Below are 57671 nucleotides of genomic sequence, written 5' to 3' on the forward strand. Positions count from 1 at the left end.
AATTCTGACTCCTGAATTCTGAATTCTGACTCCTGAATTCTGAATTCTGACTCCTGAATTCTGAATTCTGACTCCTAAATTATTTGCTGACTTGATAGACTGGTCTAACCTGACGATAAGTATTAAGTAAGCTGAGAAATTTATGACCATCAAAATTTATCGGGTCAACTTTTTTACCAGAACGGTCTACTAAATGGTGCGTAGTGATGCGATCGTCTGGAACTTGACTTTGAGCAATTAACCAAGCAAGAGAATGATATTGAGCTTCCGTGTAGCCGCTATGGGTTTGTTGGCTGCTACTGTCATAACTATCTGGCGGTGTTTCCAAAGAGACGTGATAAGCAAAATTATTCACTGATGCAGGTAAAGTCGGATTAGTCTGTACAGTTTCCACTCCCTGCGAACCATCAAATACTGAGTTAGCTGCACCAAAAGCCCGCTTGTCTGGCGGTACTAGATAAACCACCGTTCCGTCTAACTTGATTAAGGCGTGGTAACTTGCTTGCACACCTTCATCAGTATGGGCTACTTGAAAGAAATTGATGGCGCTAGAAGCTGAATAACCAGTTTCATGAATAACGATAATTGGTTGGTTGTTGAGAGGAACGCCGTTAACATCTTGGGTATAACGTTCACCATAGTTACTTGGATCGACTGAAGCAACTTGATAATTAGGTCTGTACTGTGCAAAAGCTTGAGTGGTTATGTATCTTGCTACAGGCTGGTTAGTCTTGACTGGGGACTTGATAACATTTTGAAATTTCTTCTCTGGCTCTTTTGCTGATTGGAATTGCGCCTGGGGATATTGACTCAAAGCTGTAACCTGTGGATTGGCTGCACGGGAGGTTGTCGGATTGTTGTGTAATTTTGTTGCTCGTCCAATTAGCAGCACTACAATTAAAGTGGCGAACATCAGCCAGATTAGTAGCACTCTAGTCACCCAGTCTGTAAACTTCATTTTTCTTATACCCGTAAAACCGTAGATATTAATTTATAGCTAAACTGGCGTGTCAGTTGTAGAGGCGCACTTCCGTAAACCCCTACCGTTTATAGTATCCAAATAATAATCGCTATAATACCTTAATTCTAGTCAAATATACCTTGATAATCCCTGCAATGATGCTGTTAAAAGCTATTTAATTTAAATGCCGTGGGTAATGGATTCGTGGGTGTGAAAATCTTCATCGTGTAGCGCTCTTGACGATCGCGTAGGCGTAGTCCCAGTACGGTTCGGTTAAAGTTTTCATATTTTGAAGATCCCCCCAACCCCCTTTAAAAAGTTACCGTGTATACACAAGTCCATAAGTCGCAAGTTTCCAGCCGAAAAAGAGAGATTCAAATTGCCTGAAACCGCGAACAAGGGTAGGCATTCCCGGAGGTCTTTGAGAGAGATATCCAGACCATCCACCTAACCGAGCGACGATCCAAGTAATATCATGTCCGCTTGATTGCTTATTAAACCCGAAGAACCCCACCCCGCCAAAGCTGTGCTTTGTCTCCCTGCCCCTAATCCCCAAAGGGGGCCCCGAGTTCCCCGCCTGCGGGGAGGGGTTGGGGGTGGGGTTCTTTTATTATGGGTAATTTGGCAGACATGATATAACCCAAGGTAAACAACCTTGTGGATAAGGATTTTGCAGTTTTTGGGTATTTCCTTCCACAGAAGATTGAATCTGGGATAAGCATTGTTGTTGCTGTTGACAAAAGGTAAGCGCGGCAGATATCTGGGTATTTTCGCGTACTTCAACTATTTCTAAGGTTTGCACGGCTACATATTTTTAGGGCTAACCCAAGCCTATTGGCTCATAAACTGATGTAAGTAAAAAGGAGTGATGAGATTTTATTGCATTGACACCTCACTCATCACCCCTTGTAACTTGTGCGTTGATTAGCTGTTACGCATTGTTAAATTACACCAGCTTACTACTTCATTTATCCTCTAACTAAAGAGACGGATACTTATTAAGTTCATACGTGATTAGCTATACAAAGCTTTTTAACTTATTAATATTTTTCTTTGCAATTCTAGATATAGTAGTTCGACCATTGCTTGTTCTCAATAGTTTTACTCTTATCCGTGTCAGATAGTTTTATAATGAATTTGAAGATGGAAAGATTTGGATTCCCAACTTCTTAAAGAAATTGGGAAAGTCTGCGCTAAAGAAGAAGTACCTAGTGTAGATATGAAATATGACCCCTACAAAGGAGTGAGGTTTAGATTTCTAAGCTTTTGGCGTTAGTAATAAAACTTTTCAAACATCCTCATAAAGAAATTGGGAATCTTATTATGAATTTTATTAATAGGCAAAGTATTCAGAATCACCAACAAAATTAACTTAGATTCTATATCTTTGGTAGTAGTTGCTTAATTCTTGTGATGGAAGTTGGGGAAAATCTTATAAGTTATTCTCAGAGGATGTTTGAAAATTGTTGTATAGTATATTAAACTTTGACATTATTCCCCCAACTTCCCTTATAAAGAGGGGCTTTAAGAGACTATTTCCCCTCCTTTTCCAAGGGTGAGTTATGGGAGGTATTAAATACTTTGGGTAACAAAATATAGCTTTCCAAACATCCTCTTAGTAAAAATGGAAACAATTATAATTAACACTAAATTATTTATTGGGGGAATGATAAAGTGAATTCAAGAATAATAGTCAGAAATTAAGGTTGAAATGTAGGGTTTTACGAGTATAGTATCTGCTCTTTGCTAGTCATTATTTTGACTTACTTATCAGTTTAGTCAAAAATTAGTATAATCTTAGATGGCAGATTTGGTACTCGTATTTAGCTGAGGTTAAAGAATTTACCACCAAGGGTAGAAGTAATACTTAGGAAAAGTCCGTAAAATTATTGTTAAATAAATATCTCAGTGGATGTTTTGTAATTTCTAGATTCAATTTACTTTGAGATTTAGGTTGAATGCTATATGTGTCATTTAAAAACTGGCTTATCTATAGCGACTATAGGATATAAATTGTCAAAAACCCAAAATAAATCTAACTTTATTACTTCAATTACATGAAAATTGCAATTTATAACCTGTTAAATTTATAACTCAAAAAAGTTAAGTATATTGCAATTTTTTCAAGATTTATTTAGTAGTTTTTTTACTTAACTTCTGCAAGCAAAGGCGGGAATTTAAGGTGAACATAGAAAAATTTGTCCAACGTACAGAAATATTGCACAAGCGTTTAGCAGATTTACACCAAACTGCTAGTTTATTACCTTGGATTTCCCCTGATTTGTTGCCGGAAGCTTTTAAGGAACTCCATAACACTTCAAAGGTAGTACAGTTAGCGGCAGAGGAACTTTATCAGCAAAACGAGGAACTAGTAAAAGCACGGAATTGGTTAGAAGCAGAGCGCCATTACTACCAAGATTTATTCGAGTTAGCGCCAGACGGCTATTTAGTGACTAATACAGAAGGAATCATCCAAGAAGCTAACCTCACCGCAGCTAAGTTGTTGAATGTTTCCAAGCATTTTTTACTGGGCAAACCAATAGTTAACTTTGTCCTTCTAGAAGAACGTCAGCAAGTTCGCAACGAGCTGATACAGCTATCGCAATCAGACAAAGTTAAAGAGTTATTGATACGTTTGCAACAACGTTATGGCGAGTTATTTTATGCAGCTTTGACAGTAACGGCTGTCCGCAATCAGCAGGGTAAGGCAATTTCTCTGCGCTGGATGGTGCGTAATATAACCCAGCGTCAGCAATTAGAATCAGCAAAAGTTAAAGACAAAAGTGACATTTTCAACAATCGCCCCCTACATAAATATGATAAAGGAGAAACTATTCCCCTCAATCCATTAGTAATTTGGTATGTTTCTCAGGGATTGGTGAAACTCAGTACCTACTGTGAAACGGGTGAAGAAGTGCTGATCGGATTGGCAACAGCAGGAATGGTTTTTGGTTCTAGTTTGACATCTTTAAATATTTACCAAGCAACAGCGCTTACTGATATTGACGTAGTGTCAATTTATGCAACAGAAGTATCACCTTCCACAACACTGAGCCATACACTTCTACCAAAAATTAAGCAGCGGTTACAGCAAACAGAATCTTTTTTAGCAATTTCTGGTAGACGGCGAGTACAAGATCGCCTACAGCATCTATTACAATTTTTGAAACGAGAAATGGGTGAAACTGTACCAGAGGGAACTCGTCTAAATGTTCGTTTTACTCACGAAGATATTGCTAGCGCCTGCTGTACCACTAGAGTAACAGTTACACGATTGATGGGAAAACTGCAAGAAGAAGGTATAATCAGTTTCGACTTAAAAAAACATATTATCTTGAGAAATATTGATTGATTACATTTTTCTTAAGTAAAGATCAGTTGCCAGCCAATCAGGAAAATTGCTATATCTGCAAAAATATGGCTGATGTATCCAGGCCAAATCGAGCAATAATTTAAGTAGCACCATGACCAAACTGCTCCTGCGAGAAACACTCCCAATGAGCATAATGTTGTCGCACGCCAGTCAAAGTAAGCTGCTAAACCAACAACATGATGAATCGTAAAAAATAGTGCAGACAGCACTACAGCTAAAGGACTTGATACTAAAATTTCACATTTACGATAAACAAACCAACGCCAGACAAATTCCTCAAGTAAAGAGTTAACAAATATCCAATACACTGCACCTACTAAGTAAATTACAAAACTGTTCAATCCAACTTGTGTTGCGCGATCGCGAACATATTCAACATCTATCCATTTTGCGCCCAGCAGCCAATAAACAATCAAAATGATGCCTAGCATTAATAGTCCTAATCCGACTCCGGCAAATAAATCGCGTCTTTTAGGATATTCAAATTTGAAATTGTCTTTATCAACAAATAACAACCAAATAATGGGTACTAGCAATAACCAGATTTTAGCTAATAAAGCTACTAAATGTCCTTGGAAGCCAGGGAGTATATATAGCTGAGTTGCAATACCAATGCTCGGAACTGGCACAAGTAACAACAGAGCTAGTAGTGCATTTTGATTTTGGTTAGCTTTTAACATGGGATGGTTTTAACTTTTAGACCACATCTATTTTGAAATCCATAGTTTTTATATCAAGTTAGGATGATTACTTGTAATAAAATCTATATTAATCAGGTTGACTATTAATAGTGTTGGTTAAGGCAAGAGACGCGATAAATCGCCGTCTCTACAATTGGATAAACGGCGATTTGTGTTTTTATGATGATTTTTCACATCTTTGTGAACCGGATTGAGTTACTATGATTAATTTTTATATGCAAACTATAAAACATGAGTATCATCATTAAATTTGAATAAAGTGACACTTTGTATATTGCCACATAAATTTAACCCTAAAACTTCAATAAATTTGTATGTAATATTCCTTTGAAAGCAGCATTTTGATAATTATTTACTGTGCCAATATACTTACTTACACATAATTCCAATGCACAGTGTCTTGCAATGTTGTCAAGGTCTGGGATTTGAGGCGGACATCATTACTCATTGTACTAAGTACAACTTTGCGTAAACTTGTAGCGTTTTTAAGCTTACAGAAACGTAAGATAAATTCAAAATTCAAAACTTGTACTGAGCGTAGCCGAAGTATTCAAAATTCAAAATTAAGAAAGCCAAAATTGGTGTAACGCTATTCAAACAGGAAATTCAAAATGTACCCAAAATAATGTATATGTGATTGAAGGCGTATTGCTAAAATCGTGATGTCTAGGTTGGGCTACGCCTACGCAACATTAAAAGCGGCTATGCACACACTTGGCAAAAAAACTCTATCATCGGGCTACATCTTAGCACTGGATTTAGGTACAACAGGCAACCGCGCCTTTGTATTTAACGCAGACGGCAAGATTGTTGGGCAGGCATATAAAGAATTAACTCAGTATTATCCTCAGCCAGGATGGTTAGAACATGACCCTCAACAAATCTGGCAAGATACTTGTTGGGTAATGCAAACCGCAATTACAAATGCCCAGATTGTACCATCAGCGATCGCAGCTTTGGGACTAACTGTACAGCGCGAAACTTGTTTGATTTGGGACAAAACTACTGGTAAACCACTCCATAAAGCGATCGTCTGGCAAGATCGCCGCACTGCTCCCCTTTGCCACCAGTTACAAGAGCAAGGCTACGCTGATGAAATTTACGATCGCACCGGATTAATCATTGATGCCTACTTTTCTGCTACCAAGCTCAGATGGCTATTAGATAATTGTACTGATATCGATATAAACAATGTCTTAGCAGGCACTATTGATAGCTGGGTGTTGTGGAACCTCACAGGTAGGAAAGTCCATGCTACTGACCACAGCAACGCCAGTCGTACAATGTTGATGAATCTCAAAACCTGTACGTGGGATGAGATTTTACTGGATCTGTTTCAAATTCCGGCTCATCTTTTGCCCCAGATTCAGCCGAGTTTGGGAGTATTTGGAGTCACTGATGCGACTTTGTTGGGTGCGGAAATTCCGATCGCAGCCATTTTGGGAGATCAGCAAGCGGCTCTATTTGGTCATGGCTGCGATCGCCCCGGTTTGGTAAAATGCACTTATGGCACTGGTAGCTTTTTAGTAGCTCACACAGACGATCGAATTGTGCGTTCGCACCATCAACTCATTTCGACAGTGGCGTGGACACAAGCAAATACAAGCGATACTTTAAATGTTGGCTATGCCTTAGAAGGCAGTATGTTTACTAGTGGTGCTTGTATTCAATGGTTGCGCGATCGCCTGAAGCTGATTAAAACTGCTGCTGAAACTGAAGCGATGGCCAATCAGGTAAAAGATAATGGCGGAGTCTACTTTGTGCCAGCATTTAGTGGACTAGGCGCACCTTATTGGGATATGAGCGCCAGGGGAGCTTTTTTCGGCATTACCGCCAGTGTACAACCAGAGCATCTAGTTCGCGCCGTCTTGGAAGCGATCGCTTATCAAGTTTTGGAGGTAGTGCAGGCGATAAATGCATCTAGCAGTATTCCAGTTGGGCGATTAACCGTAGATGGTGGTGCTTGCGAGAACAATTTTCTGATGCAGTTCCAGGCTGACGTGTTGGGTATTCCAGTTGAACGCCCGATAATGCGCGATACCACTGTTCAGGGTGCAGCATTTGCGGCAGGTTTAGCTGTAGGATTTTGGCAGAGCTATGAAACACTCGTGGAACAACGGCAAATTGAGCGTGTGTTTGAGCCAAAGAGTGATTTCTCTTTGTCCAAATTTGATACTTGGCAAAAAGCAGTGAAACGTACTCTAGCTTGGGAGGAGTAACCGAGCTAAAAACGAGTTAAAGGGGGAAGGCGAAGGAAAAAATAAATAACAATCTCTTACAATCAAACAAATGGATGGAGTATTGATTTATCATGCCCTACAGTCAATTTAACATTGACCGAGTAAAACAAGATTTTCATCTAAATACAGTGGAAGGAGTTCGCTTTTTCCCAGACTCAATTGAACCCATTACTCCAAGCTTCAGACTCCAAGGTATTTTAGAAGATTTACCGTGGGCGATCGCTGTGGATACAGAAAAAGCTCGTTCAGAGGCGATAATTAATCCTATATTACTGGAAGTGCGACGCATCTTCAATTCCACAATTAGCGTATTTTCAGGAGAAGAGTTTAACGTCGATCCGAGTATTGGACTCAACGGTGTATGTGACTTCCTACTTTGCCGTTCGCCCGAACAATTAACGGTAGAAGTGCCCGCAATTGTCATTGTTGAAGCAAAAAAATCAGATTTAAAATCTGGATTAGGACAATGCATTGCAGAAATGGTAGCTGCACAGCGATTCAACCAAGCAAGAGAACAACCCTTAACAGCAGTTTACGGTACTGTAAGCAGTGGAACCCAATGGCGATTTCTGAAACTAGAAGGGCAAACAGTCACAATTGATTTAATGGATTATTCTCTTCCTCCTATCGAACTAATTCTGAGCTTTTTGGTATGGATGGTGAAAGCAGGTTAATTTCATTCCAAAATCGATCGTTAAAATAACTCTTACTTTGTCAAAATATCACTCTCATATAATCAAAAGCGCATGACTACTAAACCGAAGATTTTCATTGATGGGGAATCGGGAACCACAGGCTTACAAATTTACTCACGCCTGAACCAACGGGATGATATTGAGTTAGTTAGCATTGAGGCATCTAAACGTAAAGATGCAAATGAGCGAACCAAACTAATCAATGCTGTTGATGTTATCATTCTCTGCCTGCCTGATGATGCGGCTCGTGAAGCTGTTAGCTTAGTCAGTAATAATAGAGTTAAGATTCTTGATGCTAGTACTGCCCATCGCACTGCTAAAGATTGGGTATATGGCTTCCCTGAACTAAATCCCGGACAACGAGAGAAAATTGCCAGCGCCCAGTTTGTCAGTAATCCCGGCTGTTATCCCACAGGATTTTTAGCTTGTATCCGTCCGTTGATTGCCAAAGGACTCCTGAACAGTAACTTTCCCATCACCGTTAATGCAGTGTCAGGTTACTCTGGTGGCGGAAAGAATCTGATTAAACAGTATCATAACTTTCACGAACAGCAAGCCGGGGCAGAGTCGCTCTACCCTTATGGCATCTACGGTTTGCAGTTTGGGCACAAGCACGTTAAGGAAATGCAACATTACTCAGGGTTAGCATCGCCGCCACTATTCGTACCGGCAGTGGGCGATTTTGAGCAGGGGATGCTAGTACAGATACCTTTGCCACTGGGAACTTTAGAGAATCCACCATCAGGTAAAGTTATCTATGAAGCGATCGCTGACTACTACCAAAGTGAAAAGTTCGTGCAAGTTGCTGCATTCCAAGATTCTACACTGCTCAGAGACGGAACATTTCTGGATGCGATTGCACTGAATAATACCAATATTGTTCAGGTTTTTGTATTCGCCAATGACATCACTAAAGAAGTCTTGCTAGTTGCTCGTCTTGACAATCTGGGTAAAGGCGCATCAGGAGCCGCAGTTCAAAACCTAAACATCATGCTCGGTTTTCCAGAAGAGTTGGGATTGTCATGAAAAAGGGTTAAGGGTGGGGAGCAGGGGAGAAATCAATTCAAAATTCAAAATTCAAAATTCAAAATTCAAAATTCAAACATTGTAGAACTTCTGCCTCCTGCCTCGTCTTTCCCAATGCCCAATGCCCCATACCCAATGCCCCATACCCAATGCCCCATACCCAATGCCCATTATCTTGATTTTTCTTTTAGTTCTTCAAGCAATTGAATTACATTATGCTCAAATGCTTTGTTTCGCTCTTGAACTGATTCAATTAACGGTTTATCAAAAAGATTAACGACATATTTAGCTAGCTGAATACCTAAAGGTCTTAAATGTCCACCTGCTACAGTGTTGCGAAAATTTTGCGGTGGCTTTTGCAGAATATTAGTAAACCATTCACAGGTCGATTTAGCAATATTGTCTGATTTAAAACAGACTAAACCCATAATATTAAATAGCCCACTATCCTTGATTAAATACTGAGTTTCTTCAACAGTTGGTTTCACACCCCAACCAAGATTGTCGATAATATCCGCTAAAAATTGAGGACGAATTGCGCTCCCTGTGTCAGCAATGGCAGGTGCTAAGAGGATAGAAACCTGTCCTTTAATGAAAACACTATTAATTTTGATTTTCCGACCTACATAAGTGTAAATTAATTTTTTAACTTCAGCCGTTTTTCGCGTTAGTTCATCAAAGAGAAGATTAATGTCTGCAATCACACTTTCTATCTCTGACTCATCGGAAGTATTAGATAGCAGGTTCCGAAGAAACTGTTCTCTATCTTGAGGCTTTGGAGGTAGAGCAGTAAATCCTTCTAATAGCGAGATATATTTACAGCCAAGGCTATGTCCAATCCAAGAAAAGTTTTTATCATCTAGATAAGCTTCATAATCATATCCTGCAACACTTGCCATTTTCACAAGCTCTGGCAAAATTTCATACTGTTCTCTCATGAGAAAACCAGCTTCTAGATAATGGTTAAAAGTAAAATTAAATGGCAAAAGAATAATTGTATATCCCTGCTCAAATAGAGATTGAAGCAGATAACGATAAAAAAGCATAGGGCCAAATGTACCAAAGAAAGCCCCAGCAATAAATTGAATTACCCCTTTAGGCTTTGGATGTAGAGCAACCCAACTGTGAGAAACTGGTTTAAATCTCAGTTTTAGATTCATATTTCTTATGACTTATTTGTAGGTATATGCTGAATCTCCAAACTGAAGTTACTGCTTTTCGGATTATTCAAAAGATATTTTTACAAAACTGCGATCGCCTCTTACCGTACAGCCAAAACTCTCCTAATGTCCTTAATTACACTAGTTATCGGTGGTTAAAACTATTTCACCTTGGCACGGAAGCGGACAAAACCATAAGAATTAGCTGGTGTGCCAGATCCAGTGGCTGCGGGTAGATTGGGTAAACTTGGGACTGTAGTAATATTGACCACTACTGCTCCATTGGTGTTAGTACCGCAGTATGATGGTGTGGCTGATTCGTTAGCTGTATAAAAACGTCCGCGATCGCTATCTGCTACATTACTCAAATAAACCGTTGGTGTAGTAGAACCAACAGCTAAGGCAATACCTCGATCTGCTGTTGACAAGCCACCATCATTAGGAGTCATGCCATTAAAAGCAGTAGGAATCAAACTAACATTAGTCGGAACTAAGTCACAGAATTTTACATTAGTTGCATTACCAATACCATTGGAAAGAAAATAGATAGTGTATTCTAATTCATCTCCCGGTTTGACAGTGCCAGCATTAATCAATCCTCGCAAGTAACCAACGGGCCATTTAGGATCGCTATCATCAGTCGCATAAGGTTCTGGTACATAGTTACTGGCATTAGTAGCAACGTCACTGCGACCATCAACAATATCAGTTAAATCTTGGTTGTTGAGACGAGTAATGCGTTTAATTAACAGCAATTTAGGATTAGAACTAACAGTATTTACTACTGTAAATAAAGTGGGGTCATCATCTGCCGTACTAGCAGGATTATTACCGATATTTACACCATTATCAGTAATTTGTAAGAACGAATTACCAAGAGTTGGTGGATTATTAGTAGCGCCAGCAGAGTCTGCATCTGTGAACACTGTACCAACAGTTCCTGTAGGATTATCAGGTGTGTTAAAAGTAGCATTTGCTTGGTTACTAATTGGATTACCGCCATTGACATTGTTAATTGTGGCAGTGATTTTAATGGTAATCGTATCACCTATACGGAGAATCCCAGAATTTGTCACAGCAACAACACTAGTACCGTTGTAACTGGGATTGAGTGCAATATTATTCCCTGAAGTTGCAGCAGTAATTGCTGCACTCACAAAGGTTAATTGTGAGGGTAATAAGTCGTTAATGACAAAGTTAATTGCATTGCTATTACCTGGATTTAGGTTGGAATAAGTAATGGTATATTCGATGCGATCGCCTACAGTCACAGTTCCACTACTATCATTGTCTGCCAGGAAGCGAACAGATTTAGTTCCGATGATATTTGCTTGAGTGCTAGTAGTAATTACTAAGGGAGTAAGGATTGCTTGACTGGGGAAATATGTCCAAGTATCGATTCCCTTAAAGTCACCATAATTACTACTAAATTCATGCTCTCCCGTCGCACTATTGATCCCTCTAGCAGCATTACGCGGGCTAGTAGCTCCCGTACCATTTAAGTTAATCGCCGTGCCGTTAGCGGTAGTATAATTGTTATCATTGTAATAAATGGTAGTCGCTCCAATCTGCTGGCCATTTTGATCTACAAGGTTAGGAAAAGCAGCGGGAGGGTTTTCCATCGTGATTTTAAACCCCAGCGGATTATTTTCAGCATCCAACATGGGAAAGTGATATTCACCCGATCGTGTTGTGATTATGGCATTGTATGCTGCATTTCCTGGTAGAGGTTGGAGATTTACCCCACTTGCATTCTTCCCATCCCAAAATACCACATTTGAGCCGACAGACAGCACATTTTGTATTACTCTATCGCTACTAGGATCAAAAATGCCATCATTGTTGGTATCAATAATTATTTGATAGCTACCAGTTGAGGCAGCATTGAAACTAAAATTGCCTCCCACACCCACAGAAGTTTGGTTCCCACTACCTCCATTACCCCCAGTGAATTTGAATGAAGTCGGTACTGTCGGGATCGTTGCTGCAATAGGAATACTCAAAGAATTGAGAGTGGCCGTGTCGGGTCGATTGAAGAAAACTAGGTGGGTAATGTCTGTTGTAGTATCAGAAACATTTGGATTTTGAACTTGCACATTGCCGGGAAAGATCAAACTATTATTACTAGCACCGCCAGCAGAATGGTAAAGAGTGCTGCTATTTGTTGTGTCAATATATCCCCGGTTATTAGCAAAAAAGATGAAGCCAAAAGGATCGACTCCATTCATGTCAGTTTCGTAACGATACCCATCTTTGGTTTGAATATAAAGCTTGGAGCTGAGTGCTACGGGAGTACCACCACTGGCATTTGCCCCCATATTCATAGCGATATAGTTGGTAAATACTCGCCCTTTTTTGGCAACGCTGTTACTATCTCGAACTGTGATATCCCAAGCAGCTACCCCTGAAAGTTGAGTGTTACCTGTAGGAAATGCCGCCGTTGCAGCTGTTGGCGGCGGATTGCTTGCACCAGCTGTATTCGGAGAATGAAACTCAACTTCGTAAATACCTGTTTCTGTAGCGACGAAAGTACAAGGGGTATAGCCACCAGCATTAGGTAAAGGGCCGGCTGTTTCTTTGGCAACGGTGTCAATAAAACCAAAACCACTCGCTAGAACATCACAAGAGCCATTTTGAGTACCAAAGGGACTGCGGTAAACAATATCTTGTGGATTCGAGAAACTATTAGTCACACTAGAGCCAAGATTAACTGTTTCTCCTTGCTGAACATAAACTTTGAGTATGGTTTTCCGAACAATACCTGCCAGTAGTAAATCTGACCATTCTAGGTAAGGTCTGTATCCACCATCAGAAACTAACTCTTTGCTGCCTTCAGCCCAGCTAGGTTGAATACTATTCCCTAAAATATATAAAAAAAAGCCCAGGCTACTGAGCCATAGTTTTTGACGGCTAATTGTTAATCGCTTTTCCATATTTTTTTTTACTGGATTGTCCACAGTCAGAGAAAATTTATCATTTTCATCAATATTTACTGTGGCGATCGCTCTTAATTTCTTAAATAAAGATTTCATTATTTAGTTCCAATAAAAATACATAATATGTAAGCAATCATATTGAGTTTATAAATATACAAATACCAGCATGAAAATCGAAACGTTTTTGCACTAGATTCAAAGCGAATAAAAAATCGTTACGACAATAGTATTCCCACGGGGAAAGGTTAAATTCGTATATAGAGGTTGCAATAAACATCTCTACATCAAATAACCCTTTTATATTTCACGTCTTTGCATCCCCCTGATTGCAGCCTTGAGTTTACCGACCAAAGTTTTCATCGCCGATTCCTGTGGCTGACGCGCTACAGGTTTTTGTTGTCCAAAGCCGTCAAACAATTCGTTGAGCTTAACCGTAAAGCCTAAATACGTGCCTCCCGCAGAACGTGTGCCAGAAAAATCTCGGTCATCAACTTTACCAAAGACGTAACCAGCCGAAACGCGGAGGTTAGGCGTGAGGTAGTAACCTGTTTCAAGAACAAAGCCTGTCTCACTGTAGCTAGACTGACTAATTACACGAGCCTCACCCACCAAATCCCAGCTATATCCCAAACGATAGGTAGCGCGTACTTGGGCTAGATTTACTGTGCTAGTACCGGCTAAATCGTTAGCTATGTAAGAGGTACTGTTACGTAACGCATACTTCCCGTAGAATTCCCATTGCCAGTTAGGAGCGTAAATCGCTTCTAAAGCAAAGGTATGGTCTTGAGAACCCGTACCACTTCCTAACAAGATAGTGTCAGGGATGGTTGATGGATTTTGACGATATTCATAACGCAATAAAGCATTAAATTTATCGCTATTGGGGTCGCGGTAGGCTAAACCCAACTTGAGGTTAGCAGTATCTCCCAATCCTGAAAGCTTTTGATTGGAAGAACCAGCTTGTTGATAACGTACCAAAGCTGTGAGAGCCGGAGAAATTTTACCCGCAGCACCTACGGTAATTACTGTATTACTACCTCCAGAAGAAGAACGATGTTCGTAACGAGCGCTGGCTTGAAACTGCGGATTATCACTGTATTCCAGCCCCACACTGTAGCTGTCGCCACCATCAAACCCGATCGCAGATGCAGCTTGACCAAAAGCGTAGGGTTGGGCATATTGTTGACCTGCTAAAGTGCGTCCGAAGAAGTTGCCAAATACGTGTTCGTAAGCAACGTTTAGCCGCAATCCCGAAGCAATAGTCCAGCGGTTGTTTATACCAATTGCTCCTTGAGTAGTCATTTCGTTAGCACCACCCAAAATTGAGTAACGACCAGTCAAAGTAGTATCCGAACCGAGTTTGTGTTCGCCGTTGACACTCAAGCTAGTAATAGAATTACCCGAATATTGACCGCTACTGTAATACTGTTGGGCTAAACTGACGTTGACACCAGGAATTACTGCCCAATTCAACCCCAAAATGGTACGGTCTGGGTAAATAGCATTTTTTTGGGAAGATAAGCTGAGTTCATTTTGGGCTTGGAAAGTCAGGTTTTTAGCAAGGGGAACTGAAAAACGCGATCGCAGTTGATCGGAATTACTACTGAGGGTACTGTCGGGGATGCGGTCTTCCAAACGACGATGAATCCAATCCAGATCGATAGTGGCGCTACCCAAGCGTTGTTGAATCCCAGCAGAAATCGTCGTCAGTGAATTATCAACCTTACTACCAGGTATCGCCTCATAACGCGGTGCAAACAGTTCTTCAAAAGTGTCTAGGGGTTGGGGAGCAATCCCAAAATTGTCTTCGTGGTCGTATTGCGCTCTGACGTTGGTAGTTGAGGTGAGTTTAGCTGTAACCTGCGCTCCATAACGGGTTTGTCCTGGGACAAAGCTGATAGTGGCATTATTGGCAAAACCCGTATCAGCAAAGCGATAATAGGCACGACCTTGAATCCCATTAGCAATTTTTCCTTCAGCTTCTAAACGGTAAGCATCACCTCTGACCTTTCCCACAACATCAGAATCATTAGTGGAATGAGCATATTCTGCGATTAACTTACCGTTGTCACCCAAAGCAATCAGTGCATCTGCACCGTAGAGTTGAAAGTCGCGCACCCCGTGATTTTCTTGAATGTAAGTTGCTCCTATCCAACTTTCGGAGTTAAGTTTGCGAGAAAGATTATATTGCAAACGACCAGCATAGATGTTCCCGTCAGAGTCTTCGCTGTCATATTGATAGCTAACAACAATCCGACGTACCAACACTTGTCCGGTTCGATCGATATCGGTACGAAGAATCGGTTCGCGGAATAATAAAGTACCGCGATCGTAGTCGATTTCGTAGTCTGGGCCTCGGTTCAGCTGTTTCCGTTCTAATACAGTCCCAGGACGATTGAGTTCTTCTAACTCGATAAAGACATTTTCACTACCGGCTTGTAGTAGTCTGCGAGAGAGGAAGTAATAACCACTAGTACCATCGGGAGCAATCGTATCCCGTTGGAATCCTTCTAAGTGGTCGCCATAGAAACCTGTAATTTGGAGGTTTCCTAAGTTGTAATTAGCTTTAAAACCGTGAAGTTGACGGGTGATAGAAGTAAATTGCTGCGATCGCCGCGCAAATTCTTCTGTGTTATAGTCACCCCACATCGCATAATCAGGATCGGAGCCAGGGGTACGGGCTGAACGCTCAAAACGCAAAAATACACTGTCAATGGAAGGAGCAACTACATCAAGTTTCGAGCTATCGCCGTAGACAGGATAGTTTTGCTCGCTGAATTGATAAGTTCTAAACAGACGATTATCGCAGTTGCAATCTTCATTGAGGTTACGAGAACTGTTGTATGCGCCTGTAAATAACCATTCTCCGATCGCACCAGTGGCAAATATCGCTGAATGGAAATCTAATTGGGTTCCGTTGTTTTTGTCAGGAGGGAGGAAATCACGGAAACTGCCGTAATAATTTGTACCTCTAGCACCCAAACGTAAATCTATGACTCCAGTAACTAAACTCGGACGCAGTGACGTTTCAAATTGTAGTTGGGTGAAGGCTTCTAAATCATTAGCGATCGCGCGAATTGTCACAGTTTCCGCTTTCAATTGCGATCGCAAAATCGCTGTAAATTGCCCCGCTTTCGCCTCCACTTGAAATCCCGGTTCATCAGGCTTGAAGTCTTTCCCGACCAACTCCCCAGCAGTGGGTATGAGGGTAACAACAGCATCACGATTCGAGCGATTACCACTTGCATCGAGGAGTTGACCCCGAATTGTAGCCGTAGAACGCCCATCCGCTGGGATACGAGACTCAACTGTTTCTAAGGTTAGTTGCTGTGGCGTTCCTCGCACTGCAACTTGTACTGTTACAGGGGGTTCTGTTCCTCCAACAACCTGTGCAGAAATGGTGTTTGCACCTTCTTTTAACGAGACACCATACCATGTCTGCGTTACCAAATTGGTGGTAGCATCGGTTTCCGTCCGTCCTACTAAAGAAGGATCTACCAACGCGCCATTGACCCGCAATTCCACTTGACTACCAGCAGGAAACTGCACAATTACCGTGCTAGCTTGTACATCCATAACACTGTCAGCCGTCGGAGTCAGGATTTTGATTGCTGTAGAGATAGGGACAGTAGGAGATACAGGAAGATTTTCATTTACCCCTTGTCCCCTTGTCCCCGCGTCCTCTACTCCTGCAATTTTGCGTAATCCTCTAGGCAAACCTACAGAAGTTGCTGGTTGAAATGGTTGTATTTCTGTTGGAGAAGCATGAAATAGTGTTTCAGTATTTTTGCGTTCGTCGTTTTTGATTCCTACTATTTTGCGTGAGCTATTGGGCACATCAATAGAAGTTTCTGATTGAAATGGGTCTATTTCTGCTTCACTTGCCTGGATATCTGGAATTTCAGGAGCCGATGCTTTATAAGTTGAGGCAAATTCAAGAGGTGGAGAATCTTGCTCGGAACTTCCTAAGAGATCGAGAGAATTTGAATCTATACTTTTTTCAGCAACTTTATTCCGATCCGCTCGATCTTCAACACCTTTATCGGCTTGCAAATGGGAATCAGGGAAAAGGGGTTTTTCACTAGTGATTTCTGCTTTGACTAGTGCAGGGTATAAAACAAGACTGAGAGCTACTACTGGCATCGCCCCCATCAATCTCAGGTTAAATGTAGTTAAACAGTGCAGTCTGGATTTCATTTCTTGACTGGCTCCTGAAATGTTGGGGTTACAGCGAAGTTCATGCGTACTAAGCCACCAGGCTCTAAATGCACCAAGCGAGATTGGCTATTTCGTTCGCGGAATTTTTCGTTATGAGCTAGGGTGTAACCGGCTACACTGCTAAGGTCTAGTACACCTGTGTGGTATCCAGGTAAGACATTAGCTAAAGAGAACAAACCATTAGGATCTGTAGTGATGCGGTTTCCGTCCTCCAGAAAAATCACCGCATTGGCTACTCCAGGTTCACCACGCTGTTGTTCTCCGTCAAAGTTTTTATCAACAAACACCCGACCGATAATCGTGCCACAGTCAGAAACGATTCCTGGACGAATTTTCAATTGGTGGGTTGCTGGGCCATCCTTAGTACTAAAACGGTTATCAGCTCGTTGACCATTAACGATCGCAGTGTTACGACCAGTACCACGCAGCGCATCAGTTGTTAGTTGAGCAGCGTAGGCAATATTCAAGACTTTCTCTGGGGGAATTGTTACGTCTGTGCGGAATGTCACTGTGTTACCATTGCGTTCTGAGGCGATCGCGACTGGTTGACCATCTAGCTCTCCCCGCACAGATTTCGGTAAAAACTGAAATCCTAAAGGTAGGTCGTCGGTGACAAATATATTATTCAAACCAGCATCAGCGAGATTTTTTACTGACAGGCGGTAGATTACTGTATCTCCAGGTTCAGCAGTAGCGCGATCGCCTGTTTTGATAATCTGTAACTGATTGGCTTGACACAAATTTGTAGTGAATTCAAAGGCTAATAAATCCAGTCCCACCGTTTCTGCGTTGGGAACTAAAACAACTGTTTGCTCTACTCTGGTTTCACCTGTAAGACTGATTGGTTGACCATCTAGAGAACTGGCGACATATCGCACGACATTATTACCTTGTGTACCAGTACTATCAAGGATTTCAATCTTGACCCGTCGCTGTTTATAGATAGAATTTGGTGGTGGATTAACTACAAAAATGTAGGTTCTACCTGGAGCGGTTTGACCCTTATTCGGATCGAGTAGAAAATTGTAGACACCCGCAGGGTTATTCGTAACGAAGTAGGGATTACTATTCTCAGTATTCGGCGATTTCCCACCAGGAACGTTGTTATTAGGAATATCTGGCAACTCTGTTCGTGTCAGAGAAACCAAACTACCCAATTCTGTCCCTGTTGGGTCGCTAGAGTTAGGTTCGTATACCCCAACTGAAAAACCTGTATAGTCAGGTAAAATTGTCCCAGCGCAACCTAAAATTCGTCCTAAAGGATCGAGTAAGGGGATAGGACTAACATTAATTTGCTCAGAAGTTCCTTGATATTGAGAATTGCTGGCAGAATCTGTATAAGTATAAGTAGCTTGATTTATTAATGGCAAAGACGCAACCAGATTGTTAGTCTGTTGCGCGATCGCTGGCATAGATATAGTAGTATGCAAAAAACTTCCCAGAAGAACAGTAGCTGTTAACCGTCGCCACCAGCTACCGCTAGAACTAATTTGCTTTTGGTTTTGAGGACGGTTCACTTAACACATCTCCTATGAAATGTCAAGTTTGTTGTTAATAAAAGCACTTATTTATTTGGGGAAATCCAGTTAAGCTAAAACTCTTTTAAAATCTCTTTTCCAGTGGAATCTGAAAATATTCTTGATTGCAGATCTTTTCCGAGTTAGGAAAGCGGCGTGTTAATCAGCGGACTTGGGTTTGATAAGTCGCCTTGACTGTTGTCTTTGCAGCAAGTGACGGAATCTGCAAACGGATATGAGTGTAAGCAATGGCTGGCGCTGGTTTGGTTTCCACTTTGCCGCCAGGAAGAGTAACTTTAACAGTGGGATTTTCGACAAAGCTACGCCCACCATCAATGCTGTAAGTAACTTTGGCATTTTTGGCGACATTGGTAGAATTCAGCACGTAGACCATTCCTTTAGGAATAGGTTGATTAAAAATCAAATTTTTCACTGGGCGATCGCTCTTATTTTCGCCAATCAAGGTATATCGCAATACATCTCCTGGTCGCACCACAACTTGACCTTTTAAAGGTTCCCATTTCTGGCTTTGCTTACCTTGTTGATCCTGAGCCACCACTTGCTTTTCTGCCTCTAAGCGCAATTGAATTTGCCCTTGAGTTCTGATATTCTGAGCAACAGCACTTCCTGAATGCCATACTCCCGGAATTTGACCGACAAATGGAACTGTGGCAATGAGAGCGAATGCTCCTAAACCTGCAAAAGAAACACGCTTCATATAAATAACCTCAAAAAACTTCCAGAATGTGAATTGTTGACTTATCTTTCCCAGCTTTTGCTAAGAAAAAGTCACTCTCCTATTTGCTTGCTGTTTGGGGTTGGGGATAAGGTCAAATACTTCGCAGACTCTTCTGTAACAGAGTCTGCAAACTTCAAAGTCCCCAATCCCAACGAATTAGTTCACCTTGCGTTGGAAGGTAAATGTTCTTTGAATACCCGGTGCGATCGTGCCAGTGACAGTATCTATGTACTTAGCAACATCAGTGTTTGCCGTAGTTCCAGTTTGGTCGATACCAGAGTTAGTAGCTGGATTACCACTAAAGAATTGGATGGTTGCACTCCCGGAATCCTTAGCTGAACCAACAATGTTGCTAGTATCAATTTGACCGCTAGCATCGTTGTCTAATGCCCAGTTATTGGGGCTTTTCGTGCCATCTTCAGTAATCACAACTTTGTTAGCATTCAAAATCACATTCCCAGTTCCAGATTGAGGATCGGAAATATTTGTGTATTGAATTTGGTACTCAATAATGTTTCCTGGTGCAGGCTTCTTCGGATCGATACTGAATGTGCCATCATTCCCCTGGACTACAGGCCCAGTACCTTGTAAAACTCGCGACACTTTCAACAGTTTCAGGAAGCCAGTGTAGACGCGATCTATGGTGATATTGGATGAATCAAAGGTATTATCGTTGCCAGTATCCTTAATTCCATCACCATTAGTATCTGTCGTATAATTATCAATCGAAGCAATGATCGGTACTGGGAAGCCTTTACTAATATCAGTAGATAACTGCGTACCTGGAGGTAAATCAACTTCCACACCATAGTTGATACTTGCACCAGGAGCAACATTGGGGATTGTAATTGCTGTACCAGCAGTTAATGCAAACGCTCCATTATTATAGGTATAGACAGCAGACTGACTATTATAGGTAATAGTCACCTTCGTATTATTCGGTAAATCTCCTGGAATTACTGGTGGCGTAGGCTCTATCTTCAAAACACCTGAGTCAGTACCACTGTTCTTAACTGTATTGGTGAAGCCAACTGATTGTGGGTCAAGTGTACTACCAGGTGCTGTCCCGGCAGGAACGAGAGAAGATTTGTTAGTGAAATCATCGTTGGTTCCACCTGATGGCCCAGTAGCATCCGGGGCATTTTGCGGTCCGTTGAGCAACGCTGAAGTAACAGGTGCTTGCACCGTGAAGACGTTCGCCTCACCACCTGTGCCAGTACCGCTGTTGTTATTACCTGTGTCAGTTCCAGTTTCTGGAGATGCTGGAGTGTTAATATAGCCATCATCAACGTTGCCGGGTGGTAGAGTATCGGGAATACCATCACCATTGGTATCTGTACCTGGAGGAGGCGTCATACTACCTGGAGAACCGTTGTAGTTGCTGGGATTTTGGTCGCCAGATTCGTCGTATACTGGGAAAGTGCTACTGGGTGTTTGACCAAACAATTGAGCGATATTAGCGACGGTTAAGGGTGAAGTTGCAGTTGATTCAACAGCTAGCTGAATCGAGAAGCCATTTACCGTTGTACCAGGAGCAATGGAAGTAATAGTCGCTGGATTATTGATAAAACCAACGCGAGTGACTGAGGCCAAGGGTGGTGCTGTCGTAGTCCAACTAGCAGCATTAGCATTAGTTGTAACTGCGGTAGTTGTATAAACTGTTTGCCAACCAGGAGGTGCAGTCGGTGCTACCGCCAAATCTGTACCCGCAGGAATCGCATCAGAAACCAAGATATAAGTGCCAGCAACACCATTAACATTGATGCTTGTACCCGTCAAAGCTGCTGGTGTAATTCCCTGTCCTGTGGGATCGTTGGACTCAACTCGCAAACTCAAATCGTAGGTCAATTTATCATCTGTAATCGCAGTTGTGCCAGCATTGTTATAGTCACTGCGAGTCTTGAGAATGGTGCCTAAAGCATAGGTTTTTACTGTTAAACCAACCTTAATTTGCTCGGTGGCGCTAGCTTCCCGTGTACCATTAACTGGCGCACCAGATACCTCACCAGCACTACCATCGGGGTTATCTACAGTGAATACGTCACCACCATCAGGACTCCGCAGTTGGTTTTGAGCATCACCAGGAGTATTACCAAGAGTAACGGTAATGACATCATTGGTTTGAGCGCCAGCTTGTACAGTTACTGGCACACGTACTAACACAGTACCGTTAACTGGAACAGAAGGTGTGTCTACGCCACCTTGAGGGACGTTTATCCAAGTTTGACCACCATCAGTGCTATATTGCAGGCTATTAGCTGTACCACCATTTGGTAATGTGCCAGAAACTGTACCCGGCCCAGTTGTTGTCGCTTGGTTGGGAATGTGGAATTTGGTGGGATCGTTACCTACGTTGGTCAAGGTGTAGGTGTAAATTAGTAAGTCGCCAACTGCAACATTACCGCCATTGTTATCTGTGACTCCAGACCCTGTAACGGTGATTCCAGCAACTTCTGCTACAGTGACAACGACAGTGTTAGAAGTGGCATTTATAGTTGTCCCTGGACTGTTGGGATCTTCGTAGGTTGCTGTTGCAGTGTTACTAATAGATGTACCCGCAGTCGTTCCGTCAGCTAATACGGGTGCGAGAAATTGGAAAAGGCTACCAGTTAATAATGCTGTTGCTACTAGAAATTGGTAAAATTTACGCTGCTTATTTACGGATTGATTTCGATTTACCATATAAGTAGTTTGTTTGCTGAACTTGTATCTCGGATTTTGAAACAGGATAAAGTTCGGCAATTCCCTTTAAGGAATTACCGATTATGGCTGCCCAAAACGTTGAAGTTTTGGGAATGCATATTTAAAGAGTTAAATTATTGACACTCCTGGGAAATTATATTGAGACAATAACCAGAAATAACTTGTCTAGTGGTTTTACGCTTACCCTTGAGAATCAAAGCTGGCAATCGCAAATATGTGTAATTTATTACTGTATTTTGCTTAGTTAGAGATGTAAATAGCAATGTAGCTTTTAAAGCAAAAAAAATCTTCCGTATAAATAAGTAACTTCTTGAGCTATGAATGAGTGCATCAAAGCTGAAAAATTAACTTTATTTTGGCAACACACATAGCAATTTTAGTGGCTTGATTCAGATGCTAAAAACACTAAAACTTATATACAAAAGTGTTTTTAAGTCTTTGTTATCAGAAATATATACTGCCCTGGAGAGTCATTTAGATAAAAAAAATTGAAAATTAACTAAGCGTTCTAGATCGCTTAAATAGGATAGCAATTTCAATAAATGCAATTTTATCACAAAAACATGCAATTTTATCATAGTATTTTTCAGTGTTAATGCTGGATAATGGAAACTATTTTATTTTTTCATAACATGAAAAACATACGTGTAATTACTCTAAATAGAGATTACTAGTATTAAAGTTTTACAAGAATCCTTCCTAGCAATACCAAACATATCCGATATTTTTAGTCGGGTATGTTTGACTGGTATTTTTGCTCGTGCTAGTATCAGGCGACAAGTGACAGACAAACAGGGAAAGCTAGTTTATGACTCAGGCAATCAAAACCCAAACCCAAACCAGCACTGCTTACTTTCAAGCCTTGAAGTGTAAGGAATGTGGTGCAGAATATGAACTCAAAGCCAGTAATGTTTGTGAGTTATGTTTTGGCCCTTTAGAAGTTAAATATGACTACAACGCCCTACGTCTGACTGTCACTCGTGAAACAATTCAAGCTGGGCCTAATTCAATTTGGCGCTACCGCCCCTTTTTACCTGTCGCAACTGACAATGTTATAGATGTGGGAACTGGTATGACTCCCCTAGTTCGTTCCCATCGTCTTGCCCGTCGCCTGGGTCTAAATAAGCTTTATATAAAAAATGATGCCGTGAATATGCCCACTCTGAGCTTTAAGGATCGGGTGGTGTCAGTTGCTCTATCCAGAGCGCGGGAGTTAGGTTTCACTACTGTTTCTTGCGCTAGCACTGGTAATTTGGCAAATTCTACAGCTGCGATCGCAGCTCATGCTGGTTTAGACTGCTGTGTGTTCATCCCCGCAGATTTAGAAGCTGGTAAAATTCTTGGTAGCTTAATCTACAGTCCCACCCTCATGGCCGTCAAAGGCAACTACGATCAAGTCAATCGTCTCTGTTCGGAAGTTGCTAATACACATGGCTGGGGTTTTGTCAATATTAATCTGCGTCCTTATTACTCTGAAGGTTCTAAGACGCTAGGTTTTGAAGTTGCGGAACAACTAGGCTGGGAATTACCAGATCATGTAGTTGCTCCTTTGGCATCTGGTTCGCTCTTTACAAAAATTTATAAAGGGTTCCAAGAATTTGTCGAAGTTGGTTTAGTAGAAAACAAGAGCGTCCGTTTCAGCGGTGCTCAAGCTGAAGGTTGTTCGCCCATCGCCCAAGCCTTTAAAGAAGGACGTGACTTTATTAAGCCAGTAAAACCGAATACAATTGCGAAATCGTTAGCAATCGGCAATCCAGCAGACGGTATTTATGCTGTGGAGCTAGCTCAGAAGACTGGTGGTAATATTGAGTCAGTCAATGATGCCGAAATTATTGATGGCATCAAATTGCTGGCAGAAACCGAAGGCATCTTCACAGAAACGGCTGGTGGTACAACCGTGGCCGTGCTGAAAAAACTGGTAGAAGCTGGCAAAATCGATCCAGATGAAACTACCGTGGTTTACATCACAGGCAATGGTTTGAAAACCCAAGAAGCAGTCCAAGGCTACGTTGGTGAACCCTTGACTATTGATGCGAAACTCGATAGTTTTGAACGTGCGTTAGAGCGATCGCGTACTTTGGATCGCTTGGAATGGCAACAAGTCCTCGTTTAGTTAGGAGTTATGAGTTATGAGTTTTTTATTCATAACTCCTAACTTTTAAATTATACTCCTCACTTTTAACTATTCACTTTGTACTTCTATGGCTGTAACAGTTTTAGTTCCTACAACTCTTCAGAATTTGACTAATAATCAAGCTAGTCTAGAATCCAACGGTAGCACCATTGCTGAATTGTTGGACTCCTTAGAACAAAGCTTTCCTGGTATTAAATCTCGGTTGTGCGATGAAGAAGGCAAACTACGTCGGTTTGTAAATTTTTACGTTGATAGCGAAGATATTCGCCATTTAGATGGTATTAATACAACTCTTAAAGATGGCGATGAAGTAAGTATTGTCCCAGCTGTCGCGGGTGGTTAATAGACAAAACACCAAATAAGGTAGAAGCTTAATTAGATAAAGCTTTGCAAGATTGACTTGTTCCCAGTTCTCGACTGGGAATGCTCGTTAAAAGGGCTACAGCCTCTCTTACTTGCAGTACAGACAATACAGCCAGCATTTCCAGGCGATTGTTAGGTGAAAACGAGAATTTCACCCATATTTTGGTTGATGTTGACACTAATAAGCAATAGCGCACAACTTATCTTGTGGGACTGATTTTACTTGACTAACTATACAGCAATGATCTGAACAAGTCTTTGTTGCCAAGACTCATTGTTATCAATAGTTAAGATAATCCGCTTGTAGGATTCATCTTGCAATTCAATGGTTAAATAATTTGTCTCTCGATTCACATACCAAAACTCTTTACCTCGGTTAGTGTAATAAGTTCCAGCTTTAATTACTCCAGGAATAAAACTACCAGGGGCACGCAATTCTCGCCAATTACTTTGGGGTTCGGCTGTTGTGACTTGTTCAATATGGGCTAGTGATATTTGCCAAAGCTTATTCAAACGAACGGCTAGCAGTTGCTCTTTAAACGTAAATTCTATCTGCAATTTATCATCAACTATACTTAGGTTCATGATGAACTTTTTCGTCAGTAATTTTTGTCTAGTATTACCCACAAAAGTCTATTTATAAACAGTATTTGCTAGTCATTAGCAAGTCAAAAATTATTCATTATAGTTGTAAAAATACTGATAAATAATTATAGCTTATGGCAGATTAATTTTCTATTTTAGATATTTGGCGATCTCGAAGCAAAATAATATCGAGTTTCAGCATATTTGCAAACATCCTATAGGAAGATGCTCTATGAATATAATCATGAGTCTATTAATTTGGGATGTTGTTATACACTGGATTGATATCGAGATTTGGCGGTGAATCAAACGGTTTTTGTATCTATTGAAAATCAGGTATATAGCATTAAAAAAGATATATTTAAGAGTTGATTAAGACCAATTTAATTTAAGTGCTATCAAGATTTAAGTTATATAATATTTATCTGCAAGCAGGATTAAAAACTAAAAGTACTCCGCAGAATGCCGATAGTAACTGAGTCACTATCTGGTGTGTTACCAGGCTGGATAAGATGAATTATTCCTGGTGTAATGCTAATATTATCTGTTAATTTAAAACGATAAAATGCCTCAATTTGAGTGGTCGTGCCTGGTTGTCCACCTGCTCGTCCTAAACCTGTATTGATAAAATCAGGGACATTATTTCCTACAGGTAAGTCACTACTAGTGATTTTAGGAGGTTGACCGACATAAATTCCTCCTAAATTTCCTTTCTTCAATAAATCAGGGAAATTCAGAAACACCATATAATTTGTTGTTTCTACACTTCCCGATTGCCCAGGAATATAAGATTTAGTATAACCACCCCACGCACCTGCGCTAATGCGGGGAGAAATTTGCCAAGTAAGAGTTGCACCTACGGCGTTAGTTTGTAGCGGTGCTGATTTTCCGGTAGTGGTATTAACTGTAGTTAAGCATTCATCACCAACAAAGGTTAGCAAACAACCATCGGAAGCGTAATTGTTAACGTAATATAAACTTAAATCTAGAGTATCGGTTGGTGTCAGCAGTAATTGCACACCTGTTGTAGTGGTTCCATCAAATAAACCGCTACCTTTACCGGGATTCCCTGGTTGATAACTAGTATAAATTGCCTGCAAACTAGCGCGTTTAGCAAATTGCCAATCAATAGCTATACCGCCGTGACCATATCCCATATTTAAAATTGGGTTTCTTTGGGCAAAATAAGATAATGGCCCTGTTGCAGCGCTTTCTACCCGATTGGGGCCTCGGAAAGCAGCTGGCATACTTACACCTTCTGTTCCTATCATTACTGCTAATTTATTTGTCACCAGCCAATGAAAATTTAAGTCACTTACTATCAAGCTATCTGTAGGAAATTCGTAACCAAGTAAAACATCATTCCGGGAAACACTATTAGTAAATCTAGGTGCAGTTGTTCCGTTACCATCTAAAAGACCTGTAAACAAATAACTACTGGGAGTGATTTGACTAGTTAAATACAGCTGTGCCAGGGAAATAACATTAATATTTGTCCCGGCATCATCTGTATCCTTTTGTCCATCTCTAGGATTAACATCACCACGATTGTTAGTTCGTCCTTGAATGCCAACTATCAGTAGTCCACTGAGTTTAGTTGTTGTTGAGAATTGGTTGGTTTCAATTTGGGCAGTTTTGGCTTCTAAATTATCGACACGACCCCGCAAAGTTGCTAATTCAGGAGCAAATTCTGACTGTAATTTTTGTAATATTGCTAAATCTTCGCGAGTGACTAAATCGCTGGTGGCTGTAGTGATTAATTCGTTGACTCTATCTAAACAAGCGTTTACACCCGCAGCAAATTCATACCGAGTTAAGGCGCGATTACCGCGATAGCTGCTATCTGGATAGCCGGCTATACAACCATAACGTTCTACCAAAGACTGCAAGGCTTGGAATGCCCAATCGTTGGGTTGTACATCCTTGAGTTGAGATACCGATGTAACTTGAGCCATCGGTTCTTCTGGGAGGAGGGGAGATGAGGGAATAATACTATTGTCCTTAACTCCTATCTCCTGAGTAGTTTCTGGATTGATGTACTCTTGTGCTAATGCTGTTTGTGCAACTCCATTTACTCCCGCAATTAGTAACGATGCGAGCATCCAGGTTTTGCGATGATTGCGGCTAATAAGTCTACCTTTCAATTTTTTACACTCTGCTCACATACTTAAGTGAAGAGTGTATTCGCGATCGTCTAGGGTTCACATGGGGACATTTACGGATTTTGTCCCAAATTAGACTTAATGCTTCTGGGCAACTTTTGCAAGGGCGAGTATAACAGGGTATTGGGTATTGGGGACTGGTTACTGGGGACTGGGTACTGGGGATTAGGAAAGAGTTTTCTTAATACCCAATCCCTAATCCCCAATCCCCAATCCCTAATCCCTAATCCCCAATCTATGGCAAATCGTTCACGCAAGCTGAAGCCAAAAGACTCTAAACCAAATCAACCTCGTGCTGGTGCGATGAAACGCGTCGCTAAAAAATCCCAGAAAAAGCTAAAACGAGGAAGTTGGTTGTCATCAATATTAGCAATGCCTACGGCGGTAAGCTACGCAATTATCTTAAGTAGTGCTAGTCTAATTATGGCTTTTGCCTGGATTAGTGTTCTCTTCATCTTCAATCCAGACGAAGTAAGCTGGCTAAATAAAATTTTACCTGCATGGGCACAAATTCCCCTTGGTAAACACGAACGCCCCCAAACTCTCAAACAAATTCAACTCGATTTGAGTAAAAAAAACCAAATATTTGGGGAAACTCTGCCTTTATATCAGGATGTGAAAGCCTCATTTTTACTACCAATTTTTCAACAACGTGCTAATTGTCAATCTGATTGTAAAGAACTGGTGGAACTCAGGGTTTACGAGCGATCAGTTGAGTTAGAGTTTAAATCTCAGTCAGAAAATTACTACTATTTAGCGACTCAATTATCTGTAACTGGCCCAGATGAATCCTTTGTGATTTCTTCTTTGCTTGATGGAACTTCAGAACCCCAGGATATCAGTATTCCCCTACCTTTAACTGAAGTGCAACGCTTTGAAGGTAAGACACCATCATCAGGGGTTTGGTTTGATTTGCGGGGTAAACGCCAACAACCAACTGGTACGATCCGCTACGGTTACGTCGTATACTACAATCCAGAACGCACAAACTTACTACAAATGTTGTCTTGGACTAGTCCTAACGGACAATTGCCGAAATGGCAGCAGGTAACTGGTGATGGTACAAAAGAGTTAGTTATCGATCAAACAGTAGGTTTAGAACCGCATTTACAAGTTTACCAAGTTAAACCTCTGAAGTTATTCCTCAAACCAATTCAATTGGAGGCGATTAGCCTCCAATCATCGACCTTCAAGAATTCTGGATACCAAAGTGCCTTGTCAATTGCGCGTAGTGGATTGTGGACACCAGCTTTTGAATGGTTGAAATTCATCAAGAAACAGCGCAAAGGAGTTTTACCAGAAGCGGCGCAAGCACAAATGGATTTGATTCGCTTGCATTCTCAACTTACTAAAATTCAAGCCCAGAAAATTTGGGCAAGTCCTAGTCAAGAAGTACTGGCAGATTTGATTGATGGCCGCTGGGAGAAAGCTTTACAGGTGTTTGAAGCGTCGCCACATAATGCCCAAGAAATTGCTACTCTACTCAAAGCTGATGAAAAACGGTTGTGGAATCGCACAGCAGCAGCGTTGCAGGTGAACCCAAATAGACGAGAGGTGCAAGCTTGGTTCGCGTTGATTTTAGCAGTTCAGCGAGGAGAAGGACACGCTAATTCTTGGTTAAAGGCGCAACCAAAAATTACAAAAGAGAATCTTGCCTATATTCAAGGTCTATTATCAAGACTCAATGGTAAGGGGACATCGCAAATATCCTCGACTCACCTTAGTCAGATTGTTGGTACAGTGCAGCCAATTACTCAAGTTACCAATACCGAATGGCTGCAACCAAATTCCCCAGCAGATTTGAAACTTACGGATAATCAAGTTTGGTATCAGGTGGAGGTGAGTGCATTTAATGACGGGAAACGCTGGCTAAATTTTCCCTTTGAGAATTTTAACCCCCCGAAAACTGACGCTGCTAAATTTTTCTGGAAAACTTTGGGAATCAGTTCTGACCCGGAAATCCAGATTGTAGTCTGGTTGGCAAATGGAGAACAAAAAATCACTATAGCCACTATCAAAGCGGTGCAACTACGGGGTAAAGTTTTGCGCCTATTAGCTGCTGGTCCCAAAATTCCAGATAATCCAAACGATGTTCTCCAACCCAAACCTTTAGCTTTGACAAATGCAGCATTGGAATGGGTGCAACCATCTCCTATTACTCTACGAGAACTGCATCAACAAAATCCCCAAGGGGTGAAGATAATGCTATCGAGTCTGTGGCAATCTTTACAAAAATCCGGTGAATTTCCGGTTGGTGCTATTCCTAGCTTTGAACAGATGCAGGAAAAATTAGGTGATTGGCCCGTTCAAGTGATTGATTTAACAAATAACGCTCAACCAGAAATAATCCTGACTATCTCACCAGAAGCAATAGCATCCTTGAATCAGGGGACACCTGAACAGAGAAAAAACACAGAGCAGCGCCGCGACCGGACTATAATTTTGTCTGATGTAAATAAAGTTATTTACACTGATTTTACAGGAAATTACTTACAAAGACTCTCTGCGATCGCCAAGCTTTCAGGGGTGCAATCCTTAGCTTTACTGGTAGAAAATGCTCATAACTACAGTTTGAGGCGCTGGTCAGAGAAAAATCAGCGCTTTGAATAACGCACCCCTGGCTCAAATTTCCCCTTTACTCAAATTTAAATTAAAGAGGGGAAAAGCGACGCCGAATAGCCCGTCGTAGTCATCGCTATCTCGAAGACTGACTTATTCTTCTTTTTGGTTGGTTTCGGCTAAACGTTGGTGCTTCAGATTTTCCAATTGCTGCAACAGAGAGTCTACCTCTGCTTGTAAATGCATCAATTTAGCTTGCTGATCGTCTTGATAATAAGACTTGGTTAACTTATTGACCCAGGCAGTCTGGGACTCGCGATCGGAAACACTAGATAAATAAGTAGGCATTGCTAATTAAATCCACTATTTAACTCACACCATTAGAAATATTATAATAATGCTCTTTTAAGCTTTATTAAATAATTGTATATTTTCAATCAATTACTCTAATGGATTTTGGGTTCAATCATAAAAGACGGTGATTATAATGGCTGTGTTCCAAAAAAACACTGACCCAAGTGTGTAAAGCATCCTTCCACGGGAAGATACTTAAGAATAGTTAATTTATACTCTGTCAATTATGGTTGTACAAACAATTATCGCCGTTTTTGAGGAATTTACGCAAGAAATTATATGTAGACTATATCAAGAATTATCCTAAATCATGAAAAAACGTAGGGCGAAGCACTGGCACTTGGTGCAGTCTCTTGTAGAAAGGGAGGTGGAAGGCTAACATCAAAAAGAGACAGCCTCTTAAGTATTTTCCTATCTTAAGTAAAACACATCGACCAGGAAAATACATAGATATCATTGAATAAAATAATTCAATAAGCGCGACTTAAACCACGGATAAATAAAATTTTTAGAGAGTTATGACGTAAGTCTAATATAGGAATCAGTTTAATTCGGAGAATTTACTTCTATAGACAGGGAACACAAAATAAGGAATAGGATAAATACGTACTCAGTCTTGTTCAAAAATCAAATAAGAGTCCTATAGATTTACAGATGATTTTTCACCTTGTCAGTCTCCTCGAAGGTAATTTGTTGAACCGAAGGTCGCCGTGGCGGTTTATGATAAATTAACGTTCTAAATAAAAATAGTAAGTGAAACGCCTGCACCACAAATAATATTCTTAACAAGATTCTTTGAGATTAGGGAACTCTGAACAGGCAACTGGTAACGAAAAATCTACTTTTTTCCTCTTTCCCATTTTGCGCTTCCCGATCCCACCCTTTCTAAAATATCCAATCCTTACATTAAGAAATTTTAAATCCCGTGACTTTGAGCCTGTCTGTTGCTACATCTCATCGCCAACCCTGGCCCGGACTGATAGAAGCCTATCGCGAATACTTGCCTGTCAGCGAAAAAACACCGATTGTGACTCTGTTGGAGGGCAACACACCTCTAATACCAGCGCCAGCGATCGCAGAACGCATTGGCAGACAAGTACGGGTTTTTGTAAAATATGACGGTCTCAATCCCACCGGCAGCTTCAAAGACCGGGGGATGACTATGGCAATTTCCAAGGCCAAGGAAGCAGGGGCAAAAGCAGTCATTTGTGCCAGCACGGGCAACACCTCAGCCGCCGCTGCTGCTTATGCCAGACGCGGAGGTATGAATGCCTTTGTACTGATTCCCGACGGTTATGTAGCACTGGGCAAGTTAGCTCAAGCATTACTGTACGGCGCAGAAGTATTGGCAATTAAAGGTAATTTTGACCAAGCGCTAGAAATTGTCCGCGACATGGCCGAAAGCTATCCGATCACTTTGGTGAATTCGGTCAATCCCTACCGCCTAGAAGGACAAAAAACAGGAGCCTTTGAAATTGTCGATGCATTGGGTAATGCACCAGATTGGTTGTGTATTCCCGTGGGAAATGCCGGAAATATCACAGCATATTGGATGGGCTTTTGTCAATATCATCAAGCCAGAAAGTGCGATCGCCTACCCCGGATGATGGGATTCCAAGCCGCAGGAGCAGCCCCCTTAGTCCACGGTCAGCCAGTGGCGCATCCCGAAACCCTAGCAACAGCAATTCGCATAGGCAACCCTGCAAGTTGGGAATTAGCGATCGCCGCCCAAACCGCCAGTCAGGGAAATTTCCACGCCGTTACCGATGCCGAAATTCTCGATGCCTATCGACTTTTGGCAGCATCAGAAGGTATCTTCTGCGAACCTGCTAGCGCCGCTTCTGTCGCTGGGTTGTTGCAGGTGAAAGACCAAGTTCCCACAGGGGCGACAGTAGTTTGTGTCCTCACAGGCAATGGACTAAAAGACCCAGATACAGCCATTAAACACAATCACAGCCAATTTCAACAAGGTATCGCGGCAGAACTGGGTGCAGTAGCCAAGGCAATGGGATTTTAGGGCATTGGGCATGGGGCATGGGGCATGGGGCATTGGGAAAGAGGAGGCAGAAGGCAGGAGGCAGAAGTTCTTTAATTTTGAATTTTGAATTTTGAATTGATTTCTCATCTCCCTGCTCCCCTGCTCCCTGCTCCTGCTCGTTCGCGCGTCAGGCTATCAATAGCATCACCCAATGCAGTAGTGAGGCTATTGCGGGTTTGGGCGTGATTATCCTGCTCAGTTTTCAAAGCTTGCAAGAGGCGATCGCGTTCTTTAATTGCGGCGATTAGTTTAGCTTGCAAGTCTTCCACAGATTTTAGCTGTTCTATTTCTTGTTGGATAGCTGCTGGTGTCCCAGCAGCTAGTGTGTCTATTTCAAGACCTTGGAGTTTATGCAGTTCTGCTTTGAGAGAGGCGATCGTCTGTTGGGAAAGTTGAGTATCTGTACGGCGTTGTTCTGCTTCTGTATTGTAAAGCTGACGCCATTTTTGGGCACTTTCCCAAGCTGTATCGCGCTCGTGTTGAAGTTCCGCCATCTGCTCTTTGATTACCTGGATTTCTGTCAACCACTGTTGTGTTAAATCTTGATTCATACATTAATAGTCATTAGTCATTGCTCAATGGTCATTAATTAGAAACTCTCGACTCAGTATTCTTGCGGTAGAAAGTATAGATGCGATCGCTACGCAAAATTTAGCACAGTAGTTAATAAACCCAACCAGTTTTAACTCTAAATTATGCCAAAGCTTCGTTTTTTTCGCTTCTTTCGCCACCTCAATTGGCGCACGATTAAAAAAACTTTTTCCCGAACAATCGAAAGGCGACTTTTTGGACTCGCCTCGGAAATCGCCTTTAATGCTATGCTATCGCTGTTTCCAGCAATTCTTGCGATCATCACAGCCATTGGCTTATTGGCAGAATCTTTACAAAACACCTTTAAACAACTGGCGGCACAACTAAGTCAAATCTTACCCGAACAAGCCCTGGAGCTAATTCGTGATTTTGCTACCACAGAAATTACTAACTCCAAAAACAGTGGTTTATTTTCTCTAAGCTTTGTATTAGCAATTTGGACTGCTTCTGGGGCGGTGAGTACCGCAATGACAGCCCTCGATCAAATCCATCAAATTCCTTCAGAAAACATCCGTCCTTTTTGGAAAGCCAAGCTTGTCTCTCTGGGATTAACAGTCGGCACAATGTTGCTTTTAATACTAGCTTCTCTCTCGGTATTTGCTAGCGACTGGCTATTGGGAATAGTAGCGCGCGAAAATAGTTCTTTGATCTTTTTGTTGCATCTTTGGCTACTGTTACGCTGGCCTTTAGCTTTAAGTATTGTTGCTGTCGCCTTTGGTTTTGTTTATCGCTATGGCCCTAGTCAGTGGAACTCAGGCACGCCAATGATGCCTGGAGCAATTTTAGCAGCTGTTTTTTGGGCAATGTTGTCTGCCCTATTTCGGCTGTATGTGGCGAATTTTGGCAATTATAATAAAGTATATGGTGCTGTAGGAGCAGTGATAGTTTTAATGCTCTGGCTGTCAATGAGCGCTGCTGTTCTGTTAATCGGCGATCAGTTAAACGTGACTGTCGGCGAAGATATGCGCTTAAAAGCCCAGCCGCAATCGAAAGTAAAATATTAATTCGTAAATCCTTGAGAAAATGATTGCAAAAGCTCAGTAGGGGAGTAAAATATCTAACGATTCAATACAAAGTAAGCGATTGCCTCCATGACTGATTCTCCTCCTCGATTTCCGATGATTGAACCTGATGCCAAAGCACCCACCTTGAAGCGCCTGCGTCAGCTAAGTCGGTTGTTGGATAATGTTATTACCATTCCTGGCACAAAGATTGGTTTTGGTTTAGATCCAATTTTAGGACTCATACCGATTGGTGGTGATTTTTTGGGAATAATGTTTTCTAGCTACATTATTCTAGAAGCAGCACGGCTAGGCGTATCTAGAGCGACTCTAGGTAAAATGGTTTTGAACGTAATCATTGATGGCTTGGTAGGCGCTGTCCCAGTTTTGGGAGACTTTTTTGATGTTGCCTGGAGAGCTAACACTAATAATATCAAGCTCTTGGAAGAATACTTAAAGTTTCCTAGCGAGCAAAAGAGTGCAGACAGATGGTTTATCTTTGCCGTTTTGGCTGGATTATTGCTCATCTCCATTGTCTTAGTAGCATTGCCTGTGATCCTAATTAGAATCTTGTGGAACGCCTTTACAGGCGGTTAAATTGTTTATTGATAAAAGAATGAAAGATTGGTGGCAAGCTACTTTTCCCAAAGGGCGGCAAAGTTTAGTTATTAGTGACGCTAAAGGGTATCCTGTACAAATTGCTTATGGCGAAAGAGGAAGAGGGAAACCGCTAATTTTATTACATGGTATGGGGAGTTGGAGCTACAATTGGCGGCACAGCGTAGCAGCATTATCTAAATATTACCGAGTAATTTGTTTTGATGCCAAAGGTTTTGGTTTTTCCGAAAAACCATTGTCTCGTAAAGAACACAACGGTCATCAAGTTATTGAATTTAAAAGAATTATTCAGGCATTATGTGATGAACCCGCAATCATTGTGGCAGAATCTCTAGGGGGATTAGTTGCCCTTGCTCTTGCTCAAGAAAACCCGCAGTTAATCGGACGGCTTATAGTCGTAAACGTACCTGTTTTTGCCGAACAGCTACCTCATTGGTCTATGTGGTTGCTTGCCCAAATGCCCTTAGAAATAATGCAAACAATTGATTCCTTACGTCTGACATATTTGTTTGCACCTCTATTTAAAGAAGTTATGGCAATAGAAAGACGTAGGGTATTATTCGATCCCTCAATCTTGACACAGGAAGATATCTATTGGATAACTTACCCGTTTACTGAATTGCCTGGTACGATCGCAAAAGTTGCCGAAGAGTTACAAATAGCCGCGCAAGAAATTGAGAATTGGCAAGCAAATAAGCCCAATATGCTCACCAAAATTCAAAATAACCTGAGTGCAATTAAGTGTCCTACATTAGTTTTGTGGGGTGAGCAAGATAGTTGGTTTCCTGCTAGTCATGGTAGAAAATTACATCAACATATCCCTAATTCTAAATTACAGATTTTATCTAACTGCTGTCATGATGCCTCAACTGGGGCTTCTGCGGTGGTGAATAAAGCGATTCTTAAGTTTTTACAAGATACTAACTTTTAAAGAAGGATTCAGAAGCCAGAATTCAGAATTCAGTATACCAGTTACACAAATTTCATTCTGACCGGAGGCGGAGCGTCTCTGGCTCCGCTCCTGAATTCTGTTTCGATAAAAAGAGAGTGGGAGGAAGCATATCAGTCAGCTTTCAAACTCCCACTCTATCATTTGCTGCTGAAGTGAACAGGAATGTATACAGACGTTACCCCTATTAGGGGCTAATGCGTAGTTCAAGAACGCCTGCACGCATTTAATATTCCTGTTGCAGCAAATGCCAAACCTGATTATTGAATTTATTTAGCAAATAATTGTTAGAGATAGCTTTTTGTTTTTGTAAATCACTTGGTAAACAGTGTTTTACAAAAGAAATTCACTTAAGTGGTAGTCCCTGATAATCAAACCCTTGAAGTCGTTTATCTTCATACAATTTAACTTGAATAATCAAAAGCTAGTTGCCATTTTGGCAAGTTTTTAAATTTCCTAATTGCTCATATCTAACTTTTGAAAAGCAGTTAAACCGCTATATAGCGAATCAATTATTCGTACATAACAAGATTCCCGACTTCTTAGAGAAAGTCGGGAATCTAAGCCTAGCTAATTGGCAAAAAGTGTTAATTTAACGGGGTTTACTTTACCGTAGTATTAATACTGGCGTAAAATAGCAGACAATGAACTATTTTTACGAAGATCCATCAATTCTGCTAAGGGTTCTGTGCGCGTATCCAGGTGGTGCTTGTGTTCTGCTGGGAGAACAGTTACCAGATGCTTTGTTTTAGGCTGCATCTGCATCAGGGGCATTAGTTGTGGCTGTGGCACAAAAATTGGTTGACTCTTAGGAAGATTTGGTTCCAATTTTTGGTAATGCTTCTGTGCCAAGCGTACCTGCTGCCGATTAACCTGTTTTTGAACTTTTTGCGGTTGCTTGGTGCGGTTAAGCATTCGGAAAATCAGCAAAGAACCACCACCACAGCTGAGAACGATCGCAGCAATCACCCATAAAGGTGTAGGATTGCTATTCTCAGAGGGCGGACTGATTGGTTCTTCAACGATAACTGGGATTTTTTCTGGTTCTTCTTGTGGCACGGGGCCAGCATTACCTAAGCTATATAAGGCAAAGGTGCCACCTCCCAGAAACATGGCTAAACACCCAGTTAACAATAGCCAAGGATGATGTGCAACCAGATATATCAGAACATTCGAGCTGTTTCTTAGTCTCGATTTCCTGTTTGTCAGCTCTGGAGTAGCCCTTTTTAAATGGGTTCGCTCGCGCTGTACACTCTGACTTTTTTCCATGATTACTTTCAGATTTGTACCCCTCTAGTCAATAAATTGTACTGGAGGAGTCAAGCATCAGGTATCCGTAACAAAATTTAGATTTAAGTAGCTTTTTTGTAAGACATAAGCTACCAAATCTGGCTAAATTTTGCCAAAGTTCTGTATTTATTGTGGCTTTTTACCGTAATAATCAGAAATCAGTTTGCTGATTTCTTCTCTCAGCTAGGAGAATGCCTTTCAAGAGCAAGTTGAATTAACCGATCGACTAATTCTGGAAAAGAGACTCCACTATGTGCCCAGAGTTGAGGATACATACTCGTTGCAGTAAAGCCTGGCAACGTATTGATTTCGTTAATAAATACTTCTTGTGTTGCTTCCACATAGAAAAAATCTACCCTTGCTAATCCAGCAGCGTCAACAGCGGCAAAAGCTTGTAAAGCCATGTCCTGAATTTGACGGGCGATCGCCTCTGGAAGCTGGGCGGGGATCAGTAAATCTGCCCGACCCTCAGTATATTTAGTTTCATAATCATAAAAATCGCTGTCATAAGTAATCTCTCCAATGACAGAGGCTTGGGGTTGGTCGTTACCTAAAACGGCACACTCAACTTCTCTAGCGACTACTCCAGCTTCTACAACTAGTCGGCGATCGTAACTGGCAGCACTATCTAAAGCGGCTTCTAATTCTGGGCGCGATCGCACTTTGGCAATACCCACTGATGAACCCAAATTAGCAGGCTTGACAAAAGCAGGATAACCTAATGTTGCCTCAATTTCATCACACAGTTTCGGAAATACGCAAGGATTAGACCAAACCTGCGATCTAGTTACCGCCTTGTATTTTACCTGGGGTAATCCCGCTTGCTCAAAGGCCATTTTCATGGCAATTTTATCCATTCCCATAGCCGAACCTAACACCCCAGAACCGACAAAGGGGACTTGCATCAAAGTCAGTAACCCTTGAATCGTTCCATCTTCACCGTTGGGGCCGTGGAGGATGGGAAACCAAACATCCACTTGGGCAACTTGAGAGGGAGATTGCCAATTGCTCAGAGTTTGGGCTTGAGGGTTGGATGTCAGGTTTCCAACAGATGTTGATTCTGCCGATTCCAGTAGCGGACTGCCGGTTGCTAAAACCTTTTGGGGTGCTTCTCCTGCTAGCCAGCGGCCATCTTTTTGGATGTAAAAAGGCAATATTTCGTACTTACTAGCATTTTCCCCAGCACTCAAGGCGTTAGCGATCGCCCCTGCTGATTTGATCGAAACTTCATGTTCTCCCGAACGACCGCCAAACAGTAACCCCACCCGCAGCTTAGTCATTTTCGGCTCCTCCACACTTCTCAAGCAGATAGCGTATCACAACCTACAAAAATTGCCATATTTTTCTAGATTATTTTATTGCCCGTTCAAAGCCTGACTAGAGAAAACTCTACTATTTGAGGTGTCAAACTAACCATTGAGGAGTTAGTCAGCGATCGCCCATCTGACATAAGGGCGGGAAGCTACTACACTTTTGTAAGTGATTAGGCTAAGGGATGCATCAATTTTTCGTAAATCCACACGGAAATAAGCTTTTTTATGCTTAAATTCTGCATTGTAGAAGCTATATTCTTGCCCACGAGTTCTACCTACACAAGAAGCATAATTACTGCGTAAAGGTGAAACAAATTCTACAAACTGCTTATTATTAGATGAAACTAAATTAGTTTCATCTGCAAACTCTCTGGTATTTGCTACTACCGTGTGTTCAGCACCGCCTTCATAAGGGAGAATAAACCACCACAATCCAATTGTTTGAGGGCATGTACCACTGCTACGCTGTACATTCAGTATTACATGAGGGGCAGAAATAGGCTCTGACCTTGGCTGTGGCTGTGCTTTCGCTGTAGCAGCTATGGTTTCTGCCACAACTAAGGGGAATAAAATAGTACCAAAGGCTGCCAATTGTATCAAACTTTTCATAACTTAAATCTCTTCAATTTTCAGGTATCCAAATAACATCGACTTTCATCAATTTGTAAAAGTGCCATCTTATTAAGAACAACAGGAGGCAGGAGGAGAGAAGTAAAAGAAACAAATTAATAACAGAAAGCAAAACTAAAACATTTAATCCTCTTTCTGCCTTCTGACTTGTCTATGACATGCTCTACGATCTGCCCCCTGCCCAATTAAAACAATCGTGTTGTCAGCTACAGTAATATTCCAGGAAAATGGGCAACAATCAATATTGATAACTAACTAGAAATGCAGCCCTACCTGTAAAAGATGCTGCCGTTTCATGAAACCCAGAATTATTGTTTGTGGCTTAGGACGTACCGGATATAAAACCTTTCGTCTGCTGAGACATCAGGGAGCCTTCGTTGTTGGCATTCATCACCAATCTATCCCTGGCGAAACCGCAGGAGATGTGATTGTTGGAGATTTACAAGCAGCTTCTACCCTGACAGCAGCAGGCATTCAACAAGCACATACTTTAGTCATCGCTGGATCTAAAGATGCTCTGAATTTGTCTATTATGATGCAAGCGCGGGTGCTAAATCCTCAGATTCGGATTATTAACCGTTTTTATAATACAAATTTGGGTGAGCGCCTAGATCAAAGTTTGCCAGACCATTTGAGTATGAGTGTTGTCGGATTAGCAGCACCCGTATTCACCTTTGCAGCGCTGGGAAACCGAGCGATCGGACAAATTAAATTATTTCAGCAAACTTGGCCAATTCACGAAGAATACATCGATCAAAACCACTTCTGGAAAGGTCGAAAGCTGAGTGAATTGTGGTCAGACCGATCGCGGATGCTAATTTATTACTTACCAGTCAAAGGTGAGATGGATTTGGTATCAGCCGTCATAGCTGGCCAAGAGATTCAAGTAGGCGATCGCATAATTATTGGTACACAACCCCGCATCCGTTCTCCCCGGAGATCGTTGATTAGAAAACTGCTAAAAGTTATGACTAATCTGAGGCAGTTTCAGGAACACGGGCGATCGGTAGTGGTGGGCGCTATTGCCCTATTGACGGTTATTGCGATCGCTACGTTTACCTATATGTCGGCTGAGTTGAGTTTGTCTCCTGTGGATGCTCTATATTTTTCTGTAGGCATGATTACCGGAGCCGGTGGCAATGACAAAGTAGTAGAAAATGCTCCTAACAGTATTAAGTTCTTTACTGTTATTATGATGCTGGTTGGAGCAGTGGTGATTGGTATTTGGTATGCCATGCTCACCGATTTTGTCTTAGGAAGCCGCTTTAAGCAATTTTGGGATGCAGCCCGAATTCCCCAGCGATCGCACTACATTGTCTGTGGCTTAAGTGGTATTGGGGTGAGAATTGTTCAGCAACTCCACGCCAGCGGACATGAAGTTGTCGTCGTTGAACCCGACTCCAACAATAAATATATCAACACCGCCCGCGAACTCGGTATCCCTGTGATTCAGGGCGATGCCAGCTTCCGTACAATACTCAAAGCTAGCAATATAAACTCTGCCGCCGCAGTGATAACTGTTACTAGCAATGATGCTACCAATTTGGAAATTGCCCTCAAAGCCAAAGGTTTGGCACCCAGTATTCCGGTGATTGTTCATTATGGCGATCCTGATTTTGCTGGCATAGCGCAACAACTATTTGGCTTTGAGTCTGTATTTAGTCCGGCTGAACTAGCAGCGCCAGCTTTTGCTGCTGCTGCACTAGGGGGACGTATCCTGGGCAATGGCATCACAGCCGATAGTCTTTGGGTAGCTTTTGCCACTGTAATTACAGCTTCACACATCTTTTGCGGTCAATGGGTGAAAGATGTAGCAATTTCTGCTGACTGTGTACCTTTATATGTAGAAACAAACCACCAAACTCTTCACGGCTGGGATTTGTTAGAAACTAATCTCAGTGATGGTGACGTTTTATATATGACAATGCCAGCGACACGGCTATATCAATTGTGGCGGGGCGAGCAAGTTTGTGAAGCACACGCTTAAATAATTCGTTATTGGGCATTGGGAATGAAGAAGAGACAAGGTAGACAAGGAAGAGAGGGGAGACAAGGGAGAGATTTATTCAACAATTCCCCCTTGTCCCCCTTGTCCCCCTTGTCCCTACCTCCTGCTCCCATTTATTTGTTAACTACTCGTTGTTGGTATTCCTGCTCAGTAATCATATCAAGAGTGTTCTCTAGACGATCTACAAATACAATACCGTCGAGATGATCGTACTCGTGTTGAAAAATCCGAGCGATAAAATCGGTTAATTCTTGTTTTTGTAAATTGCCTTGAGAGTCAGTGTATTCGACTTCAATAGATTTATACCGAGGAACTAACCCCCGAATTCCAGGAACACTTAAACAACCTTCCCAATCTTTGACAACTTCAGTTGAATGAGCAATGATTTTGGGATTAATCATGGCAGTAGGTTCCATTTCTGGTGCATTGGGATACCTAGCATTAGGACGGGAAGCCACAATAAATAAACGATAGGATTGTGCTACTTGAGGCGCAGCAATTCCCACGCCGTTAGCCTTGGCAACAGTGGCAATTAAATCTTCAATTAATTTTTGAATCTGCTCATCTTGAATATTTTCAACCCAAGCAGCTTTTTGGCGCAATGTTGGATTGCCTAATTGAATTATTGGCGCTAATTCAGTCATGATAAAACTCCTTTAGGTAATGGGGCATTGGGCAAACAGGGCATGGAGGCAGTGAAGTATGTCGGTTATTTTTCAAATGACAAATGACAAATGACTAATGACTAACTTCATCCTTCACGTCTGACTGGCAAAGGAGCAGGTTGAACTCCTACTTGGACAATTTGCCCATTGCGTTCCACTTCTATGGGTAATTTAGTACCGATTTTGCTCTTTTCTACTAGCTTTTGTACTTCTTCAATTTTAGTAACAGGCTGGCTGTTAATGCTTTTAATCACATCACCTACTCGTAAACCAGCCACAGATGCAGGCGATCGCGGCACAATCTCAACCAGCAAAACGCCTTCATCTGCTGTAAGATTTAAGCGATCGCCTGCGACATTTTTGATTCTTTCTTTATTTTCTGGTGTCAATGTCACCATCTGCACACCCAAATAAGGATGATCCACCCTGCCTTTAGCGATTAATTCTTGGGCAATCCTTTGCACGGTATTAATGGGTATAGCAAATCCCAAGCCTTGAGCGCCTCGAATAATCGCTGTATTCATTGCAATCACTTGACCGCGAGCATTGAGCAATGGCCCACCGGAATTACCAGGGTTAATTGCAGCATCCGTTTGGATGTAATCAACCCGCTTGTCACTTGCACCGATATCGCTACTAGAACGCCCAGTAGCACTAATAATTCCAGATGTGACGGTATTATTCAACCCTAATGGATTACCAATGGCAATTACAGCTTCTCCTGGTTGTAAGGCATCGGAGTTACCCACAGCTAGAGTTGGCAGATTATTCGCATTAATTTTGATTGTTGCCACATCCGTTACTGGGTCTTCACCCAAAACTTTCCCATCAAAAGTCCGGCCATCTTTGAGTACAACAGTCACTCTATCAGCACCATCTACCACATGGGCATTGGTAACAATTTGACCGGAAGAATTAATAATAAATCCAGAGCCACTACCGCGTTCTACGCGTTGTCTAGGCTGTGGCGCTCCTTCTCCAAAAAACCGCCGGAAAAATGGATCGTTGTTAAATTCGTCTGGTACGCGAGAAGTGATTGTTCGGGAAGAATCAATCCGAACTACCGCAGGCCCCACCTGTTGCACTACTTTCACGACAAAATTAGGATCTCCAGACGAAGAGAAAATCGGTGGGGGGACAATTGCCGGATTAGATACTGTTGTGTTTTGGGCTTGAGTATCGCTTTGCTGATTATCAACAGTCTTAGCAGGTAAAAGAGAGCAGCTCCCCAGGAACACCACTGCTACCCCGTATGAGAGCATCCACAACCTCTGAGGTAAACCCCTGGTTTCAATCTTTTTGGGTGCTGAGTGATGGTTTGTTATCTTCATGTGTCGTTGCTTCTCCGTGTCAATGAGAGTGCTGAGTTAAAAGTGCAAAGTGCTGAGTTAAAATCGCTCATTAGGGACGATGCATATACTGGGTAAAAAAGCTGTGAGAAATTTTATTTTACTCACCACTTAGCACTCAGCACTCGATTTGGTCAGTGGGTGTTAGGATCTTGCCTACTGGGTATGTCCCAAAATGGTTACAACTTAAAAGCTTATTTTAGGTCTAGCGTGTCTCAATGCTAAATTAGTGCTTTCTCTTCTATTGTGACGATTAGCAGCAAAGGTGGTGGATAATGGAAATTCCCATAGAAAGTCTGTGGAGTCAGGTACTAGAGCGCCTAAAGCTTGAACTATCCCGACCTACCTTTGAAACTTGGATCAAAACTGCTAGTGCAGAGCGATTAGAAAATAATTGTTTGGTTATCCGCACTCCTAACCCATTTGCTCGTAATTGGTTACAGAAGTATTACATCAATACCATTGCTCATGTAGTCCAAGATATTCTCGGTCATCCCGTGGGAATTTATATTACCGTTGCTCAAGGTGATGAAGTTTCTCATTTTAGTGAACGAGAGGTTGCCTGGGAATCACCAAATTCCAGCAGTATTTCTGAAGCTGTTCCTAATCATAATCATCAAACTACTGACTTAAACTCTAAATATGTCTTTTCGCGGTTTGTAGTTGGTGCTAACAATCGTATGGCTCATGCTGCTTCTTTAGCAGTTGCAGAATCTCCAGGTAAAGAGTTTAATCCTTTGTTTTTATGCGGTGGTGTCGGTTTGGGTAAAACTCATCTGATGCAAGCTATTGGTCATTATCGCTATGCAATTTTTCCTAATTGTAAAATATTTTATGTTTCTACTGAGCAGTTTACTAATGATTTAATTACAGCTATCCGTAAGGATAGTATGCAAAGTTTTCGAGAGCATTACCGAGCGGCTGATGTTTTATTAGTTGATGATATTCAGTTTCTTGAGGGGAAGGAATATACCCAAGAGGAATTCTTTTATACTTTTAATACTCTACATGAAGCTGGTAAACAAGTTGTCATTGCTTCCGACCGTCCGCCCAACCAAATTCCTAGCTTGCAAGAACGTCTTTGTTCTCGGTTTTCTATGGGATTAATTGCAGATATCCAAAAGCCCGATTTAGAAACGAGAATGGCAATTTTACAGAAAAAAGCTGAGGATGAAAATATCAGTCTTCCCCGCGATGTGATTGAGTATATTGCTTCTAACTATACTTCTAATATTCGAGAATTAGAAGGAGCTTTAATTCGGGCGGTAGCTTATATTTCTATTTGGGGTTTACCGATGACAGTAGAAAATATTACACCAGTTTTAGAACCGCCTAACGAAAAAATGGCAGCTACCCCAGAAGCAATTTTAAAGATTGTAGCTGATAATTTTGATGTTTCAATAGATGACCTCAAAGGTAACTCGCGACGAAGAGAGATTAGCTGGGCGCGTCAATTAGGAATGTATCTCATGCGCCAACACACAGCTTTGAGTTTACCGAGAATAGGCGAGGAGTTTGGTGGTAAAGACCATACAACGGTAATCTATAGTTGCGATAAAATTACCCAACTTCAAGAGAGCGATCGCACCTTAGTACAAACTCTACGTGAATTGAGCGATCGCATCAATATGACTAGCCGTTCTCAAAAACCATCCTGAAGATGTATTGTAAGTTTTCCACAAGCAGCAGTCTGAATTATGAGCTTTGACGGCTGAAGAATTAGTCAAGAATATTAAGTAACGTCTAAAAATTGATTAAATTTAACTTTAATTGTGGAAAAAACTGGGGAAAACTTGATATTCTACAGTCAAAACTTAATTAAGTATAATTACCTTGTGGAAAAACTCAAGTACTTTTCCACAAGTTTTCCACAAGGTAAACTTGCCTAATATCATAATCGGAAACAAATAGCGATCGCCTATAAACATAAGGATGTTAGGATATCTTTCACAAGCTGTATCTGACTTATGAAATTAGTTTGCTCCCAAAGCGATCTCAGTACAAACCTCTCACTTGTTAGTCGTGCAGTACCTTCACGACCAACTCATCCAGTACTTGCCAATGTGCTGTTACAAGCGGATGCTGAAACTAACCAAGTAAGCTTAACAGCCTTCGATCTCAGCTTGGGAATCCGCACCAGCTTTAACGCAGAGGTATGGGAAAGTGGGGCGATCGCACTTCCTGCTAAGTTACTTGTAGACATCACCTCTCGTCTTCCAGAAGGCGAAATCACTTTAGACGATGAATCAGCCTTGACAGGTGCAACATCTGGTGGAGAAGGTTTAATTGTCACACTCACACCCAAGAGTGGACATTACCAAGTCCGAGCAATGGGGCCGGAAGAATTTCCCGAACTCCCTGTAATTGAAAATACAGAAGTAATCCATCTCACCACCACCGCATTAATTGAAGGATTACGCGGTTCATTGTTTGCTACCAGTGCTGATGAAACCAAGCAAGTACTCACTGGTGTGCATTTAACAGTTAAACAAGACACCCTAGAATTTGCAGCTACAGACGGACATCGCCTCGCAGTCGTAGAAACTAGCAACGAGCGTCCGCTAGAGGGAACTACTCAACTAGAAGTGACAGTACCAGCTAGAGCATTACGCGAACTCCAAAGAATGTTAGCTCATAGCGCCTCATCAGATGAACCTGTAGCTTTATATTTCGATCGAGGTCAAGTTGTATTTGCATGGCAAAATCAACGCTTGACTAGTCGCACATTAGAAGGGCAATATCCTGCTTATCGACAATTAATTCCTCGCCAATTTGAGCGACAGGTAACAATCGAACGGCGACAATTTGTCAGCACTTTGGAGCGGATTGCTGTGTTAGCCGATCAGAAAAATAATATTGTTAAACTCAGTATTGATAGCGAAGCTCAAGAAATTACTTTATCTTGTGAAGCTCAAGATGTAGGCAGTGGTAGAGAGCCGATGCCTGCCCAAATTTCTGGTGAAAATATCGAGATTGCCTTTAATATTAAATATTTGATGGAAGGCTTGAAAGAGTTACCATCTTCAGAAATTCAAATGCATTTAAATCAAAGCCTAACTCCAGTGATTTTTACACCATTGGGAGGTTTGAAAATGACCTATTTAGCTATGCCGGTGCAACTTAGAAGTTAGAAGTTATCAAGGAAGGCAGGAGGCAGTATTTCGACTACGCGGTAGTTGAATCTCGACTTCGCTCGATTACCGCGCAGTCGAAACTCTGTACAAATGACCAATACTTCAACTACGCTCAGTACAAGTGACCAATGACAAATGACAAATGACAAATGACTAATGACTAATGACTAATGACTAATGACTAATGACTAATGACGAATTTGTTTAATCGGAATTTCAATCCAAAATTCTGTACCTAACCCCGGCTGAGAATCACATTTAAAAACACCACCGTGTTTATCTACAACAATCTGATAACTAATTGATAATCCTAAACCAGTGCCTTTTCCCACTGGCTTAGTTGTAAAAAAGGGATCGCAGATTCTTGCTCTGAGAGCTTCGGGTATTCCTGGCCCATTGTCTGCAATCCGAACTACTACACTCTTGATATTGCCTTCAAGTTCTCCAAAAGCAGTACGGATAGTAATTTGGCTGCTATGAGGTTTTGATTGAGATTCTGTGTAATCTTCTAAAGCATCGATCGCATTGCTTAAAACATTCATGAATACTTGATTTAGCGGCCCGGCATAGCACTCTACTAAAGGAAGGTTGCTGTATTCTTTGACTAATTTAATCGCCGGACTTTCTGGTTTTGCTTTCAAGCGATGCTGCAAAATTAGCAAGGTACTATCAATACCCTCATGAATATCAACTGGTTTTTTTTCTGCTTCGTCAAGGCGAGAGAAATTCCGTAAACCCAAGACAATCTGCCGGATGCGATCGACCCCAATTTTCATCGAAGATAGAGTTTTGGGCAAATCCTCGATGATAAATTCTAAGTCGATCTCGAAGGCGCGATCGCGAATTTCAGGACTAGGGTTGGGAGTATTTTGCAAATAAAGGTCTAGGATACTGAGTAAATCTTGGGTGTAATCGTTGACATGATTAATGTTGCCATAAATGAAGTTCACGGGGTTATTAATTTCGTGAGCCACACCCGCTACCAATTGACCTAGTGAGGACATTTTTTCAGTTTGGATCAGTTGGGTTTGAGTTTGCTGTAAATCATGCAAAGCTTGAGCTAGCTTTTGCGTCTGCTCTTTGGTTTGATGATGTAATTGCGCTTGTTGGAGTGCAACCCCAAGCTGATTGGCAATTTGAGTAATAAATTTAATTTCTGAAGCTTCCCAATGGCGGGGTGCAGAATTCTGGTAAGCTGCTAATAAGCCCCATAGCTGTTGCCCAATAAATATAGGTGCGATCGCATAAGCTCTTGCCTGAATTTGCTCTAAAGCCGTAACATGGCATTGAGAGTGGCCAACTTCATAGATGTCATCGACTACAAAGGTTTCATTGTGACGATATCGCCCACCTTGGGTTTCTTGTAAATAGCTATCTTGCCAAACTGTATTTGTATCAGAATTTACTAACTTTAACCAGTTATCGCCCACAAACTCGGCAATATATTCACCACTCCAATCAGCCTGGAAACGGTAGACTGCAACTCGATCCGCTTGTAATGATTTACAAATTTCTTGAGTAGTTGCCTGAAAAATTGCATCTAGATCGAGAGATTCTCTAACTTTCGCCACAACTTCAAACAATACCCGTTGTTGTTCTGCTGCTTGTTGCAAATCTAATGTCTGTTGTCGTGTCTGAGATAGTAAATCAGCTTGCTGGAGTGCTACGCCCATTTGGGCGGCAATCTGACTGAGAAAGTTAACTTCAGAAGTTTTCCATTGCCGAGGGCCAGTGTGTTGATAAGTTGCCAGCAAACCCCAAAGTTTTTGTCCAACAAAAATCGGCGCAAGCACAAAAGCGTAAATTTGAAACTGCTCTAGATTGTCGAGATGACACTGAGTAAACCCCATTTTGTAGATGTCATCGACTGCAAATGTTTCATTATTGCGGTAGCGTCCTCCTTGTGTGTCTTGTAAGTAGGTGTCATTCCAAATTGTGTTAATACCTAGTTCAGATTCATTCGACCAGTATGGACTCGCAGCTTCAAAATCTCCGACAAATTCACCACCCCAATTAGCATCAAAACGATAAACAGAAACGCGATCGGCTTTGATTAATTGACAAACTTCTTTAGTTGTGGTTTGAAAAATCGTATTTGTGTCCAAAGATTCTCGAATTTCGGCAATAACTTTAAACACAGCTTGTTGTTGTTCAGTTGTCCGTTGTAACTCAGCTGTGCGCCTTCTAACTTGTTTTTCTAAATTTTCATTAAAAACTTGGACTTGTTGGTATAACTCATACTGCTGAATTGCAGAAGCAAAGTGTTTACTGAGGTTTCTAGCCAGTTCAATCTCTTCAATTGTCCATTTTTGAGCTTGTGCTGTTTTAGATTCGCGCCAAACCTCAAAGGATCGCCGTGGATACTGTTGCCTCTGATCGCCCTCATGCTGTCCCGCCCATAAAGTTTCTGTATCTATCTCGTTGCGAAAAATACTTAAGTAGCCGAGCAACTGCTGACGATACTGGAGTGGAATCATCAATATGCTGCGAATTTTAGTTGGTTGAAAAGCAACTTGCAAACTTCGCAAGCCAGGAGTGTTATATATATCTGAAATTGCCCAAACATCGTAGTTAGTAGACTTGTAGTGTTCCTGCCAGATACTATACTGTTCGATTAGTGGATATATAGTTTGTTCTGGCATTACAGGTTGTTCTCCACAGATATAAAGCTTTATACAAGTATTTCCTGGTATTAAGCATTCTGTTAAGCTGGTGACGTTGCCATTTTGGAAATCAAGAGCTTCATTTCTAATACAAAGCCTGCCACCAACACCATTAAAGGCAGCAACAGCAGCTTCTAGGGCTGGCTGTAAGACAATCGTCGGCAGTGAATGTAATAAGGTAGCAATGCGGTTAACGATCGCTTCTCGTTTGGCTGTTTTGCGAACTTGAGTGTGAAGAGTACTTTGAGCGATCGCTATTGACAGCTGCTCGACTACCATTTGTATTGCTTCTAGCTCATATTCTGAAATCAAACGCGCTTGGGAATTATGAGACACCAGCAGCCCCCAAAGTCGATCTTGATAGAGAATAGGCGCTACTACAGAGGATTTTACCCCCATTGCCGTTAAATATTCAATATGGCAGGGGTCTACAGGGCGGTAACGGATCTCCTCTAAGATATCTCCATTATCCAAGTCACGCAGATGAATTTGACCAATCTCTTTAGTCTCAACATTCACAACAGAACGCACCCGTGATTTGATAAATAGTTCGCGGGCATAAGATGGAATGTCATCGTAGGGAAAATTTAGTCCTAGTAGCGACGGCAAACAATTTTTATTAATCGATTCAGCAATCACTTGACCACTACCATCAGGATGAAATTTGTAAATCATCACTCGATCGGTTTTTAATAGCGATCGCACTTCTGTCGTTGTTACTGTTATAATTTCTTCTAACTCTAAGCTTCGTCGGATACGGTTTGTAATGCGGCGCAGAAAACTTTCTTCATCGCGACATAAGGGTAAATCTTGTTCGGGATTGGAGATCATTGTTATAGCAAAATAAATTAATAATTTGAAAAGTGGCATAATTAAATCTAAAGACATTGTGAAAGTTATTCGATCAATTTGTCTTCAGTAAAACTACGGTCAAATCATTAATAAAAATATTTTTTTCGCTTTGATTAAAATTCACCAAAAAATCATAAAAACAGACGCTAAAAAGATTGCGTCTGTACTAGCTACAAGAGAAAATTCTTGCTTTTTAGTTTTAACTTTTTGTTGACAAAGTGAAGTTCAACAAAATTAAACTTTTGTGTTGTCAACAAAGCGGATTTTTAGATAGTCATTTTCCATCTTTGCTCCGCCTGGTTGTAGTGCTGCTAAGGCTTGTGGCAAAACTAAGTTACGACGATGATTGCCAATAGTAATGTTTAATTCGTCTCCAGTTTTACTTAGTTGGACTTGGTCTTTAGGAATACCAGGTAAGTAAAGTTCTAAACTGTATTGGTTTTCCTCTTGCACTACTCGAAGAGTTGTTTCCTTGTAATAAACCTGAGTTGGATCTTCATCTTTATAAAGAGTTTCTTTCAGGCGTTCTAATGCAGCCAATCCACACATTTCCTCAGAAAATAGGGGAACTTCTTTCACAGGCAGAGGGTGAAAATCATCATGAATTTCTCGGCGATATTGCTCCTGACTTTCTTTCCAACGTTGAAAAAATGGGTCTTGGACTTCATTTGGAATAATCCGATTCGCCACGACTAAATCTGTTGCAACGTTATATAAACTCAGATAAGCATGGGCCCGGAGAGACTCTTTAATCACCATTTTTTCGGGATTAGTGACAAGACGAACTGAGGTTTGAGTATTATCTGTTAATACTTTTTCCAAAGCTTCAATTTGTTCATAAAACTCATAAGGTGCATCCATCACTTCTTTATCAGGTAGCGAAAAACCGGCAATTGGTCTAAACAAAGGTTCAACGAGGGGTCGAAGTGTTACCGAGATGTTTTGAAATGGTTTGTAAAAACGACGCATATACCAGCCACCGACTTCAGGTAAACTCAGCAAACGCAATGCTGTGCCAGTGGGGGCTGAGTCGATAATTAAGACATCAAACTCACCTTCATCGTAATGGCGTTTCATTCTTACCAAGCCAAAAATCTCATCCATGCCTGGTAAAATTGCCAATTCTTCCGCCTGTACGCCATCTAAACCCCTTGCTTGTAAAACTTGGGTAATATAACGTTTCACAGCACCCCAGTTTCCCTCCAGTTCTTGCAGTGCATCAAGTTCAGCACCCCAGAGATTTGGGCGAATTTTTCGGGGCGTATGTCCCAGTTCCATATCAAAACTGTCTGCGAGGGAGTGGGCGGGATCTGTACTTAAAACCAACGTCTGATAGCCCAGTTCCGCACTACGGAGTCCAGTTGCAGCAGCGACGGAAGTTTTGCCCACGCCGCCTTTACCAGTCATCAAAATTACACGCATAAATGCTTTTGTCCTGACTGAGAATTTTTTACATTTATTTACATTATCGACTGTTTAAGGAAAATAAATGTTGTTTCAACACGTCTAGGGATTATTATGAGTATTTAACCTAACTCGTCTGTTGGGTTTTGCTGCAATAGCCGATCGAGCTTAGTTTCCAGTGCTGAGAGTTTTTTGAGAATTGTGGGGCGATCGCCATCAATAGAAATTAGTAAATTGGTTATTCTCTCTTGTATATTCGTTAATTGTGCGACTGCATTCTGAATTTGGAGCATTCCTTCTCGAAGTTCTTGGCGTTCTTGTCGTGCTTCCGCCATTTCATCTAACATAGCTTGGACTGTTTTAGCATTACTCTCAATTAGATGTTTGAGTTCTTTATCAGTCATTGCGATCGCGCTTTGCAGTTGAGTTTATTTTTAACTCTAAAGTATTGAGGGATTTTGTTTCAATCCCCAATAGGGCAGTTGTGTTACTATGCACTATGGTTGAATTATCTAAAAACTGCGATCGGGGCTGTTTACTAGTATACAAAAAGTGAAGTGTTCTTGTTGCACTTCAGATAACCGGCTGCTGCGGTTATCAAGCCCTCATCCCACTCCACAAAATTGGATAATTTATTTGTTGGAAATTCCTAATTCACAGTCCCAAGCACATTTTGCTGTAGAGGAACGCCACTAAAAGCAATTTCCTCAACATTCAAGACATTCAAGGTGAATTGATCCCGCTTAATGGTGTAATTGTTGGGGCTGCCTGTACCTGTAATAATGTAATCACTTTTAAAATCAGACAGAATTAGCTTATCCGATCCCGATCCACCATCGATCGTGGCATTACCGTAACCAACATCAAATATGTCATTTCCACTTCCACCCTTAATCAAGACATCGGCAATAGCGCCCCCTTGGTCGGAAACAGGATTACCGTTAGCATCAATTCGACGGGCTTTGAATTTATCGTTACCGTTTCCGCCATCAATCGTGCCGCCTTGAATGCCAATGCTGGTGCCATAGCCAGTAAGGATATCATCTCCTGCCCCTTGAAAAATAATGCCATCAGTATTAACAATACCTGTGCCTTGACTAATACCAGTGCCAATGAGGGTATCGTTGCCATCGCCTAAATTGATTGTGCCACTGTTAACAATGCCTATACCTACACCAGATGCAAGCTCCTCTGGGCCGTTCCCAAAAGGGTTATCAGCGTAGAACCCTGCACCGCCTGTGCCTGTACCAGAAAGATAGTCGTTTCCCTGCCCAACAGCGATCGTGCTACCCTTGCTGTTGGAGATGCCTACACCCCTACCCGCATCGTACGATCTAAAAGGTTCTTCCATTGCATCACTGCCCTTGCCGATACCAACAATAGAATCGTTTCCTTTCTCTCCATTAATGTTGCTACCACCACTGTTGAAGATACCTGTACCTTCTCCTCCAGTACTACTAATTCCACCAGTTCCAGTTCCCTTGATAGAATCGTTCCCTTCTCCTCCATTAATGTTGCTGCCCTCAGTGTTAGAGATTCCTATAGCATCCGTTCCCGATCCAGTTCCCTCGATAGAGTCGTTCCCAAATCCTCCATCAATGCGGCTATTCTGAGTGTTTTGGATGCCTATAGTGATGGCTCCGATATTTCCGTCACCTCCGGTTCCGGTTCCCTCGATCAAATCTTTTCCGTCTCCTCCATTAATGTAACCACTCTGAGTGTTAGCGATACCTATACCAGGTTCATTGCTTCTATACCCGGAACCACCACTGCCTGTGCCAGAGATCGTATCGTCTCCACTCCCCGCATTGATAATGCCACTGTTAGCAATACCAGTGCCTGTGCTTGCATCAAAGCCGTTACCGCCACCAGTGCCTGTGCCAGAGATCGTATCGTTACCTGCTTGAGTATCAATGACTCCGTTTTTTAGAACTTCAATTCCAATTGCTGGAATTGTTGGCAATAATGCATTATCCTCTTGTCCCACCACTAGATCGGAACCAGAAGTGCCTATGAATGGGGGTAAAGAAACAATTAGTCTAGGCATAATATCAATTTCCGCAATTGTGTGTGTTGAAGTTTTAACCTGTGAAAGTCTTGCTCTTTGAAGAAGAATTTTCTAAATTTATAAGCAGTAGTTTTTAAACAAGGGTTAGGCAATAACAGATCGAGTAAATGACAATTCATCTTCATCAAGCTAGTACCTGTTTACTCTACTTTGGACGCACAAGTTTTATGCAGAGTCAGCCAATTTTTTATAAAAGTTCATAGTCTGCCAAATTTACAAGAGTTACGGGTAGCGTAAAAATCAAAGACCCAAATCAAATTAGTCAGCCAACCGTAGTTGTTCGCTCTCCCCCATTAAAAAACGGTTAAGAGGCAACGGGGATGGAGGAGTGAGTTCATCAACTAAAGCAACTTTGGATAATTTAGGCAATATAATTGCAAAATAACTTACAGAGTTTTACGTTAGGTATAATTTGCAATCTCTTGGGAAAAAATTTCATCCACTCATCAATAGCCAGAACTATTTCCAAAAAAATCCTGTCCAAGAATAAGTTATACTGCAAAGATTTCAGGGAAGATGAGCAATATCAAGATAGTATATGTATGTTTATTCCTCTTTCTAATAATTGTCTTGTTTAATATGCTAGCAAGGCCGATTCAGAGAAATTCTTTCCCCGTAGCTGAACAGCAGGCAATCAGAGTTTTATTTATTGGCAACAGCTATACATATTTCAACGATCTTCCTTGGTTGACACAACAGTTAGCTGCCTCAGCAAAAGAAGCTAAAACCTTAGAAACTGAAATGGTTGTGATTGGTGGAGCGACACTTCAAAACCACTGGAAACGTGGTAAAGCACTCAGACTTTTGAAAGCGAAACGCTGGGATTATGTAGTACTGCAAGAGCAAAGTACTTTACCAATTACTAATCCCCAGGAAATGCACAAGTACGCTACTCTGTTTGATGCCGAAATTAAACGAGTTAATTCCCAAACACTATTTTACTTAACTTGGGCAAAGCAAAATCAACCAGAAACGCAACAGATATTGACTGATGCTTATATGAACATTGCTCAAGAACTGAAAGCTAAAGTTGCACCTGTGGGAATAGCTTGGCAAAAAATTCAGGAAGCGAATCTGAAATTAAACCTTTACAGTTCGGATCGAAGCCACCCTAGTCCGATTGGATCGTATGTAGCAGCGTGTGTATTCTATACAACACTTTATGGTAATAGTCCTGTAGGCTTGAGTCGTCGTATATATAGTAGCGACTCTAGTACGCCACAAGAAAACAACAGAATTGAGTTAGAAAGTTTAAGTGAAACAGATGCCGAAATGATTCAACAATTAGTTGAGTACATCTTCAAAAATAATTCAGAAGTCAGTATTCAGCAGTCAGAATCAATCAACGAAAATTAAAAAGTAAAAACAGTGTTACACAGAAATAAATTTATAATGGTAGGTTTGGTTGAGTGACAAAAAATCCCCAAAAAGCCTTGATAGTTTGGGTTCTGATAAACTTGATGCTATGTTTTATTAAGTTCTGTAGCCGCACCTTCACGATTGTTTTTTCAGCTTAAATCTAGCAGACTTTTACCACCATTCTGAGAAGAAGTACGCAGCCACTGTAAAAACTCAGCAGTTAAGGTGGGAGTTGATCGCAAGCGCTGCAAATCTTCGCTTTGTTTTGCCATTTCTCGTACTGTAAACGGATGGTTGGCAATTATTTCTACTAGTTCTTCGTGGGAAATGTTTTCCGAATATTCGTCTTCAGACTCGCATAAATAATCTATATACTCAGAAAGAGTTTCATGTATTTGTTTTGCTACTGAAATGGTCTGTTGTGTAGTTGGATATAAACAAAGTTCTAAAGTATTGAGAATTGCATCCGCGGCTCTCTGTGCTTCTGGAGTTTCTACGTTTCATGGTCGGGGTAGCTTTGGTCGCAATCAGAATACAGTTGACGAGATCTTGCCACATCAACCTTTTTTCCTGCCAAAAATTGCCAGATTTCATCGAGTGCTACTCTAAATAAATCTTCTCCATCCCAATCATCTTCTCTAGCTGCTCGCAAGTAAATATCATAGTGTGGATACAATCTCTCGCAACAAGCTGCCGCAAAGGCAACTCGATGCATAGGTGGAAGAGCTTCTAGTTCTCGCTCCAATATATCGAATTCACCGTACTTTAGATTCATTTTTGTAGTTTAGTTGTATTGTCAGCAGTTTTGGGCTGATTCTTGATTAGCGATCGCATCTTGAATCTCAATATTAATAATCCGATCCTACTTGCTTATGAAAGAACTTTTTCTACCACTGCGGGTTTACATCACTTTCTGAAGCTAGTACGATTTAAGGTAATTACCACGTTAGTTTTTTGGAATAGCTGGGTAGTATAAATTACCTAAAAACTAATTTGGTATATAGCGATGTTCAAGACTCAATTATCAAAATCCCATACTTGGGGGGAACTTAAGACCTCAAAGTTCATGGATCGCCATGTTGGGGCGATCGCAGCTTTAATTTTAATTAGCTTACTGAGTTCATTGAGTGGAACACCAGTTGACCATAACATCTCTAACGGCTGGGAAGCCTTTGTCTGGGGATTGGCAGATCCAGTAATTAGTTTAAATTGTTTAGTTGGTATTGTTGCGATTGGCTTGCTCTCATCTGTGTTTGTTCGTGGCGCTGTGATCGCTGGATGTTTTGTCTTGGCAACAGTTTTAGGGATTGTAATTCATATATTTCAGCTAGATTTACCAGGCACAGAAATAGCCATCGCCATTTCTACCATCGTTTTTGGTACTATGCTGATGATGCCAAATCAACTAAACTTTCTGGTGCTTGCTCTGGTGGGCATCAGTGCTGGTTTATTTCAGGGTTACGCTAATGCTGAATCTATTGTTAGTGCAGGAACAATATCAGTAGTTGCCTATATACTAGGTATTGCCTTAACTCTGTTTGCCGTTGCCATGAGTGCTAGAGAAATTGGTGTTGGGATGGGTATGGGAGAAATAAACCGAATTTTACCCTGGAAAATCAGCCTTGCTGGTTTCGCTTTGTGTGCGATCGGTATCGTGTTTTTGAGCAATTCGCTTATTTAAAATTTAAATCAGATATTTCAATTCAGTGGAATACATTCATTCGTGGGGGCGTACACCTAGCTGTGCGCCCCCACTGCGTTTTCAGACTGGATCGAGCTTTTTAGTGAATATGTTGATGCACCTCTGCGCTAATCTAGAGGCTATATATAAATAAAAAGTTATGACACCTGAAGAAATTGCGGCTACGCTTACAGAATTATTTGATCCATCGGCTGTTACTACGACTGCTCCTGGATCGTGGCAAGTAGACACTCCTACTTTTCGGTTGTTGGTGCTGCTTTCCGAAGATAATACTTGGCTGCGAGTTTTACTGCCTATTCTGCCCATCCAAGAAGCCCAACCATTTTTAGAACAGTTCCTAGAAGCCAACTTTGATGACACTCAAGAAGTACGTTACGCTTTGTATGAAAGAGTAATTTGGGGGGTATTTCAACATCACAGCAAAACTTTAGTGAGTGCAGATTTATCCAATGCAATCAACCGACTTTTATCTCTCCATCAGGCTAGATTAGATAACGTCTTTAATCAACTAGTTGAAAGCCGCATCCGGCAAATTATTCAGGCAGCAAAACAGCAAGGACAATCTCTGCAAGCTACTATGCAAAGCTTAGAACGCTTTTACGCTGAAGGAATGATGGGCGAAATAAATCAAACTTCACAAGGACAAGAAGAAGTCTTAACTGCTTGGCGGCGTCAGCTAGAACGATTATGGAATGAGGGTTAATTTCAGTTTTTCAGTTTTCATATTCAACCAATTTACAGATATATTTATCTATCATGAATCTCGTTGAAATCCTCAAAGAAGACTATCAAAGATTCCCAGTCAATCAAACTTACAGCATTTATGCCCCGGAGGTTTATTTTCAAGACCCGATGAATAAATTCCGTGGTGTTAAACGTTACAAAGCAATGATTAATTTTATCGAAACTTGGTTTTTAAATCCCAAGATGGATTTACATAATATTCAGCGTTTAGGAGACACAATCAAAACTGAGTGGACACTTAGTTGGAATACTCCTCTCCCCTGGAAACCACGGATCTCTATTCCTGGTTGGAGTGAATTAGGGCTTAACTCTGATGGTTTGATTATTTCCCATATCGATTATTGGAACTGTTCCCGCTTAGATGTGGTGAAGCAGCATTTTTCCTCTTGAAAAAGTGGAAGATTCAAATAATATAATTACCATCAAAATCTTCATGGTTTGTAGTGAGGACTTTAGTCCTCTCTGACGAGATGCTACGCGAACAAAATCAGGACTGAAGTCTTGCTATTACACTCGATGTAATAACGAAAGTCATTAATTATGATGACGGCTGCCAAAAATCCAGAAATATCTGCTGAATTAACTATACATATTAAACCAGAAGAATTTGGTGTGCAAACATAATTGGTTAAGATATTTTCCCTATTTAGAAAGGGTTAATCATTACCCAATTTCTTGATAAAATCCTCATGTTCAGCAGACTGCAAACCTGCTTGTAAAACCTTCAACACACTCTGCATATTACCTGCTAATAACTCCGTCGCCGCTAACCACAACCCTGGAAATACCCGACTTCGCAAAATGCCTTCATTGTCAGGTACTAATTCCAGATATTCACCCTGTTCTAAAGAAAACCAAGTCAATTTT

42 protein-coding genes and 1 pseudogene (1 of these 43 only partly in view) are annotated in these 57671 nt (G+C 41.3%); 18 read left to right on the forward strand and 25 right to left on the reverse strand.

Annotated features, from left to right (window positions below; genetic code table 11):
* Positions 1-79 precede the first annotated feature (79 nt).
* Both RM368_RS02135 and RM368_RS02145 read right to left on the reverse strand, forming a co-directional pair.
* A complete protein-coding gene (locus tag RM368_RS02135; RefSeq protein WP_322692514.1) occupies positions 80-958 on the reverse strand; it encodes a peptidoglycan recognition family protein in 879 nt (292 codons plus the stop codon).
* A gap of 613 nt (positions 959-1571) precedes the next feature.
* Complete coding sequence (locus tag RM368_RS02145) at positions 1572-1763, reverse strand: hypothetical protein (protein ID WP_322692515.1); 192 nt, start codon at positions 1761-1763, stop codon at positions 1572-1574.
* Between the two features lie 1380 nt (positions 1764-3143).
* Here RM368_RS02145 and RM368_RS02150 point away from each other — a divergent pair.
* The gene (locus RM368_RS02150) at positions 3144-4313 is read left to right on the forward strand and encodes a PAS domain S-box protein (protein ID WP_322692516.1); all 1170 of its coding nucleotides are present in this window, start codon (positions 3144-3146) and stop codon (positions 4311-4313) included.
* A gap of 11 nt (positions 4314-4324) precedes the next feature.
* Here RM368_RS02150 and RM368_RS02155 read toward each other — a convergent pair whose 3' ends face one another.
* On the reverse strand, positions 4325-5014 hold the full coding sequence (locus RM368_RS02155) for a type II CAAX endopeptidase family protein (RefSeq protein ID WP_322692517.1): 690 nt from the start codon (positions 5012-5014) through the stop codon (positions 4325-4327).
* A gap of 725 nt (positions 5015-5739) precedes the next feature.
* Here RM368_RS02155 and glpK point away from each other — a divergent pair.
* From glpK to argC, 3 genes are all read left to right on the forward strand, one after another.
* Entirely contained in the window at positions 5740-7254 is a 1515-nt protein-coding gene (gene glpK, locus RM368_RS02160; protein ID WP_322692636.1) for a glycerol kinase GlpK, read from the forward strand.
* A 92-nt stretch (positions 7255-7346) separates the two neighbouring features.
* The gene (locus RM368_RS02165; RefSeq protein ID WP_322692518.1) at positions 7347-7949 is read left to right on the forward strand and encodes a hypothetical protein; all 603 of its coding nucleotides are present in this window, start codon (positions 7347-7349) and stop codon (positions 7947-7949) included.
* 72 nt (positions 7950-8021) lie between these two features.
* A complete protein-coding gene (gene argC, locus RM368_RS02170; protein WP_322692519.1) occupies positions 8022-8996 on the forward strand; it encodes an N-acetyl-gamma-glutamyl-phosphate reductase in 975 nt (324 codons plus the stop codon).
* Between the two features lie 170 nt (positions 8997-9166).
* On the opposite strand, the gene RM368_RS02175 is transcribed toward argC, so the two are convergent.
* From RM368_RS02175 to RM368_RS02200, 6 genes are all read right to left on the reverse strand, one after another.
* Entirely contained in the window at positions 9167-10156 is a 990-nt protein-coding gene (locus RM368_RS02175) for a DUF1350 family protein (protein ID WP_322692520.1), read from the reverse strand.
* A gap of 161 nt (positions 10157-10317) precedes the next feature.
* Positions 10318-13188, reverse strand: coding sequence for an isopeptide-forming domain-containing fimbrial protein (locus RM368_RS02180; protein WP_322692521.1), 2871 nt, complete (start codon positions 13186-13188; stop codon positions 10318-10320).
* Positions 13189-13389: 201 nt separating this feature from the next.
* The gene (locus RM368_RS02185; RefSeq protein WP_322692522.1) at positions 13390-17289 is read right to left on the reverse strand and encodes a TonB-dependent receptor; all 3900 of its coding nucleotides are present in this window, start codon (positions 17287-17289) and stop codon (positions 13390-13392) included.
* Positions 17286-18722, reverse strand: a complete 1437-nt coding sequence (locus RM368_RS02190) for a hypothetical protein (protein ID WP_322692637.1) — start codon at positions 18720-18722, stop codon at positions 17286-17288. The genes RM368_RS02185 and RM368_RS02190 overlap by 4 nt, the downstream gene beginning before the upstream one ends.
* A 268-nt stretch (positions 18723-18990) precedes the next feature.
* On the reverse strand, positions 18991-19545 hold the full coding sequence (locus tag RM368_RS02195; RefSeq protein WP_322692523.1) for a hypothetical protein: 555 nt from the start codon (positions 19543-19545) through the stop codon (positions 18991-18993).
* A gap of 177 nt (positions 19546-19722) precedes the next feature.
* A complete protein-coding gene (locus RM368_RS02200; protein WP_322692524.1) occupies positions 19723-22248 on the reverse strand; it encodes a hypothetical protein in 2526 nt (841 codons plus the stop codon).
* Positions 22249-23077: 829 nt separating this feature from the next.
* On the opposite strand from RM368_RS02200, the gene thrC (RM368_RS02205) reads away from it, so the two are divergent.
* The gene (gene thrC / locus RM368_RS02205) at positions 23078-24382 is read left to right on the forward strand and encodes a threonine synthase (RefSeq protein WP_322692525.1); all 1305 of its coding nucleotides are present in this window, start codon (positions 23078-23080) and stop codon (positions 24380-24382) included.
* 88 nt (positions 24383-24470) lie between these two features.
* A complete protein-coding gene (locus tag RM368_RS02210) occupies positions 24471-24746 on the forward strand; it encodes a ubiquitin-like small modifier protein 1 (RefSeq protein WP_322692526.1) in 276 nt (91 codons plus the stop codon).
* Positions 24747-24997: 251 nt separating this feature from the next.
* Here the strand turns inward: RM368_RS02210 and RM368_RS02215 are convergent, their stop codons facing one another.
* On the reverse strand, positions 24998-25351 hold the full coding sequence (locus RM368_RS02215; RefSeq protein WP_322692527.1) for a hypothetical protein: 354 nt from the start codon (positions 25349-25351) through the stop codon (positions 24998-25000).
* A gap of 437 nt (positions 25352-25788) precedes the next feature.
* Positions 25789-27453, reverse strand: a complete 1665-nt coding sequence (locus RM368_RS02220; protein WP_322692528.1) for an iron uptake porin — start codon at positions 27451-27453, stop codon at positions 25789-25791.
* Positions 27454-27750: 297 nt separating this feature from the next.
* Between RM368_RS02220 and RM368_RS02225 the strand changes: the two genes are divergently transcribed.
* Entirely contained in the window at positions 27751-30123 is a 2373-nt protein-coding gene (locus tag RM368_RS02225) for a hypothetical protein (RefSeq protein WP_322692529.1), read from the forward strand.
* A 102-nt stretch (positions 30124-30225) separates the two neighbouring features.
* Here the strand turns inward: RM368_RS02225 and RM368_RS02230 are convergent, their stop codons facing one another.
* Positions 30226-30420: a hypothetical protein gene (locus tag RM368_RS02230; RefSeq protein ID WP_322692530.1), complete on the reverse strand. Its 195-nt coding sequence runs from the start codon at positions 30418-30420 to the stop codon at positions 30226-30228.
* A 931-nt stretch (positions 30421-31351) separates the two neighbouring features.
* Here RM368_RS02230 and thrC (RM368_RS02235) point away from each other — a divergent pair.
* Positions 31352-32443, forward strand: a complete 1092-nt coding sequence (gene thrC, locus RM368_RS02235) for a threonine synthase (protein ID WP_322692531.1) — start codon at positions 31352-31354, stop codon at positions 32441-32443.
* A gap of 104 nt (positions 32444-32547) precedes the next feature.
* Here thrC (RM368_RS02235) and RM368_RS02240 read toward each other — a convergent pair whose 3' ends face one another.
* Positions 32548-33015, reverse strand: coding sequence for a hypothetical protein (locus RM368_RS02240; RefSeq protein ID WP_322692532.1), 468 nt, complete (start codon positions 33013-33015; stop codon positions 32548-32550).
* A 144-nt stretch (positions 33016-33159) separates the two neighbouring features.
* Here RM368_RS02240 and RM368_RS02245 point away from each other — a divergent pair, with 144 nt between their 5' ends.
* The 3 genes from RM368_RS02245 to RM368_RS02255 all read left to right on the forward strand — a co-directional run bounded on the left by RM368_RS02245 (position 33160) and on the right by RM368_RS02255 (position 35605).
* Positions 33160-34059 (forward strand): YihY/virulence factor BrkB family protein, encoded by a 900-nt coding sequence (locus tag RM368_RS02245; RefSeq protein WP_322692533.1) that lies wholly within the window; start codon positions 33160-33162, stop codon positions 34057-34059.
* 87 nt (positions 34060-34146) lie between these two features.
* A complete protein-coding gene (locus RM368_RS02250; RefSeq protein WP_322692534.1) occupies positions 34147-34653 on the forward strand; it encodes a DUF4112 domain-containing protein in 507 nt (168 codons plus the stop codon).
* A 19-nt stretch (positions 34654-34672) separates the two neighbouring features.
* A complete protein-coding gene (locus tag RM368_RS02255) occupies positions 34673-35605 on the forward strand; it encodes an alpha/beta hydrolase (RefSeq protein ID WP_322692535.1) in 933 nt (310 codons plus the stop codon).
* 636 nt (positions 35606-36241) lie between these two features.
* Here the strand turns inward: RM368_RS02255 and RM368_RS02260 are convergent.
* The 3 genes from RM368_RS02260 to RM368_RS02270 all read right to left on the reverse strand — a co-directional run bounded on the left by RM368_RS02260 (position 36242) and on the right by RM368_RS02270 (position 38835).
* Positions 36242-36736, reverse strand: a complete 495-nt coding sequence (locus tag RM368_RS02260; protein ID WP_322692536.1) for a hypothetical protein — start codon at positions 36734-36736, stop codon at positions 36242-36244.
* Between the two features lie 356 nt (positions 36737-37092).
* On the reverse strand, positions 37093-38193 hold the full coding sequence (locus tag RM368_RS02265; protein WP_322692537.1) for a D-alanine--D-alanine ligase family protein: 1101 nt from the start codon (positions 38191-38193) through the stop codon (positions 37093-37095).
* Between the two features lie 144 nt (positions 38194-38337).
* On the reverse strand, positions 38338-38835 hold the full coding sequence (locus RM368_RS02270) for a hypothetical protein (protein WP_322692538.1): 498 nt from the start codon (positions 38833-38835) through the stop codon (positions 38338-38340).
* A 316-nt stretch (positions 38836-39151) separates the two neighbouring features.
* On the opposite strand from RM368_RS02270, the gene RM368_RS02275 reads away from it, so the two are divergent.
* Positions 39152-40843: an NAD-binding protein gene (locus RM368_RS02275; protein ID WP_322692539.1), complete on the forward strand. Its 1692-nt coding sequence runs from the start codon at positions 39152-39154 to the stop codon at positions 40841-40843.
* A gap of 134 nt (positions 40844-40977) precedes the next feature.
* On the opposite strand, the gene def is transcribed toward RM368_RS02275, so the two are convergent.
* A complete protein-coding gene (def, locus tag RM368_RS02280) occupies positions 40978-41508 on the reverse strand; it encodes a peptide deformylase (protein WP_179068956.1) in 531 nt (176 codons plus the stop codon).
* A gap of 107 nt (positions 41509-41615) precedes the next feature.
* Positions 41616-42860 (reverse strand): HhoA/HhoB/HtrA family serine endopeptidase, encoded by a 1245-nt coding sequence (locus RM368_RS02285; RefSeq protein ID WP_322692540.1) that lies wholly within the window; start codon positions 42858-42860, stop codon positions 41616-41618.
* Positions 42861-43153: 293 nt separating this feature from the next.
* Here RM368_RS02285 and dnaA point away from each other — a divergent pair, with 293 nt between their 5' ends.
* Positions 43154-44536, forward strand: coding sequence for a chromosomal replication initiator protein DnaA (gene dnaA, locus RM368_RS02290; protein ID WP_322692541.1), 1383 nt, complete (start codon positions 43154-43156; stop codon positions 44534-44536).
* A gap of 309 nt (positions 44537-44845) precedes the next feature.
* Positions 44846-46009: a DNA polymerase III subunit beta gene (gene dnaN / locus RM368_RS02295; protein ID WP_322692542.1), complete on the forward strand. Its 1164-nt coding sequence runs from the start codon at positions 44846-44848 to the stop codon at positions 46007-46009.
* Between the two features lie 191 nt (positions 46010-46200).
* Here the strand turns inward: dnaN and RM368_RS02300 are convergent, their stop codons facing one another.
* The 4 genes from RM368_RS02300 to RM368_RS02315 form a co-directional block, all read right to left on the reverse strand.
* Positions 46201-49506, reverse strand: a complete 3306-nt coding sequence (locus RM368_RS02300) for a GAF domain-containing protein (protein ID WP_322692638.1) — start codon at positions 49504-49506, stop codon at positions 46201-46203.
* A gap of 255 nt (positions 49507-49761) precedes the next feature.
* The gene (locus tag RM368_RS02305) at positions 49762-50949 is read right to left on the reverse strand and encodes a TRC40/GET3/ArsA family transport-energizing ATPase (protein ID WP_322692543.1); all 1188 of its coding nucleotides are present in this window, start codon (positions 50947-50949) and stop codon (positions 49762-49764) included.
* A 104-nt stretch (positions 50950-51053) separates the two neighbouring features.
* Positions 51054-51335 carry a hypothetical protein gene (locus RM368_RS02310; RefSeq protein ID WP_322692544.1) on the reverse strand — a complete coding sequence of 94 codons (282 nt, stop codon included), beginning with the start codon at positions 51333-51335 and terminating at the stop codon, positions 51054-51056.
* 245 nt (positions 51336-51580) lie between these two features.
* On the reverse strand, positions 51581-52978 hold the full coding sequence (locus RM368_RS02315; protein WP_322692545.1) for a calcium-binding protein: 1398 nt from the start codon (positions 52976-52978) through the stop codon (positions 51581-51583).
* Between the two features lie 600 nt (positions 52979-53578).
* On the opposite strand from RM368_RS02315, the gene RM368_RS02320 reads away from it, so the two are divergent.
* Entirely contained in the window at positions 53579-54355 is a 777-nt protein-coding gene (locus RM368_RS02320; protein WP_322692546.1) for an SGNH/GDSL hydrolase family protein, read from the forward strand.
* Positions 54356-54507: 152 nt separating this feature from the next.
* On the opposite strand, the pseudogene RM368_RS02325 reads toward RM368_RS02320, so the two are convergent.
* Positions 54508-54831 (reverse strand): annotated as a pseudogene (locus RM368_RS02325) (DUF416 family protein); the annotation flags it as partial.
* Positions 54832-54851: 20 nt separating this feature from the next.
* Complete coding sequence (locus tag RM368_RS02330; protein WP_322692547.1) at positions 54852-55133, reverse strand: DUF416 family protein; 282 nt, start codon at positions 55131-55133, stop codon at positions 54852-54854.
* A gap of 231 nt (positions 55134-55364) precedes the next feature.
* On the opposite strand from RM368_RS02330, the gene RM368_RS02335 reads away from it, so the two are divergent.
* The 3 genes from RM368_RS02335 (at position 55365) to RM368_RS02345 (ending at position 57194) form a co-directional block, all read left to right on the forward strand.
* A complete protein-coding gene (locus tag RM368_RS02335) occupies positions 55365-56039 on the forward strand; it encodes a HupE/UreJ family protein (protein ID WP_322692548.1) in 675 nt (224 codons plus the stop codon).
* Positions 56040-56199: 160 nt separating this feature from the next.
* On the forward strand, positions 56200-56763 hold the full coding sequence (locus RM368_RS02340) for a hypothetical protein (protein ID WP_322692549.1): 564 nt from the start codon (positions 56200-56202) through the stop codon (positions 56761-56763).
* 53 nt (positions 56764-56816) lie between these two features.
* Positions 56817-57194, forward strand: a complete 378-nt coding sequence (locus tag RM368_RS02345; RefSeq protein WP_322687975.1) for a DUF2358 domain-containing protein — start codon at positions 56817-56819, stop codon at positions 57192-57194.
* A gap of 266 nt (positions 57195-57460) precedes the next feature.
* On the opposite strand, the gene RM368_RS02350 is transcribed toward RM368_RS02345, so the two are convergent.
* Positions 57461-57671 carry the final stretch of a Uma2 family endonuclease gene (locus tag RM368_RS02350; protein WP_322692550.1) on the reverse strand. Its footprint extends 479 nt past the window's final position, so 211 of the gene's 690 nt are visible here — the last part of the coding sequence; the start codon falls outside the window, past its right edge; the stop codon is at positions 57461-57463.

Origin of the sequence: Nostoc sp. DedSLP03 (assembly GCF_034530815.1) — a bacterium.
In the GTDB taxonomy this organism is placed as follows: Bacteria; Cyanobacteriota; Cyanobacteriia; order Cyanobacteriales; family Nostocaceae; genus Nostoc.

Coding starts and splice junctions, on each gene's coding strand:
- RM368_RS02135 (WP_322692514.1), bottom strand. CDS start 958: ATGAAGTTTACAGACTGGGTGACTAGAGTGCTACTAATCTGGCTGATG.
- RM368_RS02155 (WP_322692517.1), bottom strand. CDS start 5,014: ATGTTAAAAGCTAACCAAAATCAAAATGCACTACTAGCTCTGTTGTTA.
- glpK (WP_322692636.1), top strand. CDS start 5,740: ATGCACACACTTGGCAAAAAAACTCTATCATCGGGCTACATCTTAGCA.
- RM368_RS02165 (WP_322692518.1), top strand. CDS start 7,347: ATGCCCTACAGTCAATTTAACATTGACCGAGTAAAACAAGATTTTCAT.
- argC (WP_322692519.1), top strand. CDS start 8,022: ATGACTACTAAACCGAAGATTTTCATTGATGGGGAATCGGGAACCACA.
- RM368_RS02175 (WP_322692520.1), bottom strand. CDS start 10,156: ATGAATCTAAAACTGAGATTTAAACCAGTTTCTCACAGTTGGGTTGCT.
- RM368_RS02180 (WP_322692521.1), bottom strand. CDS start 13,188: ATGAAATCTTTATTTAAGAAATTAAGAGCGATCGCCACAGTAAATATT.
- RM368_RS02185 (WP_322692522.1), bottom strand. CDS start 17,289: ATGAAATCCAGACTGCACTGTTTAACTACATTTAACCTGAGATTGATG.
- RM368_RS02190 (WP_322692637.1), bottom strand. CDS start 18,722: ATGCCAGCGATCGCGCAACAGACTAACAATCTGGTTGCGTCTTTGCCA.
- RM368_RS02195 (WP_322692523.1), bottom strand. CDS start 19,545: ATGAAGCGTGTTTCTTTTGCAGGTTTAGGAGCATTCGCTCTCATTGCC.
- RM368_RS02200 (WP_322692524.1), bottom strand. CDS start 22,248: ATGGTAAATCGAAATCAATCCGTAAATAAGCAGCGTAAATTTTACCAA.
- thrC (WP_322692525.1), top strand. CDS start 23,078: ATGACTCAGGCAATCAAAACCCAAACCCAAACCAGCACTGCTTACTTT.
- RM368_RS02210 (WP_322692526.1), top strand. CDS start 24,471: ATGGCTGTAACAGTTTTAGTTCCTACAACTCTTCAGAATTTGACTAAT.
- RM368_RS02215 (WP_322692527.1), bottom strand. CDS start 25,351: ATGAACCTAAGTATAGTTGATGATAAATTGCAGATAGAATTTACGTTT.
- RM368_RS02220 (WP_322692528.1), bottom strand. CDS start 27,453: ATGCTCGCATCGTTACTAATTGCGGGAGTAAATGGAGTTGCACAAACA.
- RM368_RS02225 (WP_322692529.1), top strand. CDS start 27,751: ATGGCAAATCGTTCACGCAAGCTGAAGCCAAAAGACTCTAAACCAAAT.
- RM368_RS02230 (WP_322692530.1), bottom strand. CDS start 30,420: ATGCCTACTTATTTATCTAGTGTTTCCGATCGCGAGTCCCAGACTGCC.
- RM368_RS02240 (WP_322692532.1), bottom strand. CDS start 33,015: ATGAATCAAGATTTAACACAACAGTGGTTGACAGAAATCCAGGTAATC.
- RM368_RS02245 (WP_322692533.1), top strand. CDS start 33,160: ATGCCAAAGCTTCGTTTTTTTCGCTTCTTTCGCCACCTCAATTGGCGC.
- RM368_RS02250 (WP_322692534.1), top strand. CDS start 34,147: ATGACTGATTCTCCTCCTCGATTTCCGATGATTGAACCTGATGCCAAA.
- RM368_RS02255 (WP_322692535.1), top strand. CDS start 34,673: ATGAAAGATTGGTGGCAAGCTACTTTTCCCAAAGGGCGGCAAAGTTTA.
- RM368_RS02260 (WP_322692536.1), bottom strand. CDS start 36,736: ATGTTTCTGGGAGGTGGCACCTTTGCCTTATATAGCTTAGGTAATGCT.
- RM368_RS02265 (WP_322692537.1), bottom strand. CDS start 38,193: ATGACTAAGCTGCGGGTGGGGTTACTGTTTGGCGGTCGTTCGGGAGAA.
- RM368_RS02270 (WP_322692538.1), bottom strand. CDS start 38,835: ATGAAAAGTTTGATACAATTGGCAGCCTTTGGTACTATTTTATTCCCC.
- RM368_RS02275 (WP_322692539.1), top strand. CDS start 39,152: ATGAAACCCAGAATTATTGTTTGTGGCTTAGGACGTACCGGATATAAA.
- def (WP_179068956.1), bottom strand. CDS start 41,508: ATGACTGAATTAGCGCCAATAATTCAATTAGGCAATCCAACATTGCGC.
- RM368_RS02285 (WP_322692540.1), bottom strand. CDS start 42,860: ATGAAGATAACAAACCATCACTCAGCACCCAAAAAGATTGAAACCAGG.
- dnaA (WP_322692541.1), top strand. CDS start 43,154: ATGGAAATTCCCATAGAAAGTCTGTGGAGTCAGGTACTAGAGCGCCTA.
- dnaN (WP_322692542.1), top strand. CDS start 44,846: ATGAAATTAGTTTGCTCCCAAAGCGATCTCAGTACAAACCTCTCACTT.
- RM368_RS02300 (WP_322692638.1), bottom strand. CDS start 49,506: ATGATCTCCAATCCCGAACAAGATTTACCCTTATGTCGCGATGAAGAA.
- RM368_RS02305 (WP_322692543.1), bottom strand. CDS start 50,949: ATGCGTGTAATTTTGATGACTGGTAAAGGCGGCGTGGGCAAAACTTCC.
- RM368_RS02310 (WP_322692544.1), bottom strand. CDS start 51,335: ATGACTGATAAAGAACTCAAACATCTAATTGAGAGTAATGCTAAAACA.
- RM368_RS02315 (WP_322692545.1), bottom strand. CDS start 52,978: ATGCCTAGACTAATTGTTTCTTTACCCCCATTCATAGGCACTTCTGGT.
- RM368_RS02320 (WP_322692546.1), top strand. CDS start 53,579: ATGCTAGCAAGGCCGATTCAGAGAAATTCTTTCCCCGTAGCTGAACAG.
- RM368_RS02330 (WP_322692547.1), bottom strand. CDS start 55,133: ATGAATCTAAAGTACGGTGAATTCGATATATTGGAGCGAGAACTAGAA.
- RM368_RS02335 (WP_322692548.1), top strand. CDS start 55,365: ATGTTCAAGACTCAATTATCAAAATCCCATACTTGGGGGGAACTTAAG.
- RM368_RS02340 (WP_322692549.1), top strand. CDS start 56,200: ATGACACCTGAAGAAATTGCGGCTACGCTTACAGAATTATTTGATCCA.
- RM368_RS02345 (WP_322687975.1), top strand. CDS start 56,817: ATGAATCTCGTTGAAATCCTCAAAGAAGACTATCAAAGATTCCCAGTC.